The organism is Methylobacterium sp. P3_A11, assembly GCF_056403155.1.
In genome coordinates this window covers 1-48399 of record NZ_JBFUGA010000037.1, presented here as the reverse complement: position 1 = coordinate 48399, position 48399 = coordinate 1, and the positions used below count along the sequence as shown (strand labels likewise).

The 48399-nt window shown below is 68.2% G+C and carries 45 protein-coding genes and 1 pseudogene; 27 read left to right on the top strand and 19 right to left on the bottom strand.

All coding sequences use genetic code 11. The features are described 5' to 3' along the window. Together AC1DXK_RS13720 and upp are read right to left on the bottom strand one after the other, a co-directional pair. Positions 1-197: pseudogene (locus AC1DXK_RS13720) on the bottom strand (ABC transporter substrate-binding protein); the annotation flags it as partial. Between the two features lie 264 nt (positions 198-461). Further along, complete coding sequence (gene upp / locus AC1DXK_RS13715) at positions 462-1097, bottom strand: uracil phosphoribosyltransferase (protein WP_043351319.1); 636 nt, start codon at positions 1095-1097, stop codon at positions 462-464. A 551-nt stretch (positions 1098-1648) separates the two neighbouring features. On the opposite strand from upp, the gene AC1DXK_RS13710 reads away from it, so the two are divergent. Next, positions 1649-3340, top strand: coding sequence for a methyl-accepting chemotaxis protein (locus tag AC1DXK_RS13710; RefSeq protein ID WP_457106013.1), 1692 nt, complete (start codon positions 1649-1651; stop codon positions 3338-3340). 84 nt (positions 3341-3424) lie between these two features. Here the strand turns inward: AC1DXK_RS13710 and AC1DXK_RS13705 are convergent, their stop codons facing one another. Both AC1DXK_RS13705 and AC1DXK_RS13700 read right to left on the bottom strand, forming a co-directional pair. Then, complete coding sequence (locus AC1DXK_RS13705) at positions 3425-3889, bottom strand: DUF2852 domain-containing protein (protein ID WP_457106012.1); 465 nt, start codon at positions 3887-3889, stop codon at positions 3425-3427. Positions 3890-3946: 57 nt separating this feature from the next. After that, positions 3947-4621: a TetR/AcrR family transcriptional regulator gene (locus AC1DXK_RS13700; RefSeq protein ID WP_457106011.1), complete on the bottom strand. Its 675-nt coding sequence runs from the start codon at positions 4619-4621 to the stop codon at positions 3947-3949. Between the two features lie 261 nt (positions 4622-4882). Here AC1DXK_RS13700 and AC1DXK_RS13695 point away from each other — a divergent pair, with 261 nt between their 5' ends. The 3 genes from AC1DXK_RS13695 (at position 4883) to AC1DXK_RS13685 (ending at position 6995) form a co-directional block, all read left to right on the top strand. Further along, positions 4883-5188 (top strand): hypothetical protein, encoded by a 306-nt coding sequence (locus AC1DXK_RS13695; protein WP_457106010.1) that lies wholly within the window; start codon positions 4883-4885, stop codon positions 5186-5188. A 121-nt stretch (positions 5189-5309) separates the two neighbouring features. After that, positions 5310-5717, top strand: coding sequence for a thioredoxin family protein (locus AC1DXK_RS13690; protein WP_457106009.1), 408 nt, complete (start codon positions 5310-5312; stop codon positions 5715-5717). A gap of 102 nt (positions 5718-5819) precedes the next feature. After that, positions 5820-6995 (top strand): glycosyltransferase family 2 protein, encoded by a 1176-nt coding sequence (locus AC1DXK_RS13685; protein ID WP_457106008.1) that lies wholly within the window; start codon positions 5820-5822, stop codon positions 6993-6995. A 5-nt stretch (positions 6996-7000) separates the two neighbouring features. Here the strand turns inward: AC1DXK_RS13685 and AC1DXK_RS13680 are convergent, their stop codons facing one another. Then, positions 7001-7951 (bottom strand): AraC-like ligand-binding domain-containing protein, encoded by a 951-nt coding sequence (locus AC1DXK_RS13680; protein ID WP_457106007.1) that lies wholly within the window; start codon positions 7949-7951, stop codon positions 7001-7003. 152 nt (positions 7952-8103) lie between these two features. Beyond that, positions 8104-8871 carry a zinc-ribbon domain-containing protein gene (locus AC1DXK_RS13675; RefSeq protein ID WP_457106035.1) on the bottom strand — a complete coding sequence of 256 codons (768 nt, stop codon included), beginning with the start codon at positions 8869-8871 and terminating at the stop codon, positions 8104-8106. A 182-nt stretch (positions 8872-9053) separates the two neighbouring features. Here AC1DXK_RS13675 and ftsE point away from each other — a divergent pair, with 182 nt between their 5' ends. From ftsE to AC1DXK_RS13660, 3 genes are all read left to right on the top strand, one after another. Beyond that, on the top strand, positions 9054-9746 hold the full coding sequence (ftsE, locus tag AC1DXK_RS13670) for a cell division ATP-binding protein FtsE (protein WP_457106006.1): 693 nt from the start codon (positions 9054-9056) through the stop codon (positions 9744-9746). A 41-nt stretch (positions 9747-9787) separates the two neighbouring features. Beyond that, the gene (locus AC1DXK_RS13665; protein ID WP_457106034.1) at positions 9788-10711 is read left to right on the top strand and encodes a cell division protein FtsX; all 924 of its coding nucleotides are present in this window, start codon (positions 9788-9790) and stop codon (positions 10709-10711) included. Between the two features lie 151 nt (positions 10712-10862). Next, a complete protein-coding gene (locus AC1DXK_RS13660) occupies positions 10863-11645 on the top strand; it encodes a YdcF family protein (protein WP_477298041.1) in 783 nt (260 codons plus the stop codon). A 103-nt stretch (positions 11646-11748) separates the two neighbouring features. Here AC1DXK_RS13660 and AC1DXK_RS13655 read toward each other — a convergent pair whose 3' ends face one another. From AC1DXK_RS13655 to AC1DXK_RS13645, 3 genes are all read right to left on the bottom strand, one after another. Next, positions 11749-12075: a hypothetical protein gene (locus AC1DXK_RS13655; protein ID WP_457106032.1), complete on the bottom strand. Its 327-nt coding sequence runs from the start codon at positions 12073-12075 to the stop codon at positions 11749-11751. Positions 12076-12077: 2 nt separating this feature from the next. Continuing rightward, positions 12078-12545 (bottom strand): PTS IIA-like nitrogen regulatory protein PtsN, encoded by a 468-nt coding sequence (gene ptsN, locus AC1DXK_RS13650; RefSeq protein WP_012319935.1) that lies wholly within the window; start codon positions 12543-12545, stop codon positions 12078-12080. Positions 12546-12686: 141 nt separating this feature from the next. Beyond that, positions 12687-13280 carry a ribosome hibernation promotion factor gene (locus AC1DXK_RS13645; protein WP_457106005.1) on the bottom strand — a complete coding sequence of 198 codons (594 nt, stop codon included), beginning with the start codon at positions 13278-13280 and terminating at the stop codon, positions 12687-12689. A 154-nt stretch (positions 13281-13434) separates the two neighbouring features. Here AC1DXK_RS13645 and AC1DXK_RS13640 point away from each other — a divergent pair, with 154 nt between their 5' ends. From AC1DXK_RS13640 to AC1DXK_RS13630, 3 genes are all read left to right on the top strand, one after another. Next, positions 13435-15003: a glucan biosynthesis protein D gene (locus tag AC1DXK_RS13640; protein WP_457106004.1), complete on the top strand. Its 1569-nt coding sequence runs from the start codon at positions 13435-13437 to the stop codon at positions 15001-15003. A 56-nt stretch (positions 15004-15059) separates the two neighbouring features. Next, a complete protein-coding gene (gene mdoH / locus AC1DXK_RS13635; protein ID WP_457106003.1) occupies positions 15060-17228 on the top strand; it encodes a glucans biosynthesis glucosyltransferase MdoH in 2169 nt (722 codons plus the stop codon). A 363-nt stretch (positions 17229-17591) separates the two neighbouring features. Then, a complete protein-coding gene (locus tag AC1DXK_RS13630; RefSeq protein ID WP_457106002.1) occupies positions 17592-17750 on the top strand; it encodes a hypothetical protein in 159 nt (52 codons plus the stop codon). Between the two features lie 49 nt (positions 17751-17799). Here the strand turns inward: AC1DXK_RS13630 and AC1DXK_RS13625 are convergent, their stop codons facing one another. Continuing rightward, positions 17800-18000, bottom strand: coding sequence for a hypothetical protein (locus AC1DXK_RS13625; RefSeq protein ID WP_457106001.1), 201 nt, complete (start codon positions 17998-18000; stop codon positions 17800-17802). Between the two features lie 427 nt (positions 18001-18427). On the opposite strand from AC1DXK_RS13625, the gene AC1DXK_RS13620 reads away from it, so the two are divergent. From AC1DXK_RS13620 to AC1DXK_RS13610, 3 genes are all read left to right on the top strand, one after another. Continuing rightward, positions 18428-18652, top strand: a complete 225-nt coding sequence (locus tag AC1DXK_RS13620; protein WP_457106000.1) for a hypothetical protein — start codon at positions 18428-18430, stop codon at positions 18650-18652. A 67-nt stretch (positions 18653-18719) separates the two neighbouring features. Further along, entirely contained in the window at positions 18720-21041 is a 2322-nt protein-coding gene (locus AC1DXK_RS13615; protein WP_457105999.1) for a Tex family protein, read from the top strand. 217 nt (positions 21042-21258) lie between these two features. After that, positions 21259-22368: an ATP-grasp domain-containing protein gene (locus AC1DXK_RS13610; protein ID WP_457105998.1), complete on the top strand. Its 1110-nt coding sequence runs from the start codon at positions 21259-21261 to the stop codon at positions 22366-22368. 129 nt (positions 22369-22497) lie between these two features. Here the strand turns inward: AC1DXK_RS13610 and AC1DXK_RS13605 are convergent, their stop codons facing one another. Continuing rightward, the gene (locus tag AC1DXK_RS13605) at positions 22498-23295 is read right to left on the bottom strand and encodes a glycosyltransferase family 2 protein (RefSeq protein ID WP_457105997.1); all 798 of its coding nucleotides are present in this window, start codon (positions 23293-23295) and stop codon (positions 22498-22500) included. Positions 23296-23376: 81 nt separating this feature from the next. After that, the gene (locus tag AC1DXK_RS13600) at positions 23377-24012 is read right to left on the bottom strand and encodes a glycosyltransferase family protein (RefSeq protein WP_457105996.1); all 636 of its coding nucleotides are present in this window, start codon (positions 24010-24012) and stop codon (positions 23377-23379) included. Positions 24013-24309: 297 nt separating this feature from the next. Here AC1DXK_RS13600 and AC1DXK_RS13595 point away from each other — a divergent pair, with 297 nt between their 5' ends. The 3 genes from AC1DXK_RS13595 to AC1DXK_RS13585 all read left to right on the top strand — a co-directional run bounded on the left by AC1DXK_RS13595 (position 24310) and on the right by AC1DXK_RS13585 (position 26310). Next, a complete protein-coding gene (locus AC1DXK_RS13595; RefSeq protein ID WP_477298033.1) occupies positions 24310-25527 on the top strand; it encodes a flagellin N-terminal helical domain-containing protein in 1218 nt (405 codons plus the stop codon). A 388-nt stretch (positions 25528-25915) separates the two neighbouring features. Next, positions 25916-26161, top strand: coding sequence for a hypothetical protein (locus AC1DXK_RS13590; protein WP_457108471.1), 246 nt, complete (start codon positions 25916-25918; stop codon positions 26159-26161). Then, positions 26161-26310 carry a hypothetical protein gene (locus tag AC1DXK_RS13585; RefSeq protein WP_457108470.1) on the top strand — a complete coding sequence of 50 codons (150 nt, stop codon included), beginning with the start codon at positions 26161-26163 and terminating at the stop codon, positions 26308-26310. The genes AC1DXK_RS13590 and AC1DXK_RS13585 overlap by 1 nt, the downstream gene beginning before the upstream one ends. 294 nt (positions 26311-26604) lie before the next feature. Here the strand turns inward: AC1DXK_RS13585 and AC1DXK_RS13580 are convergent, their stop codons facing one another. Then, positions 26605-26835: a hypothetical protein gene (locus AC1DXK_RS13580; protein ID WP_457108469.1), complete on the bottom strand. Its 231-nt coding sequence runs from the start codon at positions 26833-26835 to the stop codon at positions 26605-26607. 555 nt (positions 26836-27390) lie between these two features. Here AC1DXK_RS13580 and AC1DXK_RS13575 point away from each other — a divergent pair. The 9 genes from AC1DXK_RS13575 (at position 27391) to tkt (ending at position 37729) form a co-directional block, all read left to right on the top strand. Continuing rightward, positions 27391-27660, top strand: a complete 270-nt coding sequence (locus AC1DXK_RS13575) for a hypothetical protein (RefSeq protein ID WP_477298030.1) — start codon at positions 27391-27393, stop codon at positions 27658-27660. Between the two features lie 108 nt (positions 27661-27768). Beyond that, the gene (locus AC1DXK_RS13570) at positions 27769-28665 is read left to right on the top strand and encodes a LysR substrate-binding domain-containing protein (RefSeq protein WP_457108473.1); all 897 of its coding nucleotides are present in this window, start codon (positions 27769-27771) and stop codon (positions 28663-28665) included. A gap of 211 nt (positions 28666-28876) precedes the next feature. Next, entirely contained in the window at positions 28877-29626 is a 750-nt protein-coding gene (locus tag AC1DXK_RS13565; protein WP_477298029.1) for an SDR family NAD(P)-dependent oxidoreductase, read from the top strand. Between the two features lie 10 nt (positions 29627-29636). After that, complete coding sequence (locus AC1DXK_RS13560; protein ID WP_457108466.1) at positions 29637-30500, top strand: transketolase; 864 nt, start codon at positions 29637-29639, stop codon at positions 30498-30500. Next, the gene (locus AC1DXK_RS13555) at positions 30497-31519 is read left to right on the top strand and encodes a transketolase family protein (RefSeq protein ID WP_457108465.1); all 1023 of its coding nucleotides are present in this window, start codon (positions 30497-30499) and stop codon (positions 31517-31519) included. The genes AC1DXK_RS13560 and AC1DXK_RS13555 overlap by 4 nt, the downstream gene beginning before the upstream one ends. Further along, positions 31510-32397, top strand: a complete 888-nt coding sequence (locus AC1DXK_RS13550; RefSeq protein ID WP_477298026.1) for an NAD(P)-dependent oxidoreductase — start codon at positions 31510-31512, stop codon at positions 32395-32397. The genes AC1DXK_RS13555 and AC1DXK_RS13550 overlap by 10 nt, the downstream gene beginning before the upstream one ends. A 131-nt stretch (positions 32398-32528) precedes the next feature. Next, on the top strand, positions 32529-33545 hold the full coding sequence (locus AC1DXK_RS13545; protein WP_477298024.1) for a TRAP transporter substrate-binding protein: 1017 nt from the start codon (positions 32529-32531) through the stop codon (positions 33543-33545). A 137-nt stretch (positions 33546-33682) separates the two neighbouring features. Continuing rightward, the gene (locus tag AC1DXK_RS13540; protein WP_457108462.1) at positions 33683-35575 is read left to right on the top strand and encodes a TRAP transporter large permease; all 1893 of its coding nucleotides are present in this window, start codon (positions 33683-33685) and stop codon (positions 35573-35575) included. 159 nt (positions 35576-35734) lie between these two features. After that, positions 35735-37729 (top strand): transketolase, encoded by a 1995-nt coding sequence (tkt, locus tag AC1DXK_RS13535; protein WP_457108461.1) that lies wholly within the window; start codon positions 35735-35737, stop codon positions 37727-37729. 15 nt (positions 37730-37744) lie between these two features. Here the strand turns inward: tkt and AC1DXK_RS13530 are convergent, their stop codons facing one another. The 5 genes from AC1DXK_RS13530 to AC1DXK_RS13510 form a co-directional block, all read right to left on the bottom strand. Next, the gene (locus AC1DXK_RS13530) at positions 37745-37909 is read right to left on the bottom strand and encodes a hypothetical protein (protein WP_457108460.1); all 165 of its coding nucleotides are present in this window, start codon (positions 37907-37909) and stop codon (positions 37745-37747) included. Positions 37910-38262: 353 nt separating this feature from the next. Continuing rightward, positions 38263-39900, bottom strand: coding sequence for an acyl-CoA synthetase (locus AC1DXK_RS13525; RefSeq protein ID WP_457108459.1), 1638 nt, complete (start codon positions 39898-39900; stop codon positions 38263-38265). After that, positions 39900-40934, bottom strand: coding sequence for a TRAP transporter substrate-binding protein (locus AC1DXK_RS13520; protein ID WP_457108458.1), 1035 nt, complete (start codon positions 40932-40934; stop codon positions 39900-39902). Before AC1DXK_RS13520 ends, AC1DXK_RS13525 begins: the two co-directional genes overlap by 1 nt. Before the next feature lie 273 nt (positions 40935-41207). Next, positions 41208-41723 (bottom strand): ureidoglycolate lyase, encoded by a 516-nt coding sequence (locus AC1DXK_RS13515; RefSeq protein WP_457108457.1) that lies wholly within the window; start codon positions 41721-41723, stop codon positions 41208-41210. After that, positions 41720-42559, bottom strand: a complete 840-nt coding sequence (locus AC1DXK_RS13510; RefSeq protein WP_457108456.1) for a bifunctional allantoicase/(S)-ureidoglycine aminohydrolase — start codon at positions 42557-42559, stop codon at positions 41720-41722. The genes AC1DXK_RS13515 and AC1DXK_RS13510 overlap by 4 nt, the downstream gene beginning before the upstream one ends. Before the next feature lie 609 nt (positions 42560-43168). Between AC1DXK_RS13510 and AC1DXK_RS13505 the strand changes: the two genes are divergently transcribed. Next, positions 43169-44935, top strand: coding sequence for an acyl-CoA thioesterase (locus tag AC1DXK_RS13505; protein WP_457108455.1), 1767 nt, complete (start codon positions 43169-43171; stop codon positions 44933-44935). A 7-nt stretch (positions 44936-44942) separates the two neighbouring features. Here AC1DXK_RS13505 and AC1DXK_RS13500 read toward each other — a convergent pair whose 3' ends face one another. Further along, positions 44943-47276, bottom strand: coding sequence for a putative bifunctional diguanylate cyclase/phosphodiesterase (locus AC1DXK_RS13500; protein WP_477298020.1), 2334 nt, complete (start codon positions 47274-47276; stop codon positions 44943-44945). Between the two features lie 332 nt (positions 47277-47608). On the opposite strand from AC1DXK_RS13500, the gene AC1DXK_RS13495 reads away from it, so the two are divergent. Next, a partial coding sequence (locus AC1DXK_RS13495) for a CHASE3 domain-containing protein (protein ID WP_477298018.1) occupies positions 47609-48399 on the top strand: 791 nt, incomplete at its 3' end.

Sequence of the window (48399 nt, the reverse complement as noted above, 5' to 3'; positions counted from 1 at the left end):
TCGACGCCGCCCTTGGCGTTGATCTCGTCGGCGGCGAGCTGCACCGCCTGCGGGATCGAGGCGCCGACCACGGATTGCGCCTCGGCGATCACGCCGATCCTGATCGGCTCGGCGGCGCGTGCCTGCGTCGATCCCAACAATCCGGCCACTGCTGCAAGGGCCAGGGCTCGACTCGAAACGCTGCGTTCCATCGGCATGGGCTTCCTCCTGCGGCCCGTGCGGCTTTTGCCGCCGCATCGGATCCAGGCCGGCAGTGTGCAACACGTCACCGTGTGAATACAATGTGCAGATACCCGGATGCGTGACACATCGCCTGTCCGCCGTCCGCATGCGGGTCGATCAGGGGCGGAATAGTTGCCGGTGCGGCGATACGCCGGAACAGGGTCTACCCAGTCCCGCACGGCGCCCGTGAACGGCGTGACACCGGGCATGCGGATACCGACCCAGATAGGCCGAGGGCGTCACCGCGTGCCGTACATGCGGTCTCCGGCATCACCCAGGCCTGGAACGATGTATCCGTGGTCGTTCAGGTGGCTGTCGATCGCCGCTGTCCAGACCGGTACGTCGGGGTGGGCAGCCTGGAACTTGGCGAGGCCCTCCGGGGCCGCCAGCAGGCACACGAACCGGAGATCCGAGGCTCCGCGGGCCTTGAGCCTGTCCAGGGCAGCGATCGCCGAGTTCGCGGTGGCCAGCATCGGATCCAGGACCAGCACCGTCCTGTCCGCGAGATCGGACGGAGCCTTGAAGTAGTATTCCACCGCCTCAAGCGTCTCGGGATCTCGGTAGAGCCCGATATGCGCGACGCGGGCCGAGGGAACCAGCGACAGCATCCCGTCGAGGAAGCCGACCCCGGCCCGCAGGATCGGTGCCAGGACGAGCTTCTTGCCCTGGATCTGTCGCCCCTCCATCGGCTGGAGCGGTGTCTCGATGGTCACAGGCTCCAGCGGCAGGTCCCGCGTCACCTCGTAGGCCAAGAGCATCCCGATCTCATTCAGGATCTGCCGAAAGCCCTTGGTCGAGCGGTTCTTATCGCGCAGATGCGTCAGCTTGTGTTGAACAAGCGGGTGATCGACTACGGTGACGCGACCCGTCGGCATGCCCAACCTCTCCCGTTGCGGTTGATGACCCATGCCGGACCCGAGCCCAAGCCGCAACTCGACCGTCTGATCGAGGAGGATCGGCAGAAGCGCCGATGCGACCTGCAAGCCATCAACCGGTCCCTTGGCGCACCGCCCGAGCGACCGACGGCCCCGCGGGGACAACCGGTCACAACACCCATCCTTGCGGGACATGAAAACGATCGCCGGATCAATCCGGCATTCCGCTCATCGATATTTTCTGATCTTATTAATCAATACATATCAAAATGTGTACAGCTCAGACTGGTCGAAGCTGCATTTGATGCTGATAAAAGATGTTTTATATGGCAAAATAATACTACATAATCACGTTTTTGAATGCATTATGATCCATATCTACAATTATATCTCCCATTTTTTCCAATACTTACGGAAATAATCAACTGACATGCGTACCGCAAATCGAATTATGTGCCACTTGCTCATCGTGATACATGATCTAAACTGCATGGATCCCTTGATCGACAACGACGTCGCGTCCTGATTCTCCGGTCTGATCTGTCCCACTCATGCGCCTGACACTCTCACTCAAAGTCATGCTCGCGATCCTGTTCGGTGGGCTCGCGCTGATCTCGGCGGCCCAAGGCGGCCTGTCCCTCCACAATCTCTCTGCGATCAGCGAAGCAGTGACGACCCTCGCCACGGACTGGGTTCCCTCCGTCGCAAAGGTAAGCGCGATCGAAGTAGCCGCATCCGAGGTCCGCATTAAGCAATACAGACTCATCCTGCTCTCGGACACTGCGGAACGCCGCGTGATCAACGAGGCCAATCTCGCAAAGACGCATCCCGATTTGATGGAGGCGCGACGGGACTATCAGTCCTTGATCACCACGCCTGAGGAGCGGGCTCTGTATGCGGAATTCGATGCCTCCTGGTCTCGTTTCGCGGAGGTCGACGGACAGGCGCGCCGCCTGATGGAATCCGGCCGGCCGCAGGAGGCGACGGCTCTGCTGATCCGACCCGACATCGTCGCCCTGTACGACAACGCCCGCGCGGCGCTCGCGCGGCTGGTTGCGTACGATCTGCAAGCTGCGGCTCGGGAGGCCGACACCGCGATGGTCCGAGCAGACACCGCATCGACCGTAGCGGTCGCGGGAATCGGTATGTCGCTCGTTTCGGCCCTTGGGGCGGCGGTCTTCGCGTTGATACACATCACGCGCCCGATCGCGGCGATGACCGGCGCGATGACCAAGCTGGCGGAGGGCTCAACCGGAACCGAAGTCCCGTTTCGTCAGCGCCGCGACGAGATCGGCGCGATGGGTGCCGCCGTCCAGGTCTTCAAGGACAACCTGATCCGCACCCGCCAACTCGAAGCCGAGGCGGAGGAGGCACGGCGAAACGCGGAGACGCAACGCCGGCTCGGTATGCATCACATGGCCGACCAGTTCGCGCGAACCGTGGGCGGAATCATCACCCAGGTGTCGACCTCGGCGACCGAGCTTCAGGGCACCGCCCAGACCATGACGGCCACCGCAGCCGAGACCGCCAGCCAGTCCATGACCGTCGCGGCGGCGGCCGAGCAGGCCGCCGGCAACGTCAACACCGTGGCAGCAGCGGCCGAGGAACTCGGCACGTCCGTCGTCGAGATCGGCCGGCAGGTGGACGGCTCGGCCAAACTCGCGCGCGCGGCCGTCGAAGAGGCGGATCAGACCGGAGCGATGGTTCACGAGCTGAGCGAGGCAGTCTCGCGGATCGGCGATGTCGCCGGGCTCATCTCGACCATCGCGGGCCAGACCAATCTGCTGGCACTCAATGCCACGATCGAGGCGGCCCGCGCGGGCACCGCCGGGCGCGGCTTTGCGGTGGTGGCCACCGAGGTCAAGGCGCTGGCCGAGCAGACCGCCCGCGCCACCGAGGAGATCTCGGGCCAGATCGCCCGGGTCCAGGCCACCACGGGTCAGGCGGTCGGCGCCATCGGGGCCATCACGGCCCGGATCCGTGAGATCGACGCGGTGGCGACCTCGATCGCGGCGGCGGTGGAACAGCAAGGCGCCGCCACCCAGGAGATCGTCCGCAATGTCGGGCAAGCGGCGGCCGGGACCGGCGACGTGACGAACAACATCGTCAGCGTTGCCGGCGCGGCCGAGAAGACCGGTGAAGCCGCCGGTCAGGTGCTGACCGAGGCGTCCCGGCTCTCCGAGCAATCCGAGCACCTGACCGCGGAAGTGGACCGGTTCCTCGAAACGGTCCGTGCGGCGTGACTCCGGGTCGGACATCCGCTCCGGCGGCAAACAGGCACAAAGGCGCGTCCGGGTCGACCGACCCGGACGCCGGTCGTCGAACGGTCAGACCGAGCGACTTTCGCCACCCTCAGTGCGGCGCTTGGCCATGAAGGCATCGAACTGCTCGCGATCCTTGGCCCGCTTGAGTTCCTCGACGAAGTCCGAGAACGCACGGCTTTCTTCCTCGAGAGCCCGCCGCTGCGCCTCCAGACGGTCGAGCTCGGCGCGGCGATAGGCATCGAAGGCGGCGTTGCCGCTGCTGTCACGGCGGCTGGCCGCCTCGAAGGCGCGGGCGAAGCGGGACGCCGGACGCGGGCTCTCGAAATCTGCGACCGCTCGGCGCGCTGCGTCGCGCAGCTCCGCGAAGGCCGGATAGCCGGCAAGCTTCCAGGCGACCAGCGCGAGACCCACGGGCCACCAGTAGATGAAACCGACGACGATCGCGCCGATCTCCAGGGACCGGCGCGGGAAAGGACCCGAGCGGCTGAGCCTGCCGGTCGCCCAGGGGGAAGAGGATTGAGAAGTCACGGCTGTGCTCCGCTGTTCATGTGAACGCGGTTAACATGCGGGTCCGGATCAGACCTTTCAAGGCCGGCCGGCATCACCCTCGCGCTCGTGCGGCCGGGCTGCCCCATGGACGAGGGCCAGGACGCCGGCACGCAGCAGCTCATACTTGTCCGGAAACCCGGGCCCGCGCGGCAGATGCCCAGCTGATGAGAGGGTCGCGAGGCCGTGGGCCAGAGCCCAGACTTCCAAGGCAATGAAGCGGGGTGCCACGCCCCCGAACCCGTCCGTGAACGTCGCCTGCAGCGCCTCGACCAGGAGATCGAAGGGGCTCGGCCTCCCGACCGCCGCGGCCCCAGTCGGGGCCTCGGTTTCCGAGGGGACGGCGTGGAGGCCGCGAGTCTCGAAGATGGCCGCATAGTAGGCCGGCTCCTCCTCGGCGAAGGTCAGATAGGTCTCACCCATGCGGGTAAACCGCTCCAGCGGCGTGCCGCGCGACGTCAAGGCCCGTGCCAGACGTGCGGCAAGCTCCGCGAAACCACGCCCGGCAAGCTCCTCCAGGAGAGCCTCGCGCCCCCGGAAATGACGGTACAACGCCGCCGGCGTCACCCCCACAAGGCGGGCGGCGTCCACGAGCGTGAACCCGCCGATCCCGCGCTCGGCGATGAAGCGGCGCGCGGCCTCGAGGAGAGCCTCCTTCAGATTGCCGTGATGGTAACTTCGCCGGTCATCCGGCCCGTCCCGCCAGGGTCGCAAGATCACTCATCCTTTACGCGCCTCTCGCACCTCATAGAACCAGTCCACTGCTGTCGAGTCCGAAGGCTCGCAAAAGCTGGATTTCGAGAGGTGCAGCCCGGCATGTCCGCTGGGCTCGGCAATGGTTTAAACGGAGCGCGGGCCACGCTTGACCGCGTCGTCCCTGCGTAACACTATTACAATTCGGACGCGGAAGGGTTCGACGGTCTGCTGGAAAAAGGTCGAACATGAAGCCTGGGTCTTAGCACAGCGAGCATCGCAATGGCTTTCGTGAGCCTCAGGGCGTGGCGGGCTCGCTCGGCGGAGCGGGCGGCCCTCGCGTCGCGCCTGAAGGAGGATCTGCGGGCGGCGCTCGGCCTCGGCGAGGCCGACACGCTGGCGATCAACGAGATCGCCTGCGCAGACCCCGGCTGTCCCGACATGGAAACGATCGTCCTGGTCATGCGGGTGGGGGCGGCGACACGGGCGCTGCGCATCCGCCGTCCCCTCGATGCGGTGGAGGCGCAGGATATCGCAGCGCTGGTTGCGGACGACCGGGCGCTCGCCACCGACGTCTCGACAATGTGACTCGGCGCCCGCGCTTTGGGGTCGCAGGGCCTCACGGCCGACGGGACCGTTCAGGCCGCATCGCGTAGCATCCGCCCAAGGCCGCCACCCGCTCCGACGAAGTCCCGAGGGGACGAAGACCATGAACAACCGCCGTCACGTCCTCGCGCTGGCCGGCCTCGCCGTCGCCGCCGCCGTCTCGGTCAATCCGTCAACCCGGGCGATGGCGCTCGAGAGCGCACCGTTCACCGATGCGGCTTTCGAGGCGGCTCAGAAGAGCGGCAAGCCGATCCTGATCGAAGTCAGTGCCCCCTGGTGCCCGATCTGCAAGACCCAGAAACCGATCCTCGCGAAGCTTTCGGCTGAGCCACGCTTCAAGGACCTTCAGATCTTCGAGATCGATTTCGACAGCGCGAAGGATCTGCTGCGGCGCCTGAACGTGCGGATGCAGAGCACGCTGATCGCCTACAAGGGCGCGACGGAGGTCGGCCGTTCGGTGGGGGAAACGCAGCCGGAATGGATCGAGGGCCTCGTCGAAAAGACACTCTAATCCGCCGGCCCCGCGAGGGTTGCCGGTCCGGTCCCGTTCAGGGAAAGGCCGGCATAGGTCCGAGGCGGGCTCGCGCGACGGGTCCGGCGGAGATCCTGAACGGTGTCGACGACCCCTCTGGCAGCTACCCCCCGTCCCGAAGCGATCGTGGCCATTCCCGTGCGCAACGAGGAGGAGCGAATCGCGGCCTGTCTGCGGGCGATCGACGCCCAGGAAGGCGTGGCGGACGGCAGTCTCGGTCTGGTGTTGTTCCTGAACAATTGTACGGACGACACGCAGGCCATCGTCTCGGCGCTGGTACCGACGCTGTCGATCCCGGTGCGCGTGCTGACCGAGGATTTTTCCGGCGCCCATGCCGGTTGGGCGCGACGCAGAGCCATGGATGCCGCGGCCGCATGGCTGGGTGATGCGGGGAATGCGGGGATCATCCTGTCAACCGACGCCGACAGTCGGGTTCCGCCCGACTGGGTCTCCCGCAACCGCGCCGCGATCCGGCAGGGGGCCGATGCCGTCGCGGGCCGGGTCGAACTCGATCCGGCCGAAGCGGCCCTTCTGCCGCCGTCGCTCCCGGCCCGGGGCCGCCTGGAGGATCTCTATGACGCCCTGATCACCGAGGCGGAGGCGCGGATCGACCCCGATCCGCACGACCCCTGGCCGTGCCATCGGACCGCGATCGGCGCGACCCTCGCCGTGACCCGCAGTGCCTACCGACAAGTCGACGGCATGCCGGAGATCCCCCTCGGGGAGGACGGTGCCTTCATCGCGCGGCTCCTGGAGCACGGGCTGCGGGTCCGGCACGCGACCGACGTGTGCGTGACCATCTCGGCCCGCCTTTCCGGGCGCGCCCCGGGTGGTGTCGCCGACACGATCCGCTCGCGCTGCGAGGAGCCGGATGCGCTCTGCGATGCCCGGATGGAGACCTTCGTGCGGGCCGTCCGGCGCTACGTCTGGCGGCGCCGCTTCCGCCGCCTGCACGGGCTCGGGCGGCTCGCCCGGACCGATGCCTGGGCGCGGGCCATCGGCATCGAGCCCGCGGCGGCGCAGAGGATCGCGAACCTGCCCCTCGGACAGGCGATCGCGGAGGCCGAGCGCGCCAGCCCGAAACTGGCCTACCGGCCCATCGGCCCGCGCCAGCTGCCCGGCCAGATCCGGATCGCGCGGTTCGGCATCGCCGTGATCCGCCTCGGTCTCGGGATCGCCGGGTTCGTGCGGCCGATCGCGGGCACTTCCATTACACCCAGAGGGCCGGTGGCCGATCCGCGCAGTAGCCAGATCTGATACGTTCAGGGGTGGCTGTCGAGGACGTCACGCGAAGCCAGGCCGAACCGGCGGCGGAAGGCGCGGCTGAAGGCGGCTGCGTCGGTGAAGCCGCACCCGGCCATCACTGACCCGATCCGGGTCCCGCTCCGGCGTGACCGGCGCCTCTGGTAGGCCCGGTCACGCCGGGCGTCGCGGATCTTGGCCGCCACGCCCTCGTCGCGCGTGAAGGCCGCATAGAGCCGGCTTCGCGAGACGCGCAGCGCGGCCGGCAGCGAATCGGGTCCGAAGGCGGGATCGTGCAGCCGCCGCTCGATATGGGCGAGGGCGAGGGCTCGGATGGCATCGCCGGACAGGTCGTCGTCAGCGTGCGGGCCCTGTCCGTCGGCAAGCGCGCGCAGCAGGTGCAGGATACCTTCCAGGGCCGTACCGGCCTCCGCCTCAGACATGCCGCCCACCGTCTCCGAGAAGGACCGGAGATAGGTCGCGAACAGGCCGCTCAGCGGCGTCGCGCGGAGCTTGCGCCCGGCGAAGGCGTGCGCGAATCCGACCTGCGCCAAGAAGGCGGCGCGGGGCACCTGCAGGCGGATTTCCTCGTAGGCGTCGCGGCTGCCGATGGCGAAGGGCTGGTCCATGGCGTGAACCGTGACGTCGCCGGCGCCCAGCAAGCCGCCGCTGTTGCCCTGCTCGATGAACCCGCTCCCCTGGAGGAGGAGCACGACGGCGATGTCGTCGCCCCCGTCGCGGCGCACGTGGAGGGCGGTCCGCTCGACTGCGATCGGGTTGCTAAGGGTATGCAACATCGCGCCGTGGTCGAAGACCGCGATCCTGCGACCCGCCGCGAATGGGATATCGTCCGCCAGCGGCGTCGCGTCCACGCGCGCCAGCACCGTGCTGCGCCAGTAATCGAAGGCCCGCATCTGTTCCACCGCTTCGGTGGTCTCGATCAGCACCGGAACGGTTTCGCGGACACTCAAAGCACATCGGCCTAAGGCGCCAACGTCGGTCGATGCTCGTCCCAGCGTTGGATGGTTACGCGATAGAGTCGCAGATCAGCCGTCGATACGCAACCTAAGATAAATTTCACGCGCGCCCGGCTCGAATCCCGGTCGCCTGCCGCGCGCCCGCCTCAGTGCTCCGCAGCCGCGACGCGGGCATCGGTCCGCGCGCCTGACGCGTCGGCGAAACGCAGCATCACGGAGCGTCCGTCCCGAGGCGGTGCAGGCAGGCTGGCGCGGAACCGGGCCGTCTCGGTCGCGGCCAGGACGGATCGCGGTGCTGGGATCGAGAAGGTCCGGACGGTGCGACCGCCGGCGTCGCGGATCTCGATGCTCAGGGGCGCCACTGGCGCATCCGACCGGGCGACGCCGACAAGATCACCCTCGACCACGAGTTCCGCGGGCTGGCCGTCGTCGGCGGGGCTGCTGAACGCGACGACGTCGCGGATCTCGATGCCGCGCACGTTCACCGGCAGCCCGAGGCGCGCGAACAGGGAGGCGGTCTGCGGGACGGCCCTGACCACGCTGGTGCGGGCAAGGCAGACCAGCGGCAAGCCCGCCAGGAGCGTCAGGCCGAAGGCCAGCGAGGGTGAAAGACCCGGGATCGCGCGGCGAGCCTTTCCGCCGCGCTTCGGGAATCGGGCAGATCGCGGGACGTTGGGGGCGGCGGCATCCGAGGCTGTCCTCACGGAGGCCGTCGCCTCTTCCCAGGCGGCATCCGCGACCGGGTCCGCCTCGGCATGGGCGGCGAGCTCCGCTTCGTGGCCGGCGAGGACGTCGGCGGGCGTCAGGAACCACGTCTCGCGGCAGGCCGCGCAACGGACCGAGCGGCCCTCCATGCCGACCCTGCCGGCATCGATCCGGTATTCGCTCCCACAGCTCGGACAGGCGATCAGCATACGCGCCATACTCGCATCGATCGGCCGCAGCGGGACCGGAAAGTGAATTCGCTTTAGAAAGTGTCGCCGAACAGGGTTAAGCGGTGGTGAAATCCCGGAGGCCTTGAAAACGCCTGCCGGTGCGGCGATTCCCAGGGCCTGGACAGACGAGACACGGCACGGCCTTGAACCTACAGGCGAGCATGAAGAGCCTGCTGCCCGGTGCGGAGCGGCCGGTGGTGCAGTTCGAAAACGTCGGCATGCGCTACGGCCTCGGGCCGGAGGTGCTGTCCGACGTCAGCTTCCGCATCGCGCCGCGGTCCTTTCAGTTCCTCACCGGCCCCTCGGGGGCCGGTAAGACGACGCTGCTGCGCCTGATCCTGCTGTCAGTGCGGCCGACCCGCGGCCTCGTCTCGATCTTCGGCGAGGAGGTGAGCGGCATCTCCGCCAAGGCACTCACCGGCCTGCGGCGGCGGATGGGCGTGGTGTTCCAGGATTTCCGGCTCCTCGACCATCTCACCACCTACGAGAACGTGGCCTTGCCCCTGCGGGTCCAGGGCCGGGCCGAAGCGAGCTACCGGGCCGAGGTGGTGGAACTGCTGCGCTGGGTCGGCCTCGGCGAGCGCATGCATGCGCTGCCGCCGCTGCTGTCGGGCGGCGAGAAGCAGCGCGCGGCCATCGCCCGGGCGCTGATCGCCCGGCCCGACCTGCTGCTCGCTGACGAGCCCACCGGCAACGTCGATCCGGGGCTCGGCCGACGGCTGCTTCGGCTGTTCCTGGAGCTGAACAAGCTCGGAACCTCGGTCATCATCGCGACCCACGATTTCGGCATCATGGACGCCGTCGATGCCCGCCGGATGGTGCTGGGCGAAGGCCGCCTGCGGGTCGAGGAATGAGTACGCAGGCGATACCACGGGCGAAGCCCGGCGCCCCGGCGATGCCGCCGGATCCGTCGATGCCGGCCAACCTGCGCCGCAACGCCCCCCTGGTCCCGACCGACACCGCGGCGGGCCGGTCTCTGGCCGCGGTCATCGCGATCCTCACCTTCCTGGCGGGGCTCTGCGCCGGCGCGGCCGAGATGGTGGCGGCGAACGCCTCCCAATGGCAGGGCGACGTGGCGCGCGAGGTCACGATCCAGGTGCGGCCGGGTCCCGGCCGCGACGTCGACGCGGACGTGGCCCGGGCCGACGGCATCGCCAAGGCGGAGCCGGGGATCGCGGAGACGCGGGTTTTCAGCAAGGCCGAGGCGGAGCGCCTGCTCGAACCGTGGCTCGGGAGCGGGCTCGACCTGACGGATCTTCCGGTCCCACGGCTGATCGCCCTCAAACTCGCCAGCGGCCAGGGTGCGGACCTGAAGCGCCTGCGCACCCGCCTCGTCGAAGCCCTGCCGGGCGTCGCAAGCCTGGACGACCACGCCCTCTGGCTGCAACGGCTCTCGACCGCCGCGAACGCTTTCGTGGGCATCGGGATCGGGCTCGTGCTGCTCGTCCTCATCGCCACCGGACTGGCGGTGACCTTCGCGACCCGCGGCGCCATGGCCAGCAACCGCGAGGTCGTCGAGGTCCTTCACTTCGTGGGTGCTGACGACGACTACATCGCCCGGGCCTTCCAGCGGCGGTTCTTCGGCCTCGGCCTGCGCGGCGGGGCGATCGGAGCCGGATTGGCGATCGCGGCGTTCGTGATCGCTGGTCTGCTGGCCCGGGCCGCGCGCTCAGGCCCGGCCGGCCAGGAGGTTGAGGCGTTGTTCGGCGCTTTCCATATCGGCGTGCGGGGCTATGCCAGCGTCATGTTGATCGGAGTGATCGCGTCGGTCGTCACCGGCGTCGTCTCGCGCGTGACGGTGCGGCGGTTCCTGGCTTGAGGCGGCCTACTCTGTCGATCACATGGAAATGGAGGGTGTTAAGAGGTCGTTTACCAACTGGAAACCTAATCGGAGCGGTGTGGAAGCGGCCGACGGCGCTGCCTCCGGGCCGCCGCAATCGGCGCCGATCCTCCGGAGGATGACCACGCGTATGCTGCGCGCATCGGATCCGCCCTTGACCGACACGGTCGGCTGGGCCTGGCACGAGTGGGGTCTCCCGCGGCGTGCCGTCGCGCGGTCGCGGCTGCCGCACCGGCGGCGGATCGCCCTCTGGACCTGCATCCTCGGCGCCGGTCTCGGAGCGCTGGCGCTGTTTGCCGGATTCCTCATCTTCGTCAGCGCGCTTGCCCGCCACGAGCGCTCGCCCGCCGACCGGGCGGACGGGATCGTGGCGCTGACAGGCGGCGCGCAGCGGATCGGCGATGCCATCGATCTGCTCGCCGGCGGCTATGGCCGGCGCCTGCTCATCACAGGCGTCAACGAGCGGACCAGCCGCGACGAGATCGCTCGGCTGAACCCGACGCAACGCGCTCTGATTGCCTGTTGCGTCGACCTCGATTACCGAGCGCGGAACACGATCGGAAACGCCATCGAGACCCGGCGCTGGATGCGGGCGCACCGCTTCAGCACCGTCGCGGTCGTGACCTCGAACTACCACATGCCGCGGACGCTGATCGAACTCGATCACGCCCTGCAGGACAGCGACCGCGTCCTGCCGCATCCGGTTGTGACCGAAGCGTTCAATGCCGACCGCTGGTGGCAGAGTCCGCCTGCGGCGCGGCTCCTGGCCTCCGAATATGTCAAGTTCCTGGTGAGTTGGGTGCGCACGCGGTTCGAGGCCGATCCGGAGCGCTCCCGGGCCGCAATCCTGATCGGCCGCGGCAAGCCGGTGAAGATGGTGGCCGAGCCGTTGATGATACGCGGCGTGGACTGACCATACCTTTTGGGCTCAAAACCGAGCCGGCACGGCCGATCCCGGGGCCGGATTCAGGCCTATTGCGTGTCGTCGGGATGGATAAGACGCCCCGGCAACGCGCCTACAGGCCCTTGCAGCGCGCCTTGATCGCCGTGGAAAATTCCCGGTCGGATCCCTGGACCTGGGCGAGACGCTCATTGCGCTCCGAACCCGAGAGGCAGCGACCGTAGACGCTCGCGACACGCCGCATGGTCTCGACGTGACGGCGCCAGATGCGGCAATTCTTGGCGTCGTCGCCGTCGGCCTGCTCCAGCTGATCGACGGCCTGCCGCTGCATCGACTGCGCGACGAGGATATCGCGCGCACAGGTCGTGTCACCCTGGGCGGCGGCCGGCCCCAGAAGGGCGACCGCCAGGGCGAGAGCGGCGGCGGCTCGGCAGATCGGCATCATCAGGCGGCCTGCGGAGCCGTCGAACGAGTCAGGAGGGCGTAAAGGGCTCCCGCATCCCGGGCGGCGCGGATATGGGCGAGCATTCCGGGCTCGCGCAGGATACGGGCCACCTGCGCGAGAGCCTTCAGATGATCGGCGCCCGCCCCTTCCGGCGCGAGCAGGAGAAAGGCGATGTCCACCGGCTGCCCGTCGAGGGCCTCGAAATCCACCGGTCGGTCGAACCGGGCGAACAATCCGAACAGACGATCCAGTCCGGGGAGCTTGCCGTGCGGGATCGCCACACCGTCGCCGATCCCGGTCGATCCGAGCCGCTCGCGCTGCAGAAGGGTGTCGAAGACGGGCCGCTCGCCGAGCGCCGGCAGACGCCGCGCAGCCTGTGCCGCGAGATCCTGCAGCACCTGCTTCTTGGCGCGCGCGCGCAAAGCCGGCACGACCGACTCGGGGTCGAGAAATTCCAGAACTGGCATCGAACGACCGTTGCCCCGTCGCCCGTCCGCGAGGAACCGGGCCTCGCCGCAGGGGGGTCAATGACCGTTCCGGCCACGGCCCCGCTGCATCAATAGGTGGGACGAACCGCCGGTTCCGGCTCCGTTCCCCCACCCGCAAAGTCACTCGGCGGCGTTCGGCGGGTCCACCCAACCGATCGCGCCGTCGCTGCGCCGATATACGACGTTGACGCGGCCGGTGCCAGCGTGGACGAACACGACCACCGGAGATCCGGTCATGTCGAGTGCCGTCACCGCCTCGCCGATGGTGCGGCGCTGGAGGGTCTTGGTGCTCTCCGCGACGATCGGCGGATGGGCATCCCCGTCTACGGCCTCGTCGATTTCCTCAGCGGGCGCCGCGAACACCGCGTATGCGGCCTCGACCGCCACATCGTCGCCCGGGCCGGTGGCGTGCTGCTTGAGCTTGTGCTTGTAGCGGCGCAGACGGGTCTCGAGGCGCTCCGCGGTCTGTTCGAAGCTCGACCGCGCATCGTGGGCGAAGCCGTTCGCCTCGATCGTCAGACCCGATACGAGGTGCAGCACGCAATCCGTCCGGAAAGCAGCGCCGTCGCGCCGGAGCGTGACGTGGCCCTTACAGGAATCGTGCATGTGCGAGTCGAGATATTTGGCCTGAATCGCGGACATCCGCTCTTCGACGCGGCCACGCAGACTCTCGCCGAGATCCACGCCGTGGCCAGTGACTCGCATCGATCCCATGCTGCCTCCCCCGTTCCGATGTAGTCGGCCGAATTAGAGAGCCGGCTCGGGTTAAGTCAACGGAGCCACTTGCGGTTCAGCGGGTTGCTTAACCCGGGGTTCAGCCGCGCTGCGTGTATACGGGGGCCTGCCCAGACGTGAGACGACCGCCTGCATGACGATCGATGCCGGACTTCCCGCTGCCCCGTCACGCCGCACCCTGCTGGTCGGCGCGCTTGGTGCTGCCGCAGGATTACTCCCGTCGCACCCGCGGGCGGCGGAGCCCGAGAAGGGGCCGGCTCTTCCCGGCAAGGGCGAGGCCTTCGAGGCGGACACGCTGATTGAACTGGCACGCGCCCGGGCCGCAGCCGCCTATGTCGGACCGAAGACCGGCGACGTTCCCGCGGTTTTGAAGAGCCTGTCGCGCGAGGCCTACGAGGCGATTCACCCGGCCGATGGGCGGGCGATCTGGGCCAATGAGGGTGTCGGCTACGTGCTCGAGCCGCTGTTGCGGGGCTCGATCTTCGAAACCCCGGTGGCGCTGTTCGTCGTGGACAACGGGCTGGTCCAGCCGATCACCTACGACAAGGCGGCCTTCGCAGCGCCTGGGATCGACCTGCCGGATCTCGACGCGGCGGCGGCGTTCTCGGGCTTCCGCCTGCGCGCGCAGTTCGCGGGCGCCGACGGCGTATCGAATTTCGCGCTGTTCCAGGGCGCCTCGTTCTTCCGCCTCGTGGCGGAAGGCCAGGATTTCGGCATCAATGCGCGGGCGCTCGCGCTGCGGCCGGCCGATTCCCGGGGTGAGGAGTTCCCGCTGTTCCGGGCTCTGTTCATCGAGATGCCCACGCCCGGTCAACCGGTGGTGGTCCACGCCCTCGCCGATTCCGAATCGGCGACGGCGGCGTTCAAGATCACCCTGACGCCCGGCCGCGACGTATCCACCGCGGCGATCGACGGCACGGTCTTTGCCCGGGCCGAGCTCGACCATATCGGGCTCGGCGGCATGCAGGGCAGCTACCTGTTCGGCCCGCTCGACCGGAACCGTGTCGACGACCTGCGGAACGCGGCCTACTCGGTGGAGGGTCTGGCGATCCACAACGGCTACGGCGAGCCGATCTGGCGCCCCGTCCACAACCCCGAGGCGCTCCAGGTCTCGGCGTTCGTCGACCGCGGACCGAAAGGCTTCGGGCTGATGCAGCGCGCCCGCGCCTACGACGATTTCGAGGACGACCGGCGCCACTGGGAGCAACGGCCCTCCCTGTGGTTGGAGCCGCAGGATGACTGGAATGAGGGCACGGTGACGCTGCTCGAGATTCCGACCGATTCCGAGCTGAACGAGAACGTGTTCGCGTATTGGCGCCCCAAGGCGAAGCTCGCCAAGGGCGGGACGATGCGGTTCAAATGCCGTCAGCACTGGTCAAAGGGATGGCCTGATCCGCTGCCTCCGGAGATTGCACGGGTACGCGAGAGCCGCTGCGGCCACGGCAGCACGGGCAATCGGCGCCTTTTCGCGGTCGATTTCGAAGGCGACAGCCTGTTCCAGCCGGGGGCGATCGACGTGGACGTCAGTGCCTCGGCCGGGACGATCACACGTCAGGACCGATACCGTTATCCCGAGCGCAAAACCCTCAGGATCCTGTTCGAACTCGATCCCGGCAGCGAGCGCGCGAGCGAACTGCGCCTGGCGTTGCGGCGGAATCAGACCCGGGTCAGCGAGACCTGGCTGTTCCGCTGGACGCCGTGACCACCCGCCAGAGACAACTTCGAGGATAAGCCTACACCGTGCGACTGGACGAGACGATGACCCTGCCTCCGGCCAGGGATGCCGCGCCCGAAGTCGGGGCCGCTCCCTCTTCGACCGAAGGCCTCGGCATGCCGCCCGAGGCACCTATGGCCATGCCGATTCAGGATCTGGAGCGGTGGGACCCCGGCGCAGGCCGTCGACCGGCGGGCCGCATCCGGAGCCCCTGGCCCGCGCGGATTCTCGTGTTCGGCGGCGCGCTCGCGCTCACGGCCTTCGGCGGCTGGCAGATGGTCGAGACCGTGTCGGTCTCCGGCAGCCCGACCGCCCTTCAGCTCGTCCTCGTCGTCCTGTTCTGCCTGACCTTCTCGTGGATTGCGCTGGCCTTCACCAATGCCGTGCTCGGTTTCGGGACGCTGCTGCGGCGGCCGCGGCCGAGCCCGACGGCGGCGATGCTGCACACGCGAACCGCGGTCCTGATGCCCGTCTACAACGAAGCCACAGCCCGAACCTTCGCGGGCATCGAGGCGATGCGGGAAGCCGTCGAGGCCACGGGTCTCGGCGACCATTTCGACTGGTACATCCTTTCGGATTCGACCCAGCCCGACGCCTGGATCGCCGAGGAACGGGCCTTCCTCGACCTGCGCTTTCGACTCGGCCCCGATGCCCGGCTCTATTACCGCCATCGCCCGAAGAATCATCACCGGAAGGCCGGCAACATCGGCGACTTCGTTTCGCGCTGGGGCGGCCATTACGACCACATGCTCGTGCTGGATGCCGACAGCCTGATGAGCGGACCGGCGATCGTGGCGCTGGCCTCCGCCATGGAGGCGGATCCGGATGCCGGGATCATCCAGACATTGCCGCTGATCATCAACCGCAACACGCTGTTCGCGCGGCTCCAGCAATTCGCGGCCCGGATCTACGGTCCGGTGATCGCTGCCGGCCTCGCCGTCTGGTCGGGCCGGGACGGCAATTATTGGGGTCATAATGCGATCATCCGGACCCGCGCCTTCGCGGATTCCTGCGGATTGCCGGACTTGCACGGGAGGCCGCCCTTCGGCGGCCACATCCTCTCCCACGATTTCGTCGAGGCGGCCCTGATCCGCCGCGCCGGCTGGGCGGTGTACATGCTGCACCGCTTGCCGGGCTCATACGAAGAGAGCCCGCCCTCGCTGATCGACGTCGCGGTCCGCGACCGGCGCTGGGCACAGGGGAATCTCCAGCACGCCCGGGTCATCGGCGCCGCGGGGCTGCACCCCGCCACCCGGCAGCATTTCGCCACCGGCATCGCCGGCTACCTCGCGTCGCCCCTGTGGCTGCTGCAACTGGTGGTCGGCATCCTGCTGGTGCTTCAGACCGCGACGGAGCGACCGGATTATTTCGGAGGTGCCGGGTTCTCGCCGGTCTTCCCGCGGTTCGACCCGGTCCGCGCCCTTCAGCTCTTCGGCCTGACCATGGCGGTGCTGCTGGCCCCCAAGGTCCTGGGGCTTATCCTGGCTCTGCTCGACGGCTCGGTGCGGCGGGCATCCGGCGGCGCCGGACGGCTCATCCTGTCGAGCATGGTCGAAATCCTGCTCTCGGCCCTCGTGGCGCCGGTGGCGATGGTGATCCAGTCCGGTTCGGTCATGGGCATCCTTCTGGGGCGGGACACCGGCTGGAATCCGCAGCGGCGCGACGACGGCTCCATCCCGCTGCGCGACATCGTAATCCGGCACCGCTGGCACACGGTGCTCGGGCTCGTCGCGGGAATCGCTGCCTTCGCGATCGCCACTTCTCTGTTTCTCTGGATGAGCCCGACAATCCTGGGCTTGGTGCTGGCGATCCCGATTTCCTGGGCGAGCGGCCAGCTTGGGCTTGGCCTCGCGCTCAAGCGCCGCCTCCTTCTTGCCACCCCCGAAGAGGCCTCGCCTCCCGAGATCGCGGTTCGCGCGGCGGCCCTGACGGCGCGCAACGCCGCGCGCGGCTTCGATGACGCCGATTCCCTGGCGGCAATGCACGACGATCCCGGCCTCGCTCAGGCCCACGCCCGGATGCTTCCCATCGGCCAGCGGCGGCCACGGGGCGCCGTCGATCCGGACCAGACGTTAGCCGCAGCCAAGATCTGTGAGGCCGAAACGGTCGCGGAGGCGCAGGCGTGGCTTTCAGCGAAGGAGCGGATGGCGCTGCTGCGCGACCGGGCTCTGATCGACCGCTTGGTCCGCCTCGGCCAAAGCCGACCGCAATAGCGCCGCGACCGGACATTTTTCGGTCGTCAACGCGACGCGTTCGATGCGGCGGAACAGCATTCGCGTGGGTGTACGGCGCGCCGCGCCCACCAGCCCGCCCGACGGACATCGGTCAGCGACCGGACAGGCGAAGCGGGCGAGCGGCACGGCCTTTCCACGAACCCCGACATAGGTTCAGGCCACCCGCAGGTCGGGAAATCCGGCGCCGTTCAAAACTCGCTCGTGGCCACGTTCACGATTCGGATGGGGCTCCCAGTGGGGCCTGATCCCACCCCAGGTTCGGACCTTCCGCGAGCCTCCCCTTCGTGAGAAGTGATTAACCATTCGCGTCCAAGACTCGCCCATCGTCCTTCGGATCCGGTCATGACCCTGCTGCTCGTGTTCCTGCTCCTGCCCCTCGCCGTCGCCATCGTCCTGGCACGGGGAGAACCGATCCGCACCATCAGCTGCCTCGGCGCGATGGGGGTGGGGTGCGTGATCGCCTGCACCAGCGTCGTCAGCCTCCTGCGCCACCGGGCCTGAGAACTCCAGAGCACTCCGGGCGCCGGCCCGTCGCGAAGGTTCGAACCACTCAAAGAAACCCGACCTGTCGATGACCACCGGCCAAGTTGCGGCCGGCTCGGGCAACGAGCTGGGAGAAAGCCAGCGCGGCCGCAGTCGCCTGCGCCCGTGATGGGAAGCTGCGACGCGATTCAAGCACAGGCTCGTCGGTCTCGTTGACGAGAACCCAGGACCAGAGCGACCGGCTTCGCTCACGGATCTCGAACTGCACGGGCGCCTGCCTTTCCGGCACATGCGAGACGAGACCTTCGCCTCCAGCCGTGACATCCGGATGACGCCGCGAGACTATCGTCAAGCTTCGCGCCGCGCCCCCCGCGACTTCGATCAAGATGTTCGATTGCTCGCCCGTGACATCGCAAGATTTAACAGGTCAGGTTTTCCGACCTCTCGATCGATCGGCTGGCTGTCTCCGTCGGTCGAAAATTCGCAGCCCGGATCCCTCCGGGCCGGTTCCTTATCCCCAGGAACTGCGTTGTCTTCTGTGGGTCTGGAATTGGCATGGACCCCACGACGACGCATCGGCCGGGGGCAGCGCGGCGCGGCCGGATCGACTAGACCTTGCGCCTCTCTGTCGGCGCGTGCGGGGAAGCGGTTCTTTGGGCGGCAAGGCGGGCCGAGGCTGCGAGCGGATCGACGCGATGGCGAACCACACCGGAACCGCGGCGGGGCGGGCACAGCGCATTCTGGGTGCTCTGGCTGAAACCCTCGGGTGCTCCGTCGATGTGTTCTTCGGTGACGAAGCCCGGGACGACATCGCGTCGACCGAGGAACTGCTCAGCCTTTGGTTCTCGATCGAGGACGTGCAAGCGCGGCAGCGCATCCTCGATTGCGCCCGCGCCGTCAGCACGGAGGCGCAAGCGTGACGGGCGCCTTGTTTCCGACGGCTTGACGTTTCACGCAGCATCTCCGTTCCCCCCCGCCGGAGACGCCATGAAAGCCGTGAACGCGCTGATCGCCGACGAACTCGGTGTCGGAGAGGCTCAGGTTGCCGCCGCGGCGACGCTCCTCGATGGCGGAGCGACCGTGCCGTTCATCGCGCGCTATCGGAAGGAGACGACGGGCGGCCTCAACGATACGCAGCTGCGCCGGCTCGAGGAGCGGCTCTCCTATCTGCGCGACCTCAATGAGCGGCGCGCAGCCATCGTCGCGAGCATCACGAATCAGGGCAAGATGACGCCGCCGCTCGCTGCGGCGCTCGAAGCCGCCGACACGAAGGCGCGTCTGGAGGACCTGTATCTGCCGTTCCGGCCGAAGCGCCGCTCGAAGGCGCAATCCGCCCGCGAGGCCGGGCTCGAACCCCTTGCACAAGCCCTCCTGAGCCGCCCCGACCACACGCCCGAAGCGGTGGCGGCCGCCTATGTCGCGGATGCGCGCGGCGTGCCCGATGCCGTCGCCGCGCTGGAAGGAGCCCGCGCGATCCTGATCGAGCGCTTCGCCGAGGACGCCGACCTCGTCGGCCGGCTGCGGGCGGATTTCTGGCGCGGCGGCCAGCTCGTCTCACAAGTGCGCAAGGGGAAGGCGAGCGCGGGGGCGAAGTTCTCGGATTACTTCGCGTGGAGCGAGCGGCTGGAACGGATGCCGTCGCACCGCATCCTGGCGATCTTCCGGGGTGAACGGGAAGAGGTGCTCGACGTCGGCTTCACCGCCGAGGGCGAGGATTCGTCGCCGGGGCTTCCTGGGCCGTTCGAAAGCGCGATCTGTCATCGGTTCGGCATCGCGCTGCGGGGCCGCCCGGGCGACCCGTGGCTGCTCGACACCGCCCGCGCCGCCTGGCGCACGAAGATCCGGACCGGGATCAAGCAGGATCTGCGCAACCGGTTGTTCGAGCGGGCCGAGGACGAGGCCGTCACGGTCTTCGCCGGCAATCTGAAGGATCTGCTGCTGGCCGCCCCGGCGGGCGGGCGCGCGACGATGGGGCTGGATCCGGGCTATCGGAACGGGGTGAAGGTCGCGGTGGCAGACGGGACCGGGCGGATCGTCGCGGTGGAGACGACCTACCCGCACGAGCCGCAGCGCCGCTGGCGGGAGGCCGTCGCGACCCTCGGGCGCCTGTGCCGCCTCCACGGCGTCGAGCTTCTGGCCGTCGGCAACGGCACGGCCTCCCGAGAGACCGAGCGCCTCGCCGCCGAGATCGTCGCATCCAATCCCGATCTCGCCCTCGCGAAAGTCATGGTCTCGGAGGCCGGCGCCTCCGTCTACTCGGCCTCCGAGATCGGCGCCCGTGAATTGCCCGATCTCGACGTCTCGCATCGTGGCGCCGCGTCGATCGCCCGTCGCCTTCAGGATCCGCTGGCCGAACTCGTGAAGATCGATCCGAAGTCGATCGGCGTCGGACAGTATCAGCACGACGTCAGCGAGGCGAAGCTGTCCCGCTCCCTCGCCGCCGTGGTCGAGGACGCCGTGAATGCCGTCGGGGTCGACGTCAACACGGCCTCCCCTGCCCTCCTGGCGCAGGTCTCCGGCCTGAGCGCCGCCCTGGCGGGCCGCATCGTCGCGCATCGCGACGCAAAGGGACCGTTTCGGACACGCACGGCGCTCAAGGCGGTGCCGGGACTTGGACCGAAGACCTTCGAGCTGGCTGCGGGATTCCTGCGCATCCAGGGGGGCGACGATCCGCTGGACGGGTCGGGCGTCCATCCGGAGGCCTATCCCGTGGTGCAACGCATCCTGCGGGCGACGAAGAGCGATATCCATGTCCTGCTGGGCAACGCCGCAGCCCTCGGCCGGCTCACACCGGAAAGCTTCGTCGATGCGCGCTTCGGCCTTCCGACCGTGCGCGACATCATTGCGGAACTCGAGAAGCCCGGGCGCGATCCGCGACCGGCATTCGAGACGGCGCGCTTTCAGGACGGCGTCGAGACGATCGGGGATCTCGAACCCGGCATGCAGCTGGAGGGGGTGGTCACGAACGTCGCCGCGTTCGGTGCCTTCGTGGATATTGGCGTCCACCAGGACGGGCTCGTCCACATCTCGGCCATGGCGCGGCGGCGGATCGCGTCGCCCGCCGAGGTCGTCCGGATTGGCGAGGTCGTGCGGGTTCTCGTGCTCAGTGTCGATCGTCCGCGCAAGCGCATCGCGCTCTCGATGCGGCTCGACGATCCTGTCGAGCCAGCCCGGCCGGCGCAACGCACGGCCGAACCGAAGCCCGCCCCCCAGCGGCCTCGGGCCGGGACGCCCGCGGAGGACGCACCGACCGGCCCCCTGGCGGACGCACTCCGGCGCGCCGCCGCTTCCCCGGCGCGGCGCCGCTGAGCATGGTTAGCGCTTCGTAAACCACCGTCCGCGCAGTGTTTCGCGCGTCGTGTGATCCGGCGCGATCCCTTCCGGCCCATCCGGATTTCCACCCCGAACGCGGGGCACCCCCGACCGCCCGGAGTCTCTCATGCAAATGCGTGTCGCGCGGTTCGACGGTCCAAGCCCCATGATCGGACCGGCGCGTCTGATCAGAGCCGCGTTCGAAAGCGCCGACATGGCTGCCCTGGCCAAGGAAATCCTGACCCACTCGGACGACGACGTCATCGAGCCGGGCGCCGGCATGGACGTGGCGACGATCCTGTTGCTGATGCACCGCAGCGGCGAGGCGCTCCAGCTCCAGGCCGAGATCCTCCGGGGCGCGCGGCATTTCACCCTGCGCAGCAATCCGCCTGCGGCGCGGATCCGCGTCCTCATCATCGTCACGACCGGCGATCTCATGGCCAATACGCCGGTCGACTTTCTGCTGGACAACGAGACATTTGGCACCGCCTATTTGTTCGTCCTGCCCGGCGAGGACATCCCGCGGGATCTCCCGGACCACGACGTACTGATCACGGGCGTCGCCTATTCAACCGTCGCCGAGCCGCTGCTGGAAGCCCTCGCGGCGGCGGCCGACCACTGGACACGACCGATCCTCAATCACCCGCGCCATGTCCTCAAGACATCTCGGCACGGGATCGCTGCCGCGCTCCGTGATGGCGAAGGGCTCCTCGTGCCGAAGGTCGTCCGGGTCGGCCGATCGACCTGCTGCACGACGGATTCAGGCCTCCCCGACGGCCTTCAATTTCCCGTCCTCGTGCGCCCGCTGGATACGCATGCAGGCAACGATCTGCAGAAGGTCGATCAGGAATCCGACCTGCGGCGCTACCTCGACGACACGCGTACCGAGGATCTCTACATCACGCAATTCTGCGATTATCGCAGCCCCGACGGTCTCTACCGGAAGCTCCGCGTCGTTCTGATCGACGGCGTGCCGTTCCTATGCCACATGGCCGTCCGCGATCACTGGATGATCCATTACCTGAACGCCGGGATGATGGAGGACGCGGAGAAGCGGGCGGCCGAGGCCGATGCCATGGCGGCCTTCGATGACGGGTTCGCACAGCGCCACCGCGCCGCCTTCGCCGAGATCCACCGCCGGATCGGGCTCGATTACCTGATCATCGATTGTGCCGAGAGCACGGACGGGCGGCTCCTGATCTTCGAGGCCGATACCGGCATGGTCGTCCACGACATGGATCCCGTGGACCTCTTTCCCTATAAGATTCCCGCCATGCGCAGGGTGTATTCCGCGTTCCAGCAGGCCGTTGCCCGCCGGGTCTAGAGGGCTCCGTCGATCGGCCCGCGCCGCGGGAACAGCCGGCCGGAATGGGCCGCACGCGGCATCCGGCGGCCTCGTCACGCCCTGTGGCTCCGCACGCGATTAAGCGAGCTCCGGCGCGCCTCGGGGGTCTTACCAGGGGATGCGGCCGAAGCGATTGATCAGCCGCTGATACTCGGCATTGCTCTCGGCCTTGGAAGTCCCGCCCTGGCCCACATCCGAGGTGCCGGACCCCGGATGCACCAGGCGGCACACCAGGGGCAGGGCGAAGCCATGGCGCACGAGGTGCACGTTCGGGCCGCCATTCCGCAGGACGTTGGCGAGCCACGGGCGGACCTGGCTCGCGTCCTGCAGGGTTGCCGGCGCCGTGRYCTCGACGAGGTGGGCTCGGCGCAGGCCGGTCTCGGCGAGGCGGCCGAGCCATTCGTTGTCGTAGTGCCACTTCGCCGACGGGTCGATGGCGCCGACGCGCTCGAACGTGCTGCGGCGCATGAGCCAGCCCGACGGCGTGGCGAAATCGTTGATCCGGACGATCTCGCCGGCCTCGYCCACCTCGAGCTGGGTCGAGGAGACGAAGTCGAAACYGTCCAGSGCCYGRAGCGCGAMACCGAGRTAWKGCGGCAKCCAGYGATCRTCGTCCTCMAGRAAGCCGACGAGGTCCCAACTGGCATCCACCGCGCGGATGGCCGCRTTCAAGGCCGGGACCTGCGCCTTGCGGTCGCTGCGCACGAACGYGATCTGGGGGTGGTCGGCCAGCCTCGCCGGGATCTCGGTGTCGGGATCGATCCCGACGAAGAAACGGAGCGTCACCGGCCTGTCGAGGTCCTGGCCGGCGGCGCTCTCCATCGCGTGCTCCAGGAAATACTGGCCGGCCTTTCCGGCGAGGGTCGAACGCTTGAGCCGCGATGGTGTGATGATCGCAATCCTCATTCCCACACCTCATCGTGTCGAGCGCCCCGCCCCAATCCGTGAAGCGCAGGCACGGCGCGGTCACCCGAATCCCGGCTTCGCTCAGAGCTTGAAGGACTGCTCGCCGATATGGCCGAGCTCCTTGCTGAGATACGGATCGCACCAGATCCTGTACCCGGCAGCACGAACCCGATCGCTGAAGTCGAAGTCTTCGCCGATATTGACACCGGCCTCCTCATCGACCCGGAACCGGAAATAGGGCCGCTTCAGGCTCTCGAAGACCGTGGACTTGACCAGGAGGAAACCCGTGGGGATGCGCGACATCTCCAGAAGGCCCTTGGGTGCGTCGGCCGGCTGCTCCTGCAGAATGTCGCCCAGGAAATGGAACGGCGCAGTGCGACGGGAATAGGTCGCACCGATGATGTCCACCTTCCGCACCAGAAGCTTGAGCAGGGCATCCTTGGGGAAGGTCATGTCGCTGTCGATGAACAGGACATATTCGGCACCGTACTTCTGCGCGAATTCAAGGCTCAGATTGCGGGCATCGGCCACGATCGACGACTTCCCGACGACGAGCGACATGGGCATCTCGCCCAGCGAATGCATCATCGAGCCGAGGCTGACGGCGAAGTCCGCGTGCACCATGGTCCCGCAGGGGATCGCGATCGCGACATGCGGAAAAACCGGTGGCGCGGAGAGATTCGGGTCGCCAACAGCGACAGACGCTTGAGCGATCAAAGCTGGTCTCCGTTCAAGGTTCGCCCCAGTCGCCGCTCGCCGGCCGCAGCGGAGCAATTCCGGTTGGGCAGACGCGACAGATTTGGACAGCCTCGCGGCTTATGGCAGCGGATGGTTAATGGATCTTGAACGAGGCCCCCGCACTATCAATACTTGAACGATCTCGGAGTTATTCCGTTAACGATCGACCCACGTTACCGAGCTGTCTGCGATTGATTTAACGCGTGAGAAAGGGTTGGGGCGCGATTACTGGCCCACCCAAGAAACGGGTGCATCAAATCAGAAAGATAGCGATCCATGTCCTCCATCACCCTGTCGGCCGCCACGCGTCAGAACCTGCTCTCGCTGCAGGATACCGCCACCCTCATGGCGACCACGCAGAACCGCCTCGCCACCGGTAAGACGGTCAACTCCGCCCTCGACAACCCGACCAACTTCTTCACATCCCAGGCCCTCGACGGGCGCTCGTCGAGCCTGAACTCCCTGCTCGACGGCATCTCCAACGGCGTCCAGTCGATCCAGGCCGCCAACCAGGGCATCACCTCGATCCAGAAGCTCGTCGACCAAGCCAAGTCGATCGCCAACCAGGCCCTCTCGACCCAGCTCTCCACCACCGGAACCGCCGCCGGCGCCTACAGCGCCAGCACCACCGCCTCGACGGTGCTCCTGACMATCAACGGCACCTCGGTCTCGGCCAACGTCGCTGCCTCCTCGAGCRTCARCGCGRCGGTCGCGRCCCTGAACGCGGCGGTCAGCTCGGCGTCCACGKCGTCCAGCGGCTCGTTCGGCGCCGGCGCGATCTTCTCGGTCGACAGCACCGGCACCAAGATCGTYCTGAATGCCCAGGCCGACGTCGAGTTCCAGAACTCSGSCAGCCAGACGGCGCTCGGCTTCACCGCCTCGGCGACCACGGCCTCGACCTACGGCACYGCCGCCAGCACCGTCGTGTCCAGCGACCTCTCGATCTCCGGCGTCACCCAGCGCTCGTCGCTGGCGAGCCAGTACAACAACCTGCTGAACCAGATCACCCAGCTCGCCGGCGATGCCAGCTACAACGGCGTCAACCTCATTGCCGGCAAGGGCAATGACATGAACATCAAGTTCAACGACACCGGCAGCTCCAACCTGAACGTCTCGTCCGTCGACGCGACGGCCAGCGGCCTGGGCCTGTCGYCGATCACCAACTCGAACARCTCGRCGAGYTCGAACGGCCTCGGCAACTTCCTGCTGAACTCGGACGTCAACAAGACCCTGTCGACCCTCACCRGCGCCGGAACCGCCCTGAACTCGGCGGCGAGCACCCTCGGCTCGAACCTGTCGGTGGTGCAGAACCGCCAGGACTTCTCCAAGCAGTTGATCAACGTCCTTCAGACCGGCTCGGCCAACCTGACCAACGCCGACCTGAACCAGGAAGCGGCCAAYTCGCAGGCGCTGTCGACCCGCCAGTCGATGGGCATCTCCGCCCTCTCCCTGGCCAACTCCGCCCAGCAGGGCGTCCTCCAGCTCCTGCGGTAAGCGCTCACATCGTCGGAACGACGGCCGGCCGGGGAAACCCGGCCGGCCTTTTTTGTGTTCGATGGGGCAGCCCGTGCACGCCGAATCCTTGCGGAACGGGATCGGTCAAGCGGGCTGCCCGGTGACCCGCGACCGCGCTTCGGAAGCCGGTGCGGATGCCCGACGGCCCCGCCGCCACTCACCCAATTCGCCTTGGCCGGGAATCGGACCCGTGAATCGACACCCCGAGATCGAACACGCCACGGGATACGGGTGGCGACCGCTCCGATGCCGGCCTCGCCCGATGCCGATCCAAAGGGCATTGCACCCGTGGGGTTGCCAAGCTTAACCATATCGGCCAGCCTGTACGTAAGTAACGCCTACCCGTCTCGTCCGCCCAGGAGTGCCGATGCTGGTCAACCACGAGCGCCGCCTTCTCAGCAAAGCAGCAGAAGCCGGGGACTACCGGATCTCGATTCGCAAGAAGCCCGACGCGTCATGGCCCAGCGATCACAGCCGCCTCGCCGCCCTCGAAACCACCGGTCACCTCCAGCGGGTCGACCATCCGGACAGCGCGGAGGGACGGCTTGCCGTCTGGCAGATCACAGCCGCCGGGCTGTCGCAGCTTCAGGTCCTCGCCTCGGGAGCCGAGTGATGGCCTCCATCAAGATCCGCGCAACCGACGATGGCACCTTCGTCGTCTATCGCAACGGCGCGGCCGTCGCCTCGGGGCTGACCCGCGATCAGGCCGAGCGCTGCGCGACGGTGCTCGGTTGGATCGCCCAGGGTCACGCAACAGGGTGATCCGCGAGGATGCCGGTGCCGACGTTTCGGATCGGCACTGCAGTGGCACCTCCCGAAGCTGGGGCGCACCGGATGCACAGCGGCGTCACCCGATCGTCGCATGTGTCCCTACTTCGCCCATCGTGACCGCGGCGACGGGTGAACCGACCCCACGGTCGGGGCTTGCCGCCGACCCGTCGTTTCGGAGCGGGAATCGGCCCAGGCTTCACAGGGACGGGATGCTGCTGTGGCATCCCGCGAAACTATCCCGGACGGCGCTGACCCGTTCGGTCATCGCAACGTCAGCCCTTCTTGTCACTCGCCAGCGTCCGACCCGCGGGCCTCACGCAGAAGCTCGCGTCGTGCGATCATGAGGACGCGTTGTCGCGCTTGAGGCTCCTGAAGCGCATTCCACAGGCAGATCAATTCGTGGGTCATGCCCGCCTCGACCCCTTCGTCCGCCGACGCGAAAAAAGCTTCGACCGGACAGCCTACAACAGCTGCGATCTCGCGCAGCCGCACGATAGCACTATCATCGATAGCCATCGAATATAATATTCCCGCATGCCCGACATTGAAGGGTTATCACTGCCAAACCGCGTACAGCAAGTGATCATTCTATACCAGGGATGGCCACTTCATATCAGGCGACTCGACTGATTGCATCCGATCGAGTCAAAAAGCCTACGACATCCAGATACAAAATGATCACGAGTATTTGATCAATCTTGGCGGCGAGCGTTTCGCTTCGAACACGGCGCCATAACAGTGCAATTCGCGTCCCGCGATACAACGCAACCAGCGATCTCTGAAAGGCCCCAGGTCGGACCGCTGACGGCCGGAGGCCATGGCATTGTCAATGCGGCGTCTGTCTCAACTACTGCGGCACAGCCAAAGAAGCCGAGCCAACCCTCAGTGTCAGATCGGCGCGCTGCTCCCTCCCCCGCAAAACCGCCCCAGCGTAACCCTGCTCTCTCGGGACCGGGACAATCGATCGGCCGCTTGCGATTTACCAATTATCAACCCTTTTCACGTGATCGTAGGCCGGTGGCCGGTCAAGGGAACCGATCACATCGATCGGGCGAGGCTCCGATGATCGTCATGATGGCGGCGGCCGTTTTGAGCGGCCTCGCGACAGCCGTGATCCTGGCGCCGATCAGTGCCCTGGCCGCACTGATCATCGCTCCCCTCGCGGCCAGCACGTTCGCCATCCTCGCCTGCCTCCTCTTGGCATGGCGCAGCTCCCGCGATGATCTGGGGCCGCCGGACCGCGAAGCGCGGACCGATGCAATGGTCGCCGTTCTCCGGCAGGTGACCCAGCAGGGACAGGCCGCGTCGCCGGTCCGGGTTCGCAGCCAACGCGTGGCCTGATCGCGTCGAATTCGTCGCCGTTCTGCTTCATCCGGTGGCGACCGCGTCCTGTGCGCATCGTCCGGCTGCCATTGCCAGGATCGACGAGAGCGGCCCATGCTGCCCGGGATGAGGCCGCCGGTTCCCCTCTCCGCAATCCGAATCTTCGAGGCCGCCGCGCGACGGCGCTCGTTCAAGGCCGCCGCCGGCGAACTCAACCTGTCTCCGAGCGCGGTGAGTCACGCCCTGCGCAAGATGGAAGAGACTTTGGGGGTCGTCCTGTTCGAGCGAGTCGGACAGGGGATCACGCCGACCCCGGCCGGCGAGGCGCTCTGCGATCATGTCGGACGCGCCTTCGCCGAACTCAACCGCGGCTTCGATCTCGTGGCGAATCGGGGACCGCAACTTCTGCGGCTGCACTGCGCGCCGAGCTTCGCCGCGCAATGGCTGGCGCCGCGGCTCGCGCGCTTCCTCAGCGCCCATCCGGGTTTCGAGGTGCGTCTGGCCGCCGGTATGGACTACGCCCGATTCATCACGGACGAGTTCGATGCCGACATCGTCTACGGACCGCCCCGTGGGGAAGGCCTGGTCCGCATGCCGCTGGGCCTGGAGACGGTGACGCCGCTCTGCGATCCCGTGCGGGCCGCCCGGATCCGCGAACCCGCCGACCTGCTGGCACAGACCCTGATCCAGAGCGACAACAAGCAGGTGCGCTGGTCGCATTGGTTCGAGCGAAACCAGCTCGTCACGCAGCCGAGTGCGGGAATCCGCTTCGACCGGAGCTTCCTGGCCCTGGCCGCTGCGGCGGACGGGCTCGGGGTCGCCCTCGAATCCACACGCCTCGCCGAGCGGGAGGTTGCGGCCGGGCGGCTCGTCGCGCCGTTGGCTAGGCGTTCTCAGGACATCAGCTACGTCGGCCATCACTTCGTTTGCCCGGTCGACGTCCGCCGCCGGGCGCCACTCCGGGTCTTCGCGCGCTGGCTTGCCGAGGAACTCGCGATCCCCTTGAGCGCGGAACTCGCCTGACCGGGAAAAGGTGATCTGGATTCACCTGCGCGTGCAAATTGCGCGTTTGTCGCGGGCATGCCGTGGAGGCACAGTCTCTCCAACACGACAGACGAGAGGAGACGACGCCGCAGACCGCGCGATCCGCAGGATCGCGGTCGCCGGCCCGCCGCACCCTCCGTCCTGACGACAGGTTCGACCGCGCCTCGTCGCGGATCGCCGGGAGGTTTCCATGCTGCTGAACGATCGGGTGTGCGTAATCACCGGGGCGGCCTCCGCCCGCGGGATCGGAAAGGCCACCGCGCGGCTTTTCGCGAGCCAGGGCGCCCGGGTCGCGATCCTGGACCTCGATGCCGGGCAGGCCGAGGCGGCCGCCCGCGACATCGGTCCCGGCCATATCGGGCTGGCCTGCAACGTCATCGACCGGGCGGCCTGCTCGGCCGCTGCAGACGAGATCGCGGCCCGCCTCGGGCGGATCGACGTCCTCGTCAACAACGCCGGCATCACCCAGCCCCTCAAGATCATGGAGATCGAGCCGGAGAACTACGACGCGGTCACCGACGTGAACCTGCGCGGCACGCTCTACATGAGCCAGGCGGTGATCCCGGCGATGCGCGGCCAGGGCGCGGGCGCGATTGTGTGCATGTCGTCGGTCTCGGCCCAGCGGGGCGGCGGCATCTTCGGCGGCCCGCATTACAGCGCCGCCAAGGGCGGCGTGCTCGGCCTCGCCAAGGCCATGGCCCGCGAGCTCGGCCCCGACGGCGTCCGGGTGAATTCCGTGACCCCCGGCCTGATCCAGACCGACATCACCGGCGGCAAGCTCACCCCCGAGCTGAAGGTCGAGATCGCCAAGGGCATCCCCCTGGGGCGCCTCGGCGTGGCGGACGACGTCGCCAATGCCTGCCTGTTCCTGGCCTCCGACCTGTCCACGTACATCACCGGGGCGGTGATCGACGTGAACGGCGGCATGCTGATCCATTAAGGGCCGCGCCATGACGTCTCCGTCAGCGACCGAGCGCCCCCGCGCCGGCTCCAACGTCCCGCTCGCCGAGCGTGCCTACCGCATCCGCCGCCACGCCCTGCGCATGGGCGAGGTCCAGGGCCAGGGCTACATCGCCCAGGCGCTCGGCATCTCCGACGTGCTGGCGGTGAGCTACTTCCACGCCCTCACCTACCGGCCCGAGGATCCCGAATGGGAGGGCCGCGACCGGTTCCTGCTGTCGATCGGCCACTACGCCATCGCCCTCTACGCAGCGCTGATCGAGGCGGAGATCCTCCCCGAGGACGAGCTGACGAGCTACGGCGGCGACGACAGCCGCCTGCCGATGTCCGGCATGGCCGCCTACACGCCCGGCATGGAGATCACCGGCGGGTCCCTGGGCCACGGGCTCGGGATCGCGGTCGGCATGGCGCTCGGGCTGAAGCGGAAGAACTCGAAGAGCTTCATCTACAACCTGTTCTCCGACGGCGAGCTGGACGAGGGCTCGACCTGGGAGGCCGCGATGTCGGCGGGCTCGTTCAAGCTCGACAACCTCATCGGCCTCGTCGACGTGAACGGCATGCAGGCGGACGGCGCGTCGCGCGGGGTGCTCAACTTCGAGCCGCTGGCGCCGAAATTCGAGGCCTTCAACTGGTTCGTCCAGCGGGTCGACGGCAACGATATCGACGCCCTGGTCAGGGCCTTCGACGCCGCGCGCAACAACCCCGGCCCGCAGCCCCGGGTCATCATCTGCGACACCCGCATGGCGAAGGGCGTGCCGTTCCTGGAGGAACGCGAGCGCAATCACTTCCTGCGGGTCGAGCCGGACGAGTGGCAGCGAGCCCTGGCGATCCTGGACGAGGGGAGAGTGCGGTGAGACGCTCCAAGTACGAGAAGCCCGCCCCCCGCGCCGGCAGCGGCGCCAAGACCTCGGCGATGATTGCCTCGCTCGCCGCCCCCGGGCAGCGCACGAAGGCCGCACCCTTCGGCCACGCCCTGGTCGAACTCGCCAAGACGCGGCCCGACATCGTCGGCCTGTCGGCGGACCTGTCGAAATACACGGACCTGCACATCTTCGCGCAGGCCCATCCCGAGCGGTTCTACCAGATGGGGATGGCCGAGCAGCTGCTGATGAGCGCCGCCGCGGGCCTCGCCCGGGAAGGGTTCACGCCCTTCGCCACCACCTACGCGGTGTTCGCGGCGCGGCGCGCCTACGACTTCATCTGCCTCGCGATCGCGGAGGAGAACCTCGACGTCAAGATCGCCTGCGCCCTGCCCGGCCTGACCACCGGCTACGGCCCGAGCCACCAGGCGACGGAGGATCTCGCGATCTTCCGCGGAATGCCGAACCTCACGATCATCGACCCCTGCGATGCTCACGAGACCGAGCAGGTCGTCCCCGCCATGGCGGCCCACAAGGGGCCGGTCTACCTGCGGCTCCTGCGTGGCAACGTCCCGCTGGTGCTGGACGAGTACGGCTACACGTTCGAGCTGGGCAAGGCCAAGACGATCCGCGACGGCCGCGACGTCCTGGTGATCGCCTCGGGCCTGATGACCATGCGCGCCCTGGAGGTCGCCGAGGCCCTGCGCGACGACCGGGTCGACGTGGCGGTCCTGCACGTGCCGACGATCAAGCCCCTCGACACGGCGACGATCCTGCACGAGGCCCGGCGGGGCGGCCGGCTGATCGTCGTGGCCGAGAACCACAGCGTGATCGGCGGCCTCGGCGAGGCGGTGGCCGGCCTGCTGATGCGCGAGGGCGTGATGCCGGGGCGCGGCTTCCGCCAGATCGGCCTGCCGGATGAGTTCCTCGATGCCGGCGCCCTGCCGACGCTCCACGACCGCTACGGCATCTCGGCCGCCGCGATGGCGCGGAGCATCCGGGCATGGCTCTGAACCAAATCGCCCTCGTCGGCCTCGGCGCCATGGGCCTGCCGATAGCGACCAACCTGGTCGCTGCGGGCTTCGCGGTCCGCGGCTACGACCTGCGGCCGGAGGGCCGCGCGGCCCTGGCGGCCGCGGGCGGGATTCCGGCCGAAACCCCGGCCGAGGCCGCTGCGGGCGCTGACGCGCTCCTGCTCATGGTGGTGAACGCCGCGCAGGCCGAGGACGTCTTGTTCGCGCAGGGCGCCCTCGACGCCCTCGCTCCGGACGGCATCGTGGCCCTGACGGCGACCTGCCCGCCGCAGGCGGTGGAGCAGCTGGCCGAACGCGTCGCGGCAGCCGGCCGCCGCTTCGTCGATGCCCCGGTCTCGGGCGGCGTCGTCGGCGCCCAGGCCGGCCGGCTCACGATCATGGCGGCGGCGCCCGCCGAGACGCTGGCCGCTTTGAGGCCGGCCCTCGACACACTCGGCGACCGGATCTTCCACGTCGGCGAGCGCCCGGGACAGGGTGCCACCGTCAAGGCCKTGAACCAGCTCCTGTGCGGCGTCCACATCGCCGCCGCCGCCGAGGCACTGGCGCTCGCCGGTCGCGTCGGCGTCGATCTCGCCGTGGTGCTGGAGATCCTTTCGGGCTCCTCGGCCGCGAGCTGGATGCTGCGCGACCGCGGCCCCCGGATGCTCGAGGCCGCGCCGCAGGTCACCAGCGCGGTCGACATCTTCGTGAAGGACCTCGGAATCGTGCTCGAGGCCGGCCGCGGCGCGGGAGCGGCGCTGCCGCTGGCGGCGCTCGCCCACCAGCTCTTCGTCTCGACCTCCGGTCGCGGCGACGGCGTCGCCGACGACAGCCAGGTGATCCGCGCCTACCGCCTGCTCAACGGCGACGGCGGGTAGGCGTCCGCGGAAGACGCGCGATGACGGCGTCGGGCACACGCCCGCCGCCCCGGACAGCAACGCGGGTCGTGCCCTCCACCGGCGGTCAACGGCGGGGACCGGGCGACCCGGACCATCCAGGGAGTGAAACCATGCGCGACATGCGTCTCAGCCGCCGAAGCCTGCTCGTGGGCGCGGCCGCCCTGCCGGCCTTCGGCATCCTCACACGGCGGGGGCAAGCCGCCGAGTTCACCTACAAGCTCGCCACCGGGCAGGATCCGACCCATCCGGTCAACATCCGGGCGCAGGAGGCCCTCGACCGGATCCGCGAGGCCACCAACGGACGGCTGGAGATCAAGCTGTTTCCCGCCAATCAGCTGGGCTCGGACACCGATCTCCTGGCGCAGGTCCGAAACGGCAGCGTCGAGTTCTTCAACCTCGCGACCTCGATCCTGGCCACCTTCGTGCCGGCCGCGAGCCTGCCCAACACCGGCTTCGCCTTCAAGGATTACGACGCCGTCTGGTCGGCCATGGACGGAGGCCTCGGCACCTATGTCCGCTCCGAGATCGCCAAGACGCCGATCCTGACCGTCTCCAAGGTCTGGGACAACGGCTTCCGGCAGATCACCTCCTCGACCCGCGAAATCCGGACACCGGAGGACCTGAAGGGCTTCAAGATCCGCGTCCCGCCGGCGCCGATGCTCACCTCCCTGTTCAAGGCCTTCGATGCCGGCGCGGCGCCGATCAATTTCAACGAGCTGTACTCCTCGCTCCAGACCAAGGTGGTCGAGGGACAGGAGAACCCCCTCGCCATCACGGCCACCACCCGGCTCTACGAGGTGCAGAAGTCCTGCAGCATGACCGGCCACGTCTGGGACGGCTACTGGATCCTCGGCAACAAGCGCGCGTGGCAGAAATTGCCCGAGGATCTGCGCACCGTCGTCTCGCGCGAACTCGACCGCTCGGCCAACGACCAGCGCGCCGATGTCGCCAAGCTCAGCGTCTCCCTCCGGGACAGCCTGACGGCGAAGGGCATCACCTTCATCGACGTCGACCGGGCGCGATTCCGCGAGGCCCTCGGGCGGACGAGCTTCTACCGGGACTGGAAAGCGAAGTACGGCGATGCGGCGTGGTCGCATCTTGAGGACGTGTCGGGCAAATTGACCTGAAGCGCTTTCCGCCGAACCGAAAAACGGTATCGGAGAACGAAGGCGCGCCGAGACGCACCACAAGACGCACGAGACGACGCACTTGGAGCCGTTCCCGCCGGCAGCGGGATCGGGACCGGCTCCGACGGGAGGGCGCCATGCAGATCGATATCGCGGCCGTCGAGACGACGGCGGGGGTTGAATTGACCGGGCCGCCCCTGCGCGCCCGGACCTGGCTGCGCCGGCTGGACGACGGGCTCGGCCACCTCGTGGAGATCCCGGCGGCGCTGCTCGTGCTCGCCGAGATCGTGGTGCTGCTCGGCGGCGTCGTGAGCCGCTACGTGTTCCGCGAGCCCCTCGTCTGGTCGGACGAACTCGCCTCGATCCTGTTCCTGTGGCTTGCCATGCTGGGCGCCGTGGTCGCGTTCCGCCGGGCCGAGCACATGCGCATGACCGCCTTCGTCGCCATGAGCGGCCCGCGTCTGCGCGCCTTCCTGGAGACGGTCGCCCTGGTGGCCGGCCTGACCTTCGTGGCGCTGCTGCTGGAGCCGGCCTTCGAATTCGCCAGCGAGGAGACCTTCGTCCAGACGCCGGCGCTGGAGCTGAACAACGCGTGGCGCGCCGCCGCCCTGCCGATCGGCCTCGGCCTCATGCTGATCGTCGCGGTCATCCGCCTGCTGGAGACGGCCGACTGGAAGCTGACGGCGGGGGCGCTCGTGCTGGGCGCCGGAATCGCCGCCGGCCTCGTGGCGCTACAGCCCTGGCTGACGACCCTCGGCAACCTCAACCTGCTGCTGTTCTTCGTGCTCGGCGTCGGCGCCCTGGTCTTCTCCGGGGTCCCGATCGCCTTCGCGTTCGGCCTGTCGACCTTCGCGTACATCGCGCTGACCACCGACGCACCGTCGATGGTGGTGGTCGGGCGCATGGACGAGGGCATGAGCCATCTGATCCTGCTGGCGGTCCCGCTCTTCGTGTTCCTCGGCCTCCTGATCGAGATGACCGGCATGGCCCGGGCCATGGTCGGGTTCCTCGCCTCGCTGCTCGGTCACGTCCGCGGCGGCCTGCACTACGTGCTGGTCGGGGCGATGTACCTCGTGTCCGGCATCTCCGGATCGAAGGCCGCCGACATGGCCGCCGTCGCTCCGGTGCTGTTTCCCGAGATGAAGGCCCGCGGCGCCAAGGAAGGCGACCTCGTGGCGTTGCTGGCCACAACCGGCGCGCAGACCGAGACCATCCCGCCCTCGATCGTGCTGATCACCATCGGCTCGGTCACCGGCGTCTCGATCACCGCCCTGTTCACCGGCGGCCTGCTGCCGGGCCTCGTGCTCGCCGTCACCCTGTGCGCCCTGGTCTGGTGGCGCTACCGCGGCGAGGACCTGAGCCACGTCGCCCGGCCGTCGCGGCGGATCATCGGCCGCTCGTTCCTCGTGGCGATCCCGGCGCTGGCGCTGCCCTTCGTGATCCGCTTTGCCGTGGTCGAGGGCATCGCCACCGCCACCGAGGTCTCCACCATCGGCATCGTCTACGCGGCCCTGGCAGGCCTGCTCATCTACCGCCAGTTCGACTGGCGGCGGCTCTACCCGATGCTGGTGACGACCGCGACGTTGTCGGGTGCGATCCTTCTGATCATCGGCGCTGCCACCGGCATGGCCTGGGCGCTGACGCAGTCGGGCTTCTCGCAGACGCTGGCCGAGGTCATGAAGAGCCTGCCTGGGGGCGCCCTCGGCTTCCTGTTCGTCTCGGCAGCCGCCTTCATCGTGCTGGGCTCGGTGCTGGAGGGAATCCCGGCCATCGTGCTGTTCGGCCCGCTCCTGTTCCCGATCGCACGGGCTGTCGGCGTGCACGAGGTCCACTACGCCATGGTGGTGATCCTCGCGATGGGCATCGGGCTGTTCGCCCCACCCTTCGGCGTCGGCTACTACGCCGCCTGCGCCATCAGCCGGATCCATCCCGACGCCGGCATGCGTCCGATCGTCGGCTACATCGTGGCCCTGCTGATCGGCCTCCTCGTCATCATCCTCGTGCCCTGGTTCTCGATCGGCTTCCTCTGACGGCAACCGCTCGGGGCTGAACGCTCTGCACCCGGGCGGATGCCGGGACGGCGCAGGCCAGCGGATCACGCCACAGACTGAGATTTATCCCGGACGGCAGCGGTGCCGACCGGGCGGCGTCCCCGCGCGCCGAAAATTCGCACCGCCCGAGTCAGACCCATGCCCGACACGCCCGATGCCACGCTGACGTCCCGGATGGCCGACGCGATCCGCTTCCTCGGTCTCGACGCGATCGAGCGGGCGGGGGACGGCCATCCCGGTGCTCCGCTCGGCTGCGCCGAGATCGCCGTGGCGCTGTTCACGCGCCATCTGCGCTGCAATCCGGACGACCCGCTCTGGCCTGACCGTGACCGCTTCGTGCTCTCTAACGGCCATGGCTCCATGCTGCTCTACGCAGCCCTCCACCTCGCCGGCTACGCCGGCTTGCCCATGGAGCAGATCCGGCGCTTCCGCGAACTCGGCTCCCACACCCACGGGCATCCGGAAATCGCGCCCGAACTCGGGATCGAGGCGACCACCGGCCCGCTCGGCCAGGGCATCGCGAATGCGGTCGGCATGGCGGTGGCCGAGGCCAAGCTCGCGGCGACCTTCGGCCCCGAGCTGGTGGATCACCGCACCTACGCCCTCGTCGGGGACGGTTGCCTGCAGGAGGGCATCGCGCACGAGGTGATCTCGCTCGCCGGCCATCTGCGTCTCGGGAAGCTGACCTTCCTGTGGGACGACAACCGCATCACCGACGACGGCGCCACCGACCTCTCGATCTCGGAGGATGTGCAGGCGCGCTTCCGCGCAGCCGACTGGCAGGTGCTGGACGTCGACGGGCACGACGTCGAAGCAGTCTCGGCGGCGATCCGGCTCGCGCACGGCGACCCGCGCCCCAGCCTGATCGCCTGCCGCACCGTGATCGGGCGGGGGCTGCCACGGCTCGAAGGGCAGCGCGGCGCCCATGGCGGGCGCGTATTCGCGCGCGACTGCGACGAGGCGCGGGCCGCGAAAGGGTGGGACCATCCGGCCTTCACGGTGCCCGATGCCGTCGCTGCGGCGTGGCGGGCCGGCGTCGGCGGACGGAACCGCGATGCCTATGCCGCGTGGGAGCGCCGCCGGGAAACCCTGCCGGCGCCGGCGCGGACCGCGTTCGACCGGGTGAGCGATGCCCGCCTCCCCGAGGACTGGGACACGCAGCTCCGCGCGCTGCGCGACCGTTTTGCAGAGGCCGGTGAGGCGCGCCCGAGCATCGAGGTGTCCGCCGAGATCACCGCCGCTCTGTCGGGCACGATCCCGGAGCTGTTCTCGGGCGCGCCCGACCTTGAGGGTCCGACGAAGCACAAGGGCGAATTCCACGCGTTCACGGCGCAGGACCGATCCGGCCGCTACCTGCATTACGGCATCCGCGAGCACGCCATGGGCTCGATGATGAACGGCATCGCGGCCCATCGCGGGCTGGTGCCGGTTGGCGCCACCTACCTCGTCTTCTCCGACTACATGCGCCCGTCGCTCCGCATGGCGGCGCTGATGAAGCTGCCGGTCATCACCGTCTATAGCCACGATTCGATCGCCATCGGCCGCAACGGGCCGACCCATCAGCCGGTCGAGTTCCTCGCGACCCTGCGGGCCATCCCCAACATGCTGGTGCTGCGCCCGGCCGACGCGGTGGAGACCGCCGAGTGCTGGGAGATGGCCCTGGCCAACCGGACCGGCCCGACATCGCTGATCTGCTCGCGGCAGGCGTTGCCGGCCCTCCGGCGGCCCGGCTCCGGCGAGAACCGTTGCGCGCGGGGTGCCTACGTGCTGGCGGAGGCCGCGGGTGCGCGGCGGGTGACGCTGATCGGGACGGGGTCGGAGGTCGCGCTGGCGCTCGCAGCCCGCGACCTGCTGCAGGCCGAGGGCGTCCCGACGGCCGTCGTTTCCATGCCGTCCTGGGAGGCCTTCGCGGCTCAGGACGCCGCTTATCGCGAGCGCATCATCCCCCGGGACACGGTCCGGGTCGCGGTCGAGGCCGCCCTGCGCTTCGGATGGGACCGCTGGATCGGCGAGACGGGCGGCTTCGTCGGCATGACCGGCTTCGGCGCCTCGGGTGCGCCGGAAGACCTGTTCCGCCATTTCGGCATCACCGCCGAGGCCGTGACCGAGGCCGCCCGCGCGCGCCTTCGCTGAGGGGCGCCCAGCCGCTCAGATCATGCCGGCGCCGCCCGTGCGCACGATCCGCTCGCGCTGCTCGGCATAGCGGCCGGCCGCGGCGCGCCGCACCGCCACGCCGAGGCGGCCTGCGATCTGCGCGAGGAGGGGGGCGGAGCTGTCCGAACGGAGGCCGACGAGGTTCGCGAGGGTGGTCATCGAGGCCCGATCCCGGTCATGCCCGGGCAGGGTGCCGGGATTGCTGCGTTGCAATATGAGCCGGTCCGCGCGGCCGTGTGAGGGGCTCGGCGTGCGGGCTGACATGCAGCAAAAACATGGTGCGCACGCGGGACGTTAACCGTTGTCTGCGTCGCCGCCGGGCGCCCGACGATGCGGAGGGTGCGGTGCGGTCGGCCGAGGACGCCGACCCCTCGAGCCATCCGAAGTTGCTGGCTCCAGGGTCATCATCGCGCGCGGTGCGGCAATCGCGTCGGGGCCACGCCTGCCGACGTCACGCGGCCCTGGCTCATGACGCGGCGCGCGCGACGACGGAGCGGTCTCGAACCGAAACCTTATCGGCCGGTCACCCGCGCCATCCCTTCGAGGGGCAGGTCGCCCCGCGCTTCGAGTTCCGCGCGGATGGCGCGCTTCGTCACCTTGCCGTAGCCGGACTTCGGCAGGGCATCCCAGAAGAACACGCGCCGGGGCAGCTTGTAGCGGGCCACCGTGGCGGACAGCCACGCGATCAGCGCCCCCTCCTCCACCGTCGCCCCGGGCCGGGTAACGCAGACCGCCACGCCGACCTCGCCCCAGGCCGGGTCCGGCACCCCCAGAATCGCGGCCTCGGAGATCGCCGGATGCGTCAGGAGCTTCTCCTCGGTCTCCCGCGGGTACACGTTCGAGCCGCCGGAGATGTACATGTCCGAGGCGCGGCCGGTGATGAACAGGAAGCCCTCCGCGTCGCAATGGCCGAGGTCGCCGGTCCGGAACCAGCCGTCGCGGAACGCCGCGGCGTTCGCGGTCGGGTTGTCGAAGTAGCCCGCGAACACCGCCGGGCCGCAGACGCAGATCTCGCCGGTCTCCCCCGTCGGGACCGCACCGCCCTGAGAGTCTTGGATCTGGACCTGCATGCCGGTGCGCTCGACCCCGCATGTGCCGACCTTCACGTCCGGCCCGTCCTCGACCGCGTGCAGGCGCGGCGGCAGCACCGTGATGTTGCCGGTGACCTCGCCCAGCCCGAAATACTGCACCAGGACCGGACCAAGCACCCGCAACGCGTGCTGCTGATCCGCCCGGTACATCGGCGCGCCCGCATAGATCACGTGGCGCAGGCTGGAATGATCGTGCAAGCCGACCGCCGGATGCTCGGTCAGCAGCTTCACGATGGTCGGCACCGTGAACAGGTTGGTGATCCGCCAGCGCTCCACCAGGTCCCAGACCTCGGCCGGGGCGAGGCGTTCGCCGGCGGTGAGCACCGTCTTCGCGCCGGCCGCGACCTGCGCGAGCTGGTGGATGCCGGCGCCGTGGGAGAGCGGCGCCACGACCAGCGAGGCGTCTTCCTCGGTGGTGCCCGGCATCAGGTCGCAGAGATGGTTGGTGATGACGAAGGCCATCTGGCCGTGGGTGAGGACCGCCGCCTTCGGGCGGCCGGTCGTGCCCGAGGTGAAGAAGAACCAGCACGGATCGTCGTGCTCGACGTCGGCGGTGGGCGCGGCCTCGCCCAGATGGGCGGCGACGAGGCCGTCGTAATCCACCCCGAATGCGTCGCCGCCGATCTCGACGACGCGGTGGAGATCCGGGCAGGCGGCCCGCACCGCGGCGGCATGATCCGGAAAGCCGGCGCCGCAGATCAGCGCGGAGGCGCCGCTGGCGCTGGCGAGATACGCGACTTCCTGGGGCGTCTGCCGGAAATTCGTCGGGACCCAGACGGCCCCGAGCCGGAAGCAGACGAACATCGATTCGAACAGCTGGTTGCTGTTCCGCGCCTGGACCAGGACGCGGTCCCCCTTGGCCACGCCGCGGCCGGCGAGCGCCGCCGCCATCGCGTCGACCCGGGCGTCGAGTTCGGCCCAGGTCAAGCGTTGCGTGCCCCAGGCGAGCCCCACCGCGTCCGGGAATCGGCGCCCGGCCCGGCGCAGGAAATGCGCGAGGTTCATCACCCGCCGGGAGCACGGCGCGACCCCGCCGCGCGGCGCCCCCGCGGAGTCCATCAGGTGAGCTTCCCGCAGGCCTTCTCCAGGAGAGACCAGCCTTCCTCGCCGTAGCGGCCCTTCCACTCGGCGTAGAAGCCGGCCTTGCGCAGCTTGTCGCGGAAGGGCTCCGGATCGGGCTTGTTGAAGACCATGCCGGCCTTCGACAGATCGGCCTGCAGGTTGGCGTTGAGCTGGGCGACGTCGGCCCGCTCCTTGAGGCCGGCGGCGTCGATGTGGCGGGCCACCATCGTGCGCAGATCCGCCGGAATGCGCTCCCAGGCGCGCCGGTTCGCCAGGAACCAGTACCCGTCCCACATGTGGTTGGTGAGCGAGCAGTACTTCTGCACCTCGTAGAACTTCGTCGTCGAGATCACCGCGAGGGGGTTTTCCTGACCCTCGACGATCTTGGTCTGCAGGGCCGAGTAGGTCTCGTTCAGGTTGATCGACGCGGGAGCGGCGTCGAAGGCCTTGAACATCGAGGTCCAGAGCGGCGAGACCGGGACGCGGATCCGGAAGCCCTTGAAGTCGTCGGGGGTAGCGATTGGCCGGGTCGACGAAGTCGTCTGCCGGTAGCCGTTGTCCCAGATCTTCTCCATGGCGACGAGCCCAGCCTTGGCGATCTGCTGGCGGACCCAGGCGCCGAGTTCGCCGTCCATCGCCGGCCAGACGGCCTCGTAGTTCGGGAACGCGTAGCCGATGCCGTTGATCGAGGCGTTGGGCACCAGCGTCGAGAGGATCAGCGGCGACATCGTGAAGAACTCGACGCTGCCCGAGCGGAGCTGGCTCAGGGTGTCGGTGTCCGAGCCGAGCTGGCTGGAAGGGAAGATCTTGAGGTCGAACCGGCCGCCGCTCTCCGTCCGCAGAGCCTCCGCCATCTCCCGCGCGCGGATGTTCATCGGGTGCGTGTCGGGCAGGTTGTTGGCGTATTTGTAGGTGAAGTCCGCCTTCTGCGCCCGCGCCACGTGGGGCGCGGCAACGGTGCCGGCGAACAGCGCCGTCGAGCCCGTCGCGAGGAATCGCCGGCGGGACAGGGGCGTACGGATCAGCGACATGGCGGCCTTTCTGGTGCGGGCACGCGAGCCCGGCGCTTCCCCGGGTCCGCGTTGGTGCGGACTCCATCGTTGCGGTTTCGATAGCCGCTGGCCGGTGGCAGTCAACGGACTTTCTCCGTGCGCCCTTCCGGAATGATGGCATCCGGGCGGCCTTGATACGGCAAGCGCGGTTCCCGAACGCCCCAATCCGGGTATCCGGCCGGCGACACGTTGATCCGGAGCGGGCACAACCGCGTCGGATCGGCGCGCGAAAGCGCTCGGACGCGCGCGCCGTCAGTCCGTGTCGGCGAGGGCCACGATCCACGGCTCCGCGAACGTGTACTCCTCCAGGTTGACGCCTGGTCCACCCCGGTCGACCACGATGAAGTCCTGCCGCTGCCCATAGGGCGTCAACACGCCGTGCCAGGTGTTGCGCGCGTAACAGACCCCCTGGCGGGGCGCGGTGACGAAGGCCTGCGGCAGACCGGGCCGACCATCCTCGTCGGGGCAGACCACGATCAGGAACGGCGCCGCGCTCAGCGGCAGGAACGCCTGTGCGCCGAGGGGGTGACGTTCAACCAACCCGAGGCGCAGCGGCATCGTGTAGGGCCGTGCCTCCACGAGGCCGATCACGACGTGGGCACCCGCACCGACGACCTCGATCGCGGCGAGGTCGTGAAAGCGGCGTGCCATCCCGGCATTCATCGGCCGCGGGGCCACGGCGGCGGTATCGATGACCGATCCGAAGGGCGCGAATGCCTCCGCGGTCAGCGAACGGGCGACGATCGTACGGGGCGCGGGCACGCTCATCGGCCTGACCCGCGCGGCGCCAGCGCCGGATGCCGGTTGACGTCCTTGTACAGGAGGTAACGGAACGGGCCGGGTCCTCCCGCGTAGCAGGCCTGCGGGCAGAAAGCCCGCAACCACATGAAGTCGCCCGCCTGCACCTCCACCCAGTCCCGATTCAGCCGGTAGACGGCCTTGCCCTCGAGCACGAACAGCCCGTGCTCCATCACGTGCGTCTCCTCGAACGGGATCGACGCGCCCGGACGCAGGGTCACAAGGTTCACGTGCATGTCGTGGCGGAGATCGTCTGGGGCGACGAAGCGGGTCGTCGCCCAGGCACCGTCCGTCCCGGCCATGCCGGCCGGTTCGACCGCAGATTCGTGCGTGACGAACGAGGTCGGCGCATCGATCCCCGCCGCTACCTGATAGGCCTTGCGGATCCAGTGGAAGCGCACCGCCTCGTCGCCCGCGTTGCGCAGGGTCCAGGCGGCGCCGGGCGCGAGATAGGCGTAGCTGCCCGGCCGCAGGGCATGCCGGTCGCCTTCGAGCGCGAGGCTCGCCGTGCCCTGGACCACGAACAGCACGCCCTGGGCCTGCGCCTCCGGCTCGGGGGTCTGGCTACCGCCGCCCGGAGCGACCTCCATCAGGTACTGGGCGAAGGTCTCGGCGAAGCCCGAGAGTGGCCGCGCCAGGATCCAGGCCCGGGTTCTGTCCCAGCCCGGCAGGACACTCGTGACGATGTCGCTCATCACGCCGTGCGGGATCACCGCGTAGGACTCGGTGAACACGGCTCGGCCGGTCATCAGCATCGTCTGGCCGGGCAGGCCGCCGCAGGGGGGATTGTAGGGTCCAGCGATCATGGGCAGTCTCCGGAATTCGACGTCCCGCTGCGTAACCGGCAGGTACCGGGTCCGTCACGCGGTATGCGGCTGTCCGCTTCRCTGTTCACGAAACACCTTCAGGAACACCGTGTCGATCCGGGCTTCCGCACAAGCATTCCGATTCGGCGGTCGAGGCGCCCCCTCTGCGTCGGCGCGTCCAAGCTGGGGATCGCCGTCATCCCGGAATGCATCGCCCGGTCGGCTGACGCGCGCCTCGTCTCTCGGCCAATCGAAGGGTCCGCCGCGCGATGGCGGAAACGATCCCGTTCGCAGCAGCGAGAACGCGGCCGCGTCGACGGATCATTCGGGCCTGCGCCACCGGCCGGATTTCGCAGGCGCCTCGACGAACCGGCCCGTGAAGGCCGGGTTCGCTCTGCGACCCGCAAGCCCGCAGCGAATCGCGCTGCGCCGGGCGGCCCCGCCCTTATGCGTCTTCGTCTGCGCGGAAATCTTATATTTCCATGCATCTAAGGCGGACATATTCCCGAACCGAATTTGATACGCTATTGCTGTAGCGGGTCAGGAGCGCTTGCAGCCAAAATGCCTTCGCATTTCATTCGTTCAGCGACTTGGTCCCCCACGATTGCTTTGTCGTGGTTTTGGGGGCTCGGCTTTTTCTACGCGATTCATGTCACCCTCACGTACGGTTGGCTCGGGTTTCTTGCCTTCGCCCTGCCAAATGCGGGGGGCCTCGCCCTGTTCGGCTGGGTGCTCGGTGCACCGCGTCGAAATCCCGAGGCGCTCATCGCAGCCGTCCAGGGCGCCTATGCGCCCCTGTTTCTCGGCGCCCAGTTCTTTGCCGTCGCCATAACGATCTTCGGTTTCGCCGCCTATGGATGGCTTCCGCTGTTCGGCCATGAGGCCGCGGTGGGTGTGGTCGCCCTCGTCCTCGTGGCCTGCTCGATCGGACACGCGGTGCCGCTGCGCGGGATCCGGATCGTCCACGCCACCCTCCTGGTCCTGGGCCTCATCGCAGCCGCAACGATGTTCGCAGGCCTGCCGACGCAACGGGACGGCCCGGGCGTTCCCGTCCAGGCCTTCGACGAGCGCTTCTATGGGCTCGTCGTGCCGTCACTGGTGGGATTTCTCCTCGGCCCCTGGATGGATATCCAGCAGTGGCAGCGTGCCGTCGAGATCCGGCGCTCGGGCGGATCCGTGCGTGCGGCCTACCTGACCGGCGCAATCCTGTTCCTCGGCCTCCTGACGATCAACGCGCTGCTCGCCGCCGAGGCGGGGCTCGGTACGCCTGTCGTTTCCTCGGATGGCGTTCCGGGCGCCTATGCAGCCGTGGCGCAGGCCGTGGCGCGCACGCACGCGATCAGCCCCACGACCGCGTTCGTCGTGTGGACGGCCATCGCTGCCGCGACCACGATCGACAGCTTCTACAGCGCCACGCGCTGGCTCGGCACCTCTATTACGGCGCGCAGCAATTCCCCGCTGCTCGCCTTCGTGCCGGCCGGTTTGGTGGCCTCGCCGGTCTGGATCCTGGGGGCGGCCCTCGCCACGGCGTCGGCAGCGATCTGGGCGGATCTCTCGCTGCTCTACCTGATGATGCCGTTCGCCACGCTCCTCGTCGGGGCGGCCGCGTGCCTCGTCTGCGAGACCCTCGGCGCGACGCGCCGGTATGATCCGGTTCTCAGCTCCATGATCGGGGCGACGGCCTGCCTGATCTTCCTAACCGGCTACATCGCGCCGAGTTGGTCGCTTCTGACGCTCGCACCGCTCATCGGGCTCATCGGGGCATTGCCGATGGTCGCCGAGCTTGTCGGATGGGGCGAAGCCAAGCCGGCCCGCGAACTGATACCGGCCGAGGACCGGGCGCCGAAAGCCGCGCCGGTACCGGTCGCGCTGGATCGGGCGGATACGGTCGCATCCCACGGTTTCGACGGGCAGTGGTTCGTCCTGCACCTGATTCCAACTTACGACGACACCAATTCGGTCGGAAACGTCTACTTCGCTAATTACGTCCGCTGGGTCGGAAAAGCGCGGGAACTGTTCTTCAATATCTGCATGCCGAATTTTGATCTGAAAACGACCGAATTCTACGTGCTGACTAAATCCTTCCAGCACGATTTCCGTCGGGAGGCGATGGAGTTCGAACCGGTCACGGTTCGGATCTCCATCGCCAGCCATAATCGGAAGTTCGTGACGCTGGCCCACGAGATTCACAGCGAGGTCAACGGCCTGCTGGGCCGGGGCGAACAGTCTCTGATGTTCGTGGATACGGTCCATTACCGACCGCTCGATATTCCGCGCACCATCATCGAGGGCTTCCTGCCCTACTGGCCGAAGACCTCGCCGCACACGGTCCCGGGCGCATCGAACCCGACCGGCGCGGCGACCCTCGGCGCCTGACGGCGTTTCACGCCGCCTGGACCGCGGTCGGAAGAATCAGGCGCTTGCGCGCCAGGGCGGCGGCCTGCTCGGCGGGAAGGGGCTTGCTGAACAGGTAGCCCTGAAACTCGTGGCAGCCCTGATCCAGCAGGCAGACGCGCTGCGCGTCCGTTTCGACTCCTTCCGCCGTGATCGTCATGTCGAGGCTCGTCGCCATGTCGATGATCGCGCGAACGATCGCCGCCGCGCTGCGCTCGTGCGGCAGGTCCCGGACGAAGCTCTGGTCGATCTTGATCTTGTCGAAGGCGAGACGGCGCAGGTAGCTGAGGCTGGAATAGCCGGTCCCGAAATCGTCGAGCGACAGGCGCACGCCCATCTCCCGGAGCTTGGTGAGGGTGGCATTGATCGCCGGGGTGGCCTCCAGGAACACCGATTCGGTGATCTCCAGTTCCAGTCGTTCGGCGGCCAGGCCGCTCGTCCGCAAGGCGGAGCGCACGAGTTGCGGCAGGTCCGAATGCCGGAACTGTCGCGGTGAGAGATTGACCGCGATGCGGACATCGCTCGGCCAGACGGCCGCGATCCGGCAAGCCTCCCGGAGGATCCACTCGCCGAGGGGAATGATCACCCCGGTCTCTTCGGCGAGGGGAATGAACTCGCCGGGCGAGACGAAGCCGCGCACCGGATGCTTCCATCGCAGCAGTGCCTCGAAGCCGCGGACGCGGCACTCCTTGGCCGTCACGATCGGCTGGAAGTAGAGGATGAACTCGTCACGATCGAGCGCGCCCCGCAGGTCGGCGGTCAAGGCGCGGCGTGCCTCGATACGCTCGTCCATCTCGGCTTCGTAGAAGCGATACCCGTTTCGCCCCTCGCTCTTCATCCGATAAAGCGCGAGATCGGCGCGCCGCATGATCTCCTGGCTTCCGTCCTGCGGCGCGATGGCGATCCCGACGCTGACACTGACGGTCACGCGAATGCCGTCGATGGTGAAGGGGGAGGCGAGCACCTCGACGATGCCGTGCGCCAGCGACTCGACGGCATGCGTGTCACGGGCGCTCCGCCCGGTCGCCAAAACCGCGAACTCGTCGCCCGCGAGGCGGGCGAGCTGAACATCCGCCCCCTCGAACGCCCGCAAGCGCTCGGCGACGGCCTTCAGGAGGTTGTCGCCCGCTGCGTGGCCGAAGGTGTCATTGACGCTCTTGAACTCATCGAGATCGAGCGCGAGGACGGCAAAGCGTTCGCCCTGTCCGAGGTGCTGGCGGGCCGTTTCCTGGAGCTGATGAAACAGGACCCGGTTCGGCAAATCGGTCAAGGAATCGTGCAGGGCGAGATAGGACAGCCGTTCTTCCGAGCGCCGCTTCTCGGTCACGTCGGATCCGACCCCGCGATACCCGGTGAAGACGCCGACCCGATTGAAGGTCGGCTTTCCGCTCAGACACCAAGTCCGCCGCTCGCCTGCGATATCGAGCTGCAGGTGAAGGTTCCGGAATGCGCGACGCTCCGCGATGCAGCTCCAGAGAGCGGTGCTCGAGTGGGATTTGGGCGGCGCGAGCGGTGGTAGAAGCAGACGTTCCAGCGGCAAGCCCATGAGCTGCCGCTCCGAGGAGCCGGCGACCTCGATCAGACGCGGCGAGACATGCTGTAGGCGCAGGTCGGCATCTGTTTCCCAGAGCCAGTCACTGGCACTCTCCTCGAATTCGTTGAGCAGGAGGTGCGTAAATTCCTGTTGTCGCTCCAGCTCGATCTGCGCGATCACCCGCATCGTCAGAAGGCGACTGAGGTGCAGAATGGTGAAAAAGATGAAGATCGAATAAAAAAACAGCAGGACGACGACGTAGAGATAGAACGATTCGCCCGTGGTCCCGAGAGCGATGAACGACCCGAGGATGATCAGCCCGGAATAACTAATCGCGACCCGCGGTAAAACGGCCGCGCTCATCCCCGTCGCGATCAATCCCGCGATGCTGGAGGCGATCAGGAGTCGCCCGTTGGCATCGGCGCCCGCGAAGAGCATCACCGGGACGGAGGCGAGGAGGAAGCCGTAGGCCTGGGCGGCGATGACCACGCCCTGGACGAAGGACGGTCCGATCTCGATGGGTTTGGGACGCGAACGCCAACGCCAGCATTGCTGGAGCGAGACGACCGCGAGGGGCAGGACGAGCGACTCGAGCCCAGCGAGATAGGCGCGGTTTCCGGGCAGCCAGAACAGGTAGACGATCACCTGAACGACGCTGAGGCTGACCAAGATCGTGAACGGCACGAGCCGGAGGGCGACGTCGAGTTGCTCGACGCGTGCCCGCGCCCGCAGGTTGGCGTCAAGCGGATCGCCCTTGCGATCGGTATCGATCAGGAAAGAAATCAGCATCTCTCGTGACGCAAGTGCTTGCTGTAATGCCATTACGATCGAGAAGTGAGGATAGTGCTGTTTAGATGCATCGAAGATCGCCTGCGTACACAAGGACAAGTCGTTTGATGGTGTACAGATAGTAAACGTCGCCAGGTGATGCGGCGCCGAGCTCGGTCGTTCGGCGAACCGGTCCGGCGGGGAGCGGGCGCCATCCGGACCGCGGCCTGTCCCGGGCGCGACTCGCGCGTCCAGCAGCCCATGCCGCGTCTCGCATCGACCGGGCGCGGACGCTATGAGGCGGCAGAGCCTCGGTCGCGGCCAATCCAGCGACGTCCGCAGGTCCGAGCAGGATGAAGCAGACCATGTCACAATCGCTGGGTCTCAACCGCATATTGGGCGGTGCGATCGGTGTCATCGCCCTGGTGTCGGTTCTCAGCAGCGGCTGGGTCCTGGTCACGGCCGAACAGCTGCGCGATGCGACCGACGCGCGAAGCCGCTCCAACCAGTTGATCCGCGGGCTCGACGGCTTCCGGGCGGCGATGCTCAATCAGGAGACCGGGCTGCGCGGATATCTGATCACCGGCCGCGAGGGGAGCCTGGAACCCTATCACGCCGGCCGCGCGGCCCTCGACGAGGCGATCGGCCGCCTGGGCAGCTTGATCGGCCAGGATCCCGAGCGCACGCGCCTCCTCGCCGACGCCGTGACTGCGGCCCGCACCTGGCAGACCGAAACCGGCGAGGCCGCCCTTCGAATGGCGGCCGATCCGGCGAAACGGGCCGAGGCTGTCAGGATCGAAACCGACGGTCAGGGCAAGCAGCTGTTCGACACCTTCCGCCAGAAGCTGGCCGCCATCGAAGGTCTCGAAGGCGCCGCCCGCACGGCGCTGGCCGTGCGGGTCGCGCAGGGTGAACGCAACGAGAGCATCGCCCTCTGGGTGGGAACGCTCCTCACGCTCCTGATCTGTCTGGGGATCGGCATCGCCATCAACCGCCTGATCGTCCAGCCACTGGTGCAGGTGATGGCGTTCGTGGCGCGTGTTGGCGACGGCGACCTGTCTGGGGAACTGGCGGCCCGCGGACGGGACGAGATCGGGCGTCTGGCGGCGACGCTGAACGCGATGGTGTCGGGTCTGTCGGACCT

What these genes read in the sequence shown, in the direction of transcription:
- upp (WP_043351319.1), bottom strand. Translation starts at nt 1,097, where the DNA reads ATGCCGACGGGTCGCGTCACCGTAGTCGATCACCCGCTTGTTCAACAC.
- AC1DXK_RS13710 (WP_457106013.1), top strand. Translation starts at nt 1,649, where the DNA reads ATGCGCCTGACACTCTCACTCAAAGTCATGCTCGCGATCCTGTTCGGT.
- AC1DXK_RS13695 (WP_457106010.1), top strand. Translation starts at nt 4,883, where the DNA reads ATGGCTTTCGTGAGCCTCAGGGCGTGGCGGGCTCGCTCGGCGGAGCGG.
- AC1DXK_RS13690 (WP_457106009.1), top strand. Translation starts at nt 5,310, where the DNA reads ATGAACAACCGCCGTCACGTCCTCGCGCTGGCCGGCCTCGCCGTCGCC.
- AC1DXK_RS13675 (WP_457106035.1), bottom strand. Translation starts at nt 8,871, where the DNA reads ATGCTGATCGCCTGTCCGAGCTGTGGGAGCGAATACCGGATCGATGCC.
- ftsE (WP_457106006.1), top strand. Translation starts at nt 9,054, where the DNA reads ATGAAGAGCCTGCTGCCCGGTGCGGAGCGGCCGGTGGTGCAGTTCGAA.
- AC1DXK_RS13665 (WP_457106034.1), top strand. Translation starts at nt 9,788, where the DNA reads ATGCCGCCGGATCCGTCGATGCCGGCCAACCTGCGCCGCAACGCCCCC.
- AC1DXK_RS13660 (WP_477298041.1), top strand. Translation starts at nt 10,863, where the DNA reads ATGCTGCGCGCATCGGATCCGCCCTTGACCGACACGGTCGGCTGGGCC.
- AC1DXK_RS13655 (WP_457106032.1), bottom strand. Translation starts at nt 12,075, where the DNA reads ATGCCGATCTGCCGAGCCGCCGCCGCTCTCGCCCTGGCGGTCGCCCTT.
- ptsN (WP_012319935.1), bottom strand. Translation starts at nt 12,545, where the DNA reads ATGCCAGTTCTGGAATTTCTCGACCCCGAGTCGGTCGTGCCGGCTTTG.
- AC1DXK_RS13645 (WP_457106005.1), bottom strand. Translation starts at nt 13,280, where the DNA reads ATGGGATCGATGCGAGTCACTGGCCACGGCGTGGATCTCGGCGAGAGT.
- AC1DXK_RS13640 (WP_457106004.1), top strand. Translation starts at nt 13,435, where the DNA reads ATGACGATCGATGCCGGACTTCCCGCTGCCCCGTCACGCCGCACCCTG.
- mdoH (WP_457106003.1), top strand. Translation starts at nt 15,060, where the DNA reads ATGACCCTGCCTCCGGCCAGGGATGCCGCGCCCGAAGTCGGGGCCGCT.
- AC1DXK_RS13630 (WP_457106002.1), top strand. Translation starts at nt 17,592, where the DNA reads ATGACCCTGCTGCTCGTGTTCCTGCTCCTGCCCCTCGCCGTCGCCATC.
- AC1DXK_RS13620 (WP_457106000.1), top strand. Translation starts at nt 18,428, where the DNA reads ATGGCGAACCACACCGGAACCGCGGCGGGGCGGGCACAGCGCATTCTG.
- AC1DXK_RS13615 (WP_457105999.1), top strand. Translation starts at nt 18,720, where the DNA reads ATGAAAGCCGTGAACGCGCTGATCGCCGACGAACTCGGTGTCGGAGAG.
- AC1DXK_RS13610 (WP_457105998.1), top strand. Translation starts at nt 21,259, where the DNA reads ATGGCTGCCCTGGCCAAGGAAATCCTGACCCACTCGGACGACGACGTC.
- AC1DXK_RS13590 (WP_457108471.1), top strand. Translation starts at nt 25,916, where the DNA reads ATGCTGGTCAACCACGAGCGCCGCCTTCTCAGCAAAGCAGCAGAAGCC.
- AC1DXK_RS13585 (WP_457108470.1), top strand. Translation starts at nt 26,161, where the DNA reads ATGGCCTCCATCAAGATCCGCGCAACCGACGATGGCACCTTCGTCGTC.
- AC1DXK_RS13580 (WP_457108469.1), bottom strand. Translation starts at nt 26,835, where the DNA reads ATGGCTATCGATGATAGTGCTATCGTGCGGCTGCGCGAGATCGCAGCT.
- AC1DXK_RS13575 (WP_477298030.1), top strand. Translation starts at nt 27,391, where the DNA reads ATGATGGCGGCGGCCGTTTTGAGCGGCCTCGCGACAGCCGTGATCCTG.
- AC1DXK_RS13570 (WP_457108473.1), top strand. Translation starts at nt 27,769, where the DNA reads ATGAGGCCGCCGGTTCCCCTCTCCGCAATCCGAATCTTCGAGGCCGCC.
- AC1DXK_RS13565 (WP_477298029.1), top strand. Translation starts at nt 28,877, where the DNA reads ATGCTGCTGAACGATCGGGTGTGCGTAATCACCGGGGCGGCCTCCGCC.
- AC1DXK_RS13560 (WP_457108466.1), top strand. Translation starts at nt 29,637, where the DNA reads ATGACGTCTCCGTCAGCGACCGAGCGCCCCCGCGCCGGCTCCAACGTC.
- AC1DXK_RS13545 (WP_477298024.1), top strand. Translation starts at nt 32,529, where the DNA reads ATGCGCGACATGCGTCTCAGCCGCCGAAGCCTGCTCGTGGGCGCGGCC.
- AC1DXK_RS13540 (WP_457108462.1), top strand. Translation starts at nt 33,683, where the DNA reads ATGCAGATCGATATCGCGGCCGTCGAGACGACGGCGGGGGTTGAATTG.
- tkt (WP_457108461.1), top strand. Translation starts at nt 35,735, where the DNA reads ATGCCCGACACGCCCGATGCCACGCTGACGTCCCGGATGGCCGACGCG.
- AC1DXK_RS13530 (WP_457108460.1), bottom strand. Translation starts at nt 37,909, where the DNA reads ATGACCACCCTCGCGAACCTCGTCGGCCTCCGTTCGGACAGCTCCGCC.
- AC1DXK_RS13525 (WP_457108459.1), bottom strand. Translation starts at nt 39,900, where the DNA reads ATGGACTCCGCGGGGGCGCCGCGCGGCGGGGTCGCGCCGTGCTCCCGG.
- AC1DXK_RS13520 (WP_457108458.1), bottom strand. Translation starts at nt 40,934, where the DNA reads ATGTCGCTGATCCGTACGCCCCTGTCCCGCCGGCGATTCCTCGCGACG.
- AC1DXK_RS13515 (WP_457108457.1), bottom strand. Translation starts at nt 41,723, where the DNA reads ATGAGCGTGCCCGCGCCCCGTACGATCGTCGCCCGTTCGCTGACCGCG.
- AC1DXK_RS13510 (WP_457108456.1), bottom strand. Translation starts at nt 42,559, where the DNA reads ATGATCGCTGGACCCTACAATCCCCCCTGCGGCGGCCTGCCCGGCCAG.
- AC1DXK_RS13500 (WP_477298020.1), bottom strand. Translation starts at nt 47,276, where the DNA reads ATGCTGATTTCTTTCCTGATCGATACCGATCGCAAGGGCGATCCGCTT.